Source organism: Sorangium sp. So ce406, from assembly GCF_051474675.1.
In the GTDB taxonomy this organism is placed as follows: domain Bacteria; phylum Myxococcota_A; class Polyangia; order Polyangiales; family Polyangiaceae; genus Sorangium; species Sorangium cellulosum_G.
The window spans coordinates 3,285,644-3,343,314 of record NZ_CP150340.1 but is presented as its reverse complement, the minus strand read 5'-3'; the positions used below and the strand labels follow the sequence as shown (position 1 = coordinate 3,343,314).

Here is a 57,671-nt window from a genome sequence, read left to right as displayed (position 1 = left end):
CAGGCCATCTTCGTCGACGCCGAGCTCGCGGGCTCCGATCTGTCGAGGGCGACGCTGGATCAGAGCATCTGGCACCGCGCGCGCTGCGAGCGCGCCCGCTTCCCTGGCGCGGAGCTCACGTACGCCGACTTCTCGCATGCGGACGTCCGGGAGGCGGATTTCACGGGCGCCACGCTCTTCCGGGCGCGTTTTCACCGGACCCGCGACGAGCGCGCCGTCTTCACGAGCCGCGCGCTCGCGCTGGGCGATGACGAGCGGCTCGCCGAGGCGGAGACGTGGCAGGACAGGTTTCGAGGCAAGGCCGGCTGAGCCGGCGCGGGAGGCATGATGCGAAACAACGTTGCGAGGAAGGTTGCGAGGCAGATCGAGCCCGAGGCCGCCTGCCAGGAGGTCGGGCGCGTGGTGCGCGCGGCGGACGGCGCGTTCGTGGTGGCCTCCGGCGCTGCCGAGATCGAGGCGCGCCGCGCCGTGAGCTGCATGGTCGAGCCCGAGACGGACGACGTGGTGCTCGTCTCGGTGCTGCCCGGGCGCGGCGCTTACATCCTCGCCGTGCTGGAGCGCCAGGGGAGCGACGTCAGCGTGGTGCTGGAGGGGGATCTGCACGTGAAGCTGCCCGGCGGGCGATTCGTCCTCGGCGCCGCCGAGGGCATGACGTTCGCGTCCGCCAAGGAGGTCGGGGTGGTCGCCGGCGAGGTGAAGATCAACGCGCGCCTGGGCAGCCTCTTCGTGGAGAGCCTTTCGTATCTCGGGACGGCGGTGCAGGTCGAGATCGAGAAGGCCAAGGTGAAGGCGGCGGCGTTCGACGCCTCGGTCGAGCGCGTGGTGGAGCGTGTGAAGCGGGCGTACCGCTTCGTCGAGGAGTTCGAGCAGCTCCGCGCGGAGCGCGTCGACTACGTGGCGAAGAAGAACATGAGCCTGCGCGGCGAGAACACGCTCGTGACGGCCGAGGAGCTGGTCAAGCTCGACGGCGCGCAGATCCACCTCGGCTGAGCAGAGCGGGAGAGCAGATTCGATGTTTGCCAATTCGCAGATGATGGGCATCGACATGGGGCTTCCGGACGTGTGCTTGACGCCCTCGCCCGCGCCGGTGCCCGTGCCCTATCCGAACATCGCCGCCGGGCCGATGGGCGTGCCCGCGGTGTACAACGTGCTCTTCATGGCCGCGCCGGCGCACAACCTGGCCACGACGATCCCGCTGACGAACGGGGACAACGCCGGCGTCGCGATGGGGGTCGCGTCGGGCACGGTCATGGGGCCGAGCCGCCACCTGACCGGGGCCTTCACGGTGCTGATCCGCGGGATGCCGGCGAGCAGGCTGACGAGCATGTCGCTCCAGAACAGCACGAACTGCCCGGGGATGCGCGTCGCGCCGAGCCAGGTGAAGGTGCTGATGCTGGCGCCGTGAGGGGTCGGCTCAGCACCCAGAGAGACGCACCGAGACGCGGCATGATCGCGTCAGGGGCACATCAGCGCATCCGTGACACAATCCTCGCTCGGAGGATCGATGTCGGTGCACTTGTTCGCCGGCTGCAAGCTCCAGATACAGAAGTTGTTGTAAAGGAACCCATCGACTCGATTGAACACGACGTTCACATCCGAGTAGATCGGCCCCTTGTAACAGGCGCTCTGCGCGCCGCCGATGTAGTAGATCTTATCTCCAACCTGCACGGGACCCCCCTCGAGGTGGATGTTCCCGTAGGATCCAACGACGACATCGTCACCCATCGCGTTGGCACGCAGGACCGGGGTGAGCGCGCCCTCCAGCCGGACCTTCACGCCTCCCCACGCGTGGAAGAACTCCGTCGCGGTGGGCGAGCTGAGCTTCATCACCTCGTCGGCCGTGAGCACGTGGGGCTTCGGGGGTTCCACATGGCCGGTCCGCGTCACGCTCTTGATCCACTCGACCTGGAACTGCCCGACAGCGCTCTGGGCGATGAGCTCAGGGCTCTCGCCGCAGTCCTGTCGACAGGTATCCGCCGTCTCGGGCGGGTCGCTCTCGTCGTTGCAGTCCAGATCGCCGCACGCATCGCTGCAGGACGAAGAGCTGAAGAACGTCGTCTCGCCGACAAGATCGAGCACGTCCCCCGGCGCGACGTCGTCCGGGAAAGGATCGCCCGCCGAGGCGTTCTCCAGGCTCGGGCAGACGACGTCGCCGTTCTCATCGGTCGAGGCTTCGCTCCGGGACACGGCCAGGATGCCCGAATTGGCCGCGGTCTCGGTGAGGTTGGGGCTGGACAGGAATACTCCCCAAAGACAGGCCCCGGACCGCGTATCGTCGATGAAGAACTTCTGGCTCATCGCCACGACGCCCTTCAGCTCGACGACCGTATCCCTCGCAACGACCCCCGTGGTGATCTCCTCGATCGTCGCCACCCGCGCCGCCGGCGGATCCTCCGTCCCGCCCCCGCCCCCGCCAGCGCTCCCCGTCGCCGCCGTCGCCCCCGGGCCCTCGTCGCCCCGGCGGCCGCCCTCTCCCGAGCTCGCCGTCTCCGCCCCGCTGCCGCCCTCGCCGGTGGTCCGTCCCGGCTCTCCCGACCACCCCGGCGGCCTGGTGTTCCCCTCGGGCTGGCAGCCGCCAGCGCCGACGGAAACCGCAACGGCGCAGAGCACGCCCAGCCCCAGCAGCCCAACATCCCTGCTACGCATGCGACCCTCCACGACGACAGAAGCGACGCCGTGCGCTCCTCAGGAGCGATCGCGACGCCATAACGCAACGCGCTGCGAGCAGCCTTCCCGACAATGTCGGCGGCCGCTCACAGCGAGCGCATTACGACGGTAGCACAGGTTTCGTTACGCTTTGCCGCCGAGCCCGAAGCCATCGTGCAACGCGCGCACGGCGAGCTCAGCGTACTTCGTCGAGACCAGGCACGAGATCTTGATCTCGCTGGTGGAAATCGCCTGGATGTTGATCGCCTCCGCCGCGAGGAGCTGGAACATCCGCGCCGCCACGCCCGCGTGCGTGCGCATCCCGAGGCCGACGATCGACACCTTCACGATGTCCTCCTCGTACCGGATGCCCACCGCGCCCACGCCGCCGGCGATCTTCTCCATCACGAGCTTCGCCCGCGGGAGATCCGCCTTGCCGACCGTGAACGTCACGTCCGCCTTCACCTCGCCGGACGCGCCGCGCGCCTCCTGGCCGTAGCTCGGCGCGTTCTGGATGATCATGTCGACGCTGATGTTCTCCTCGGCCAGCGCGCCGAAGATCTGCGCCACCACGCCCGGCTTGTCGTTGACGCCGACCAGCATCACCCGCGCCTCGTTCCGGTCCAGGGCGACGCCCGTCACCGTCACGCTCTCAAGCGACTTGTCCTCGCCGACGACCCACGTGCCCGGCACGTCAGAGAACGACGACCGCACGTGCACCGGGACACCATACTTCATCGCAACCTCCACGCTCCGTATCTGAAGGACCTTCGCGCCCAGCGACGCGAGCTCCAGCATCTCTTCGTAGCTGATCCGCTCGATCTTCCGCGCCGTCTTGCAGATGTTCGGGTCCGTCGTGTAAACGCCGTCGACGTCCGTGTAGATCTCGCACTCGGCGCCCACCGCCGCCGCGATCGCGACCGCGCTCGTGTCGCTGCCGCCGCGTCCGAGGGTCGTGATGTTCCCGGCGTCGTCCACGCCCTGAAAGCCGGCGACGACCGCGATCTTCCCGCCGGAGAGCGCCTCGTGCAGCCGCTGCGCGTCGATCGCTTTGATCCGCGCCTTGGTATAAGCGCTGTCCGTCAGGATCTTGAGCTGGTGGCCAAGGAAGCTCCGCGCCTTGCCGCCCTGCGCCTGGATCGCGATGGCCATCAGCGCCGCCGAGACCTGCTCGCCGGTCGCCGCCAGCGCGTCCATCTCCCGCGCGTCAGGCACGGGCGCGATGTCCGACGCCAGCTTGAGCAGCCGGTTCGTCTCGCCGGCCATCGCGCTCACGATGACCACGACGTCATGACCGGCCCGCTGTGTTTCAAGCGCACGCGCGGCCGCCCGCTGGATGCGCTCGATGGACCCGACGGACGTGCCGCCGAACTTCTGGACGATGAGGCTCACGCGAGGTGTGGCCAACTAGTCCAACGTGGACGCCCGGGTCAAGAGGATTTTCGACATCACCGCGGACAGACGAACACAGCATGTCGCGGAAGAACCATCCCCTCCTCCCGGGTCGAACCTGGGATAGCCCGAACATTCCACGCCCAGCGCAGGCCCGATCGCCGGGAATAAACCCCCGGACCCCGCCGCTTCGGGTCGGCGCTGTTGACAGAGATCCCCCCGTCGCTACGATGGCGCCGCCTTTCGCCTGGGTAATGGGCGATCCAGGGCGCCCCGACGGCGCGCCCGTCGGTCAGGGCGGGGGATCGCGAAGGCGAACCGCGGGGCAGGTCGCTCCGCGTCCAAGGAACCATCGAAGGAGGTCATTTTGGCTAGCGATGTGATGATCGAGGCGAGCTCGCTGACCAAGCGCTATGGGTCGCTGCGCGCGCTCGACAAGGTGAGCTTCGAGGTCCATCGCGGCGAGGTCGTCGGCTTCCTCGGACCGAACGGGGCCGGCAAGTCGACGACGATGCGCATCCTCACCTGCTTCATCTCGGCTTCGGCCGGGACGGCGCGGGTACATGGGTACGACGTCTTCGACGAGCCGCTCGATGTGCGCCGCAAGCTCGGGTACCTGCCCCAGCGCGCCCCGCTTTACGGCGAGATGAACGTCTGGGAATACCTCTCCTTCGTCGCCGACATGCGCGGGCTCGATCAGTCGGTGTTCAAGAAGCGGATGAAGGGGATCGTCGAGGTGTGCGGCCTGGCCCAGGTGCTCGGCAAGGACATCGGCACCCTCTCCCACGGCTACCGCCAGCGCGTCGGCCTCGGGCAGGCGCTCGTCCACGACCCGCCGATCCTCATCCTCGACGAGCCGACGAGCGATCTCGACCCGAACGAGAAGGCGGAGGTCATCCGTTACATCAAGGAGATCGGCAAGGAGCGGACGATCCTGCTCTCCACCCACAACCTCTCCGAGGTCGAGGCCGCCTGCGCCCGCGCCATCATCGTCTCCAAGGGGCGCGTCGTCGCCGACGGCCCCCTCGACGAGATCCGCGCCAAGAGCGGCAAGGTCCGGTACGTCGTCACCGTCCACGAGAAGAGGGTCTTCGAGGGCGGTGGGGCCGGCGCCCGCAAGCCCCCGACCGCCCAGGAGGTCCAGGAGGCGCTCTCCAGGCTGCCCGGCGTCACCAGCGTCACCGAGCTGCCGACCGACGACAGCGCCCACAGCTTCCAGCTCCTCGGCGCGCTCGGCGGGGACATCCGGCCCGAGCTCTTCCAGCTCATCGTGCAGAAGGGCTGGCTCCTCCTCGAGATGCGCCGCGACTCGCAGAGCCTCGAGGACGTCTTCAAGTCGCTCACGCGCGGCGACGAGCGCAAGGACCGCGGCCGCAAGCTGATCACCGACGACGAGGACGAGGACGAGGCGAGCGCCGCGGCCGACGACGAGGAAGAAGACGACGACGAGGACAGCGCCGCCGACGAGGCCGCGAAGGACGACGACGGCGACGACGAGGAAGGCGCGGAGGACGAAGCGCCGGCCAAGAAGAAGGGCTGAACGGTATGAGCACCACCCTGACCATCGCGAAGCGGGAGTTCCGCTCCAACTTCGATTCCCCCCTGGCCTATGTCGTGATCTGCTTCGGGCTGATCGCGCTCGGCGTCATCTTCTTCTTCATGAACGGCGGCTTCTGGCAGGCGGACCGCGCCTCGCTGGTGCAGCTCTTCACGTGGGCGCCGGTAGGGCTCTCCTTCCTCATCGTGCCCGTCATCACGATGCGCCTCCTCGCCGAGGAGAAGCGCAGCGGCACGCTCGAGATGCTGATCACCCTCCCCGTGCAGGACCACGAGGTCGTCCTCGGCAAGTTCCTCGGCGCGTGGGGGCTCGTTCTCGTGCTCGTCTTCTCGACGATCCTCTACCCGATCCTGATGTTCTCGTGGCCCTGGCACCTCGGCGCGCTCGACACCGGGCCCGTGGCCTCGGGCTACATCGGCCTCGTGCTCTACAGCGCGGCGGCTGTCTCGATCGGCCTGCTCATCTCGTCGCTGACCGACAGCCAGGTGATCGCGTTCTTCATCACCTTCCTGGTGCTCGCGTTCCTGCACGGCGTGGACAACTTCTCTGACTACGCCCCGTCGTTCATCCGCGACGTCCTCTCCTTCATCAGCTTCGACACCCGCCTCGCGCCGTTCGCGCGCGGCATGGTGTCCACTCGAGACATCGTCTTCTTCCTCTCGGTCACCGCAGGCTGCCTCATGGCCTCGTTCAGGGCGCTCGAGCGCAGGAAGTGGGCGTAAGGACTACCATGGAACGGAAAGTCAAAGCCGCGACGCAAACAGGCGTCTACCTGGCCATCGTGGCCGCAATCCTCGTGGTGGCCAACGTCATCTCGCTGAGCGCCTACAAGCGCATCGACATGACGAAGAACGAGAGGTTCACCCTCTCGAAGGGCTCGGCGCACCTCGTCCGCGAGGGGCTGAAGCAGGATCTCCAGATCGACGTCTACGTCACCCGGGGGCTCCCGAAGCACGAGGCGTTCATCCAGGACCTCACCGACCTGATGAACGAGTACGAGCAGGCCTCGAACGGCAAGCTCCGCTACGCGATCATCGAGGCCAAGACGGACGAGCAGCGCGCCGCCGCGAAGGAGGCGGGCCTCCAGGAGGCCGCGTTCGGCGAGGGGAGCGAGACCGGCCAGGACCAGGCCACGATCACCCGCGGGTTCATGGGCATCGCCTTCAAGTACGGCAGCGAGAAGGAGGCGATCCCGATGCTCTCGCCCGACCAGGCGCAGGGCCTCGAGTTCTGGATCACGAACACCATCCGTGAGATCCGCGACAAGGCGGACGGCATCGACACCAAGATCGGGATCGTGACCGGCAAGGACGAGATCAAGCTCAGCGACGCGAACCTCGTCGCCGCGCAGGGCGGCCGCGGCGGCCCGTCGATGCGCGCGCTGCTCGAGCACCACTTCCCGTTCTACAAGTTCGAGGACGTCGACCTGAAGGGCGGCGACAGCGAGATCAACAAGGAGCTCGCCGGCCTCGTCATCACGCAGCCGGGCAAGGAGTTCACCGAGAAAGAGCTGCGCCGCATCGACCAGTTCCTGATGCTCGGCAACAAGGCGCTCGCCGTGTTCGCCGGCGCGGTGAACCTCAAGGCGTCCGACCCGTCGATGAAGGCGACGCTCAACACCTGGGGCCTCGAGAAGCTGCTCGACGGCTACGGCGTCGAGATGAAGAAGGAGGCGATCCTCGACTGGAGCCGCTCGATGGCCATCCCGGTGCAGACGCAGACGGGCCAGCTCATGTGGTTCCGCGCGCCGGGCATCCTCCAGCTCCAGGAGGACAGCCGCCTCAACGAGGACGAGCAGATCCTCGACTCATCGTTCCCCGGCTTCTTCCGCCTGCCCGAGCTCGCCTTCCCCTTCCCGTCGACGCTGGTGCCGCACCCGGAGAAGCAGCCCGAGGCGACGATGAAGGTCGTCGCCCGCTCGACCCCGAAGACCACGATCGACACGTCCGAGAACATCGACATGAAGTTCTCGGCCGAGTGGAAGCCGAAGGGCGAGTACGCGCAGCGCGCGATCGCGGTGACGATCGAGGGCAAGCTCAAGAGCGCCTTCGGCGGCCAGGAGGGGCTCGGCATCGCGGCGCCCGCGGAGAGCGCGGACCGTGGCCGGATCCTCGTGCTCTCGGCGTCGCAGTTCCTCGCGAACCCGTTCGCCCGCTCGGGCAACCCGCCCCCCATGCCGCCGCAGATGCAGATGATGGGCGGGATGGGCGGCGACGAGGATCTCCAGATGCTCTCGCAGTCCTACGCGCAGAAGTACCTGACCGCCACCATCCTGGCGTTCAAGAACACGCTCGACTGGATGGCGGGGGACAGCACGCTGCTCGCCGCGACCGCGAAGATGTTCAGCGAGACCAACCTGACCTACGCGGACATCGAGAAGCCGAAGCAGGAGGCCACGGACGACGAGGCCACCCTGGCCAAGAAGGCCGAGGAGTACCGGGCGGAGCGCAAGACCGTGCAGCAGCGCGTGCAGTGGACGCTCACGATCCTGCCGGCGGCCCTCTTCGCCGTGTTCGGCCTCGTCCGGTGGCGGCGGCGCGAGAGCGCCCGCGAGAACATCACGCTCGACTGAGCCAGAGCCCCGTGGGGTGAAAGAGCCATGAAGACCGAGCACAAAATCTACATCGCCCTCGTCGTCCTCGCGCTCCTCGGCGTCGGCGTGTTCTTCACGCAGAAGAAAGAGAGAGCGGAGCGCGAGGCGCACTCGGTGACCGCCGCGTCGGCGGATCTGCCGAGCATCGGGGTGTCGAAGGACGAGGTCGAGAAGATCACGAAGATCTCGATCAAGAACGCCGACAAGTCCGACGTGACGCTCGAGAAGAAGGGCGACACGTGGGAGGTCACGAAGCCCGTGAGCGCCAAGGCGCACACGGCGAACGTGCGGAGCATCCTCGACAACCTGAAGGAGCTCAAGCTGAAGGAGGCGATCGACCGGACGACCGCCACCTACGGGCAGTACGAGCTCACGGACGACAAGGCCGTCCACGTGGTCGCCTACAAGGGCGACGAGAAGGCGCTCGACGTCTACTTCGGCAAGAGCGGCTCGCGCGGGCAGATGGCGCGCGTCGAGGGGAAGGACGGCGTGTACGTCGCGGGTGGCTACTCGAGCTACCTCTACACGCGCGAGGCGAAGAACTGGCGCGAGAACTCGATCCTCAAGTTCGAGGACGAGAACGCGATCCAGGCCTCGGTCGAGAACAAGAACGGGCTGTTCAGCTTCTCGAAGAACGACGACAAGTGGACCGGCACGTTCGCGCCGCGCGACAAGGCCGGCAAGATCGGCGCGGCCTCCGCGAAGTGGGAGAAGTTCGACGAGGCCAAGGTGAAGGACCTGCTCCGCGCCTTCCAGGGCCTCGGCGCGGAGGACTTCGGCGACGGCAAGTCCGCCTCCGACACGGGGCTCGACGCGCCGACCACGAACGGCGGCATCGTCAAGATCAAGCTGAAGGACAACGGCGGCGACTTCACGATCAACGTCGGCAAGACCGCGAAGGGGCAGAGCCGCTACGCCACGAAGGAGGGCGGAGACGGCACCATCTACGTGATCTCGTCCTGGTCGGCGGACTGGGCCCTCGCGGAGCCGAAGAAGTTCGAGAAGACCGAGAAGAAGGACGACAAGAAGGGCGAGGACGCCCATGAAGACGAGGCCGCGGGCCACATGGACATGGGCGGCATGGAGTAGCCGGCGACATCGCGCATGAGGGTCGAGAGGCGCCGGGAGACCGGCGCCTCTCGCGTTTTGTGGACCAGGGCCGCGCGGCACGGATGCGTCGCGGAGAACCCGACGCGACGCCCCGGCAGCCGTGGTAATCGGTCGCGCCGGCGCCAGCCCGCCCGCGTCAGCGCCTGCGCCAGAGACGGCGCCACGACGCCGGGAAGCGCCTTCGAGAGCGTGCGAAGTTCGTTTCGCACCCAGGGTGCCATGTGACGAATATTCGACGCACTCTGCGCACGGTTTTTCGTCACTCAGGGCGAGCCTGCGCGGCGTCAGGGGGAGCCCGCGCCACGAAATCAGGCTCGAATACTGGACTTCATTGTTTCCTGTTTGCCCTGGCCCGAATTTCGCTTATGGCTGCGCTCACTCCGGCCCGGGGCGTCCCTGTGGGACGGATCCCTACGTCCGGTCAGCGTGAGACGACACACAGCCATGCGAACGTTCGTCGAAGTCCTCCAGCAAAATGCGGTGCACGCCGATCGAGCGGTCACGTTCGTTCGCAGCTCGGGGGAGGAGCGATCGGTCAGCTACGCCGAGCTCTGGGTCGAGGCGCGGCGCAGGGCGTACGCGCTCCGCAAGCTCGGGCTCCGGAAGGGTGACCGCGTCGCGCTCATCCTGACCGAGGCCGACGAGTTCGTCCTCACCTTCGTCGGAGCGCTCACGGCGGGCATCGTCGCCGTCCCGATGTATCCGCCGCAGTCGCTGGCGAAGCTCGAGGCGTACAGCGAGACGGTGCAGCACATCCTCGCGGCGTCCGGCGCGCGCGTGCTGGTCACCAACGAGCAGCTCAAGGAGATGATCGACGCGTACCTCGCCGCGAACGGCCACGGCGGGGCGGCCGGCGGGCAAGGGCTGAAGATCGTGGTCGAGCGCGACCTGCGCGAGGCCGACGGCGCCGACGCCGCGGGCGCGTCGGAGCCCTGGCAGGTGTCGCTCGACGATCTCGCGTTCCTGCAGTTCACGTCGGGGAGCACCTCGCGCCCGAAGGGCGTGATGGTGACCCACCGCAACCTGTCGGTGAACAGCCACGCGATCATGTTCGACGGGCTGCGGTCCACCCCGGAAGATCGCGGCGTGAGCTGGCTGCCCCTCTACCACGACATGGGGCTCATCGGCTTCGTCATCGCGCCGCTCTACGCGCTCGTGCCGGTGATGTTCCTGCCGACGACGGCGTTCATCCGCCGCCCTTCTCTCTGGCTCGACGCGATCCACAGGTTCCGCGGCACGATCACCTTCGCCCCGAACTTCGCCTTCGCGCTCGCGACGCGCGCCGTCACCGACACGCAGGCGGGGAGCTGGGATCTCTCCTGCCTGCGCGCGCTCGGGTGCGGCGCGGAGCCGATCCAGGCCGACGTGCTGCGCGCGTTCCTGGACCGCTTCGGCAAGCAGGGGCTCCGCCCGCAGAGCATCCTGCCCTCGTACGGCATGGCCGAGGCCACGCTGGCGATCACCTTCAGCGACCTCGAGGCCCCGCTCACCACCGACCGCGTGGACGCGAAGGCGATGCAGGCCGGGAAGGCGCGGCCCGCGAACGGCGGCGCCTCGCTGGAGCTCGTGTCCTGCGGTCGCCCCCTCCCCTGCCACGAGCTCATCATCGCCGGGCCGGACGGGGCGCCGCTCGGCGAGCGCGAGGTGGGCGAGATCTGGGTGCGCGGTCCGAGCGTGGCGGCCGGGTACTTCAACGAGCCGGAGCAGACGGAGGCCGCCTTCGGTGGGGGCTGGCTGCGGACGGGCGATCTCGGCTATACCGTCGCCGGCGAGGTGTACCTCTGCGGCCGCTCGAAGGACCTCATCATCCTGGGCGGCAAGAACTACTTCCCCCAGGACATCGAGCGCGTCGCGTCCTCCGTGGAGGGCGTGCGCGCCGGCCACTGCGTCGCGTTCTCGTGCCTCGGCGACTCGGGGGCCGAGCGGGCCGTGGTCGTCGCCGAGGCCAAGCGGACCGTCGCCGGCGTGGCGCAGGCGATCACCCAGGCCGTGCGCGCCGAGCTCGGCGTCCAGCTCTCCGAGGTCGCGCTCATCAAGCGGGGGACGCTGGCGAAGACGTCGAGCGGCAAGGTCCGGCGCCGCGAGATGAAGCGTCGCTACGAGGCCGGCGAGCTCGAGCTCGCCTCGGAGCTCGACGAGGGCGTCGTGCCCTCTGCCCATGTCGACGCGGACCGCGCGAGCGGAGCGACGTCGCGAACCGAAGGGGGCCGCGCGGGCGGCGCCCCGGCACGTGTCGAAGGAGTCATCGATGGGATCCAGTAAGGCCGAGGTCGAGGTCAGCTACGACGTCTCGAACGAGTTCTTCAGGCTGTGGCTCGACGAGCGCATGAACTACACGAGCGCCGTTTACGAGTCCCCCGAGCAGTCGCTCGAGGCCGCGCAGCTCAACAAGCTCCGGATCCTGTCGGACTTAGCGAAGGTGACGCCCGAGAAGAAGGTCCTCGACATCGGCTGCGGCTGGGGCGCGGCGCTCGAGTACGTGGCCACCTCGCGCGGCGTGAAGCGCGCCGTCGGCGTCACCCTGTCCACCGCGCAGGCCGCGGAGGTGAACGCCCGCAAGATCCCGGGCGTCGAGGTGATCGGCGGCGACTTCCGGACCTTCACGACGGCCGAGCGGTTCGACAGCCTGATCTCGATCTGCATGATCGATCACCTGTGCTCGCCGGAGGAGGCGCGCCAGGGCAAGGCGATCGACATCTACAGGGCTTACTTCAAGAAGGCCTGGGAGCTCACGAACAAGGGCGCCTGGTTCGGCCTCCAGACGATCCTCCGCAACCGGACGCCGCGGATGACGCCCTGGGGCGGGCTCCCCGCCGGCACGCGGAAGGACCTCGAGGACATCTATTTCGTCACCAAGGAGATCTTCCCCGGGGGCTTGAACCCGCGGCTCGAGGACATCATCCAGGCGGCGAACCCCTACTGGGAGGTGATGCAGGTGAACACCCGGCGGGAGCACTACCAGCGCACCACCGCGGAGTGGCTCCGCCGGCTCAGGCTGAACGAGAAGACCATCCGGTCGACGTGGGGGGACAAGGTCTTCGATGACTACGATCGTTACCTGTCGACGTGCGTGAACGCGTTCGACAAGCACTACAGCTCCCTCGCTCAATACGAGCTTCGCAGGATCGACTGAACCATGACGGACAAGACCAATCTGCTCGAGATGTTCAAGACGGTTGCCGCCCGCGTGGACAAGCGCGAGTTCCCCAATGTCACCGCGGCGTCGGTGATCACGGAGCTCGGCATCGACTCGCTCTCGATGATGCAGATCGTCGGAGAGATGGAGACGGAGCTCGGGATCATGATTCCGGACGAGGATCTGGTCGAGCTCATCACCGTGGGCGACCTCTGCAAGAAGGTCGGGGAGCGGCTGGAGGCGAGCGCATGAGCAAGCTGGAGGAGAAGATCTTCCGGGAGTACATGGCCTTCTTCGAGAAGGCGGAGCGCGAGCGCCGCTGGAACCTCTTCCAGGACATCCCCTGGGAGCGGGTGAACAAGGAGGCGAGCGAGGAGCTCGCGCTCTGCGCGGAGACGTTCTGCTCGGTCGAGATGTACCTGCCCGACTATGTGGCGAACGGCATCAACCTCGTGCGGAGCTACTTCGGCCAGGCGTGGTTCCAGGCGAACTGGGCCTACGAGGAGTCGAAGCACTCGCTCACGCTGATGCAGTATCTCCTCCGCTCCGGCAAGCGCACCGAGGAGCAGCTCACCGACCTGCAGCACCAGCTCTTCACGAAGCAGTGGAACCTCCCGTTCCACACGCCGCGGCAGATGACGTTCTACGGCTGCGTTCAGGAGATGGCGACGTTCGTCATCTACGTGAAGCACCGGGAGCGGGCGGCGGCGGAGAACGACGAGTGCCTGCGGACGATCTACGACTACATCGCCCGCGACGAGATCGCCCACTGCCGCTTCTACCAGAGCGTCATCAAGGTGCTGCTCGAGGAGGACCGCGAGGGGACGCTCGCGGATATGGCGCACGTGTTCGCGAACTTCGAGATGCCGGGCGTCGGGATCGTCCCCGACTACGACTCGCGCATCCTGAAGATGCGCGAGGCCGGCATCGACCGGAACGTGTTCATCCAGAAGGTCTACATGCCGATCCTGAAGTACCTCGGGGTGGGCCGGCACGAGATGCTCGCCGCCCAGCGCGCCGCGATCGACCTGCGCCGCAGCGGGGATCGTCGCCGCGACACGTCGATCGAGGGCCTCGCGGGAGCTCCCAACCTGAACGACGCTCCGCAGGCGCTCTCCGCCTGAACGTCTCTCCCCCTGGCCTCCCCTCACCCACAAGAACGAGTACCCCGATGCGAAGGCGCGTCGTCGTGACCGGGATCGGCGCCGTCTGCCCGCTGGGCAACGACGCCGCGACCACCTGGCAGAACCTCCTCGCCGGCAAATCCGGCGTGGACTACATCCGCGACTTCCCCGTCGACAAGCTCCGCAGCGACATCGCCGCCAGCGTGAAGGGGTTCGACGTGGGGCAGTACCTGTCGCCCAAGGAAGCGAGCATCTACGGCCGGGTGACCCACCTGAGCCTCGCGGCGGCCGTGGAGGCGCTGCGCGAGGCGGGCATCGCGCCGGTCCAGCGCGCTCCCGCGGCGGACGACGAGGCGGCGGAGAGCGCCGGCGCGACGTCGCCGGCCGCCCTCGCGGCGCCGGCGGCCGGCGGCCTCGATCGCACCCGCGTCGGGTGCCTGATGTCGACCGGGATGGGCTCCGTCGAGATCTTCGAGGAGCAGGTCGCCCGCAGCGCGGCGCGCGGGCCGAGGGCGGTGTCGCCCTTCTTCATCCCGGGCGTCATGCCGAACGGCGCCGCGGCGCTCATCGCCATGCGCTACGGGCTCATGGGGCCGTCGTACAACCTCGCGAGCGCGTGCGCGACGGGCACGCACTCGATCGCGACCTCGGCCCTCATGATCGAGGCGGGGGAGGCCGACGTGATGGTCGCCGGGGGCGCCGAGGCCGCGACGCGGCTCAACACCGTCGCGGGGTTCGGCAACGCGAAGGCGCTCGCCCGCGCGGTCGACGGCGATCCGACGCGCGCGAGCCGCCCGTTCGACCGTCGCCGCCAGGGCTTCGTGATGGGCGAGGGCGCGGGCGCGCTCGTGCTCGAGGAGGAGCAGCACGCGCTGGCGCGCGGCGCGAGGCCGCTCGCCTACGTGGCCGGCTTCGGGATGACCACGGACGCGGAGCACCTCACGCGCCCGCACTCCGGCGGGCTCGGGCTCGCGCTCGCGCTGGAGCGCGCCCTCGCGCGTGCGGGCGCCGCGCCGGAGGCGATCGGCTACATCAACCCGCACGCGACCTCGACGCCGCAGGGCGACGCCGCGGAGGTGCTCGCGCTGCGGCGCGTGTTCGGCGATCGGCTCGCGCGCATCCCGATCTCGGCGACCAAGTCGATGATGGGGCACCTGCTCGGCGGCGCTGGCGCCGTGGAGACGATCGCGGTCGTGTGCTCTCTCCGCGATCAGCTCCTGCACCCGTCGATCAACGTGGATGAGCTCGATCCGGGCTGCTCCCTGGACGTCGTGCGGGAGCGGCGCGGGGTCGACGTGCGGTACGCGGTGAAGTGCTCGGCGGGCTTCGGCGGGCACAACTGCGCGCTCGTGCTGGAGCGGGCGTAGGCGCCCCGGCGCCCTCCAGGCCACCGCTGGCGGTCCCCTCCGCCCGGCGCTAGGTGGGCGCCATGGCAGCCCACACGAACCGGCTCGCGAGCGAGTCGTCGCCGTACCTCCTGCAGCACGCGCACAACCCGGTCGAGTGGTACCCGTGGGGGGCCGAGGCGCTCGACCTCGCCCGGAGCGAGGACAGGCCGATCCTCCTGTCCATCGGCTACGCCGCCTGCCACTGGTGCCACGTGATGGAGCGCGAGTCGTTCGAGGACGAGGCGATCGCCCGGCGCATGAACGAGCTCTTCGTGAACATCAAGGTCGACCGGGAAGAGCGGCCCGACCTCGATCACATCTACCAGCTCGTCGTGCAGCTCATGGGCCGGAGCGGCGGCTGGCCGCTCACGGTGTTCCTCACCCCCGATCAGCGGCCCTTCTTCGCGGGCACGTACTTCCCGCCGAAGGACAAGTTCGGCATGCCCGGCTTCCCGAAGGTCCTCGACGCGGTCGCCGACGCCTACCGGAGCCGGCGCGACGAGGTCGAGCTCCAGGCGCAGGAGATCACCCAGGCCATCGAGCGCACGCAGCGCGCGCCGGGGCGCGCCGCAGCGCCGGCGAGCGCCGCCGAGCCCGCCTCGTCGGACCTGCTCCGGCGCGCGTCGCGGCAGCTCCTCGCGCGCTTCGACGACCGCCACGGCGGGATCGGCACGCGGCCGAAGTTCCCGAACACGATGGCGCTCGACGTGCTGCTCCGCCGCGGCGCGCTGGAGGGCGATCGCGTCGCGGCCGACAGCGTCGAGCTCACGCTCGACCGCATGCGCGACGGCGGGATCTGGGACCAGCTGCGCGGCGGCTTCCACCGCTACTCCACGGACGAGCGCTGGCTCGTGCCGCACTTCGAGAAGATGCTCTACGACAACGCGCTCCTCCTGCGCCTCTACGTCGACGGCTTCCGCGCGTTCAAGAAGCCGATCTACGCCGAGGCGGCGCGCGAGCTCGTCGGTTACCTGTTCGCCGAGATGCGCGACCCGGAGGGCGGGTTCTACGCGTCACAGGACGCCGACTCCGAGGGGAGCGAGGGCAAGTTCTTCGTGTGGACGCTCGACGATCTGCGCGCGGCGGTCGGCGAGGATCAGCTCGCGTACGACGTGGCCCGCCTCGTCTTCGGCATCACCGAGGAGGGCAACTTCGAGCACACCGGCGCGACGGTGCTGTCGCAGCACCGCACGGTGGAGCAGGCCGCGGCCGTCCTCGACGCGGGCGCGGGCGCCGGGACGCACCTCGGGCGGTGCCGCGAGGCGCTCGCGCGCGCCAGGACCAGGATGCTCGCCGCGCGCGAGGCGAGGCCCCGGCCGGCGCGCGACGACAAGGTGCTCGCGAGCTGGAACGGGCTGCTCATCGGCGCGCTCGCCGACGCGGGCCGCGCGCTGGATGAGCCCGCCTGGGTCGACGCCGCGGCGCGCGCGTTCGCGCTGTTCGAGCGGAAGCTCCTGCGCGGCGGCCGGGTCGGCCGGTACCTCAAGGACGGCGCGCCCGGCGGCGCGAGGGCCGAGCGCGGCGGCGTCGGCGCGGCCGCGATCGATGTGCGGCCGGGGTTCCTCGACGACCAGGCGTACCTCGGGAACGCGGCGCTCGACCTGTACGAGGCGACCTCCGATCCGCGCTACGTCGGCGTCGCGCGCGCGATCGCCGACGCGATGATCGCGCACCACTGGGACGAGGCCGCGGGCGGGTTCTTCTTCACGCCGGACGACGGCGACGCGCTGATCGCGCGCACGCAGGACATCTACGATCAGGCCGCGCCCTCGGCCGTCTCGATGGCCGCGCAGCTCTGCCTGCGCCTCGCCGAGATCGCCGACGAGCGCTACCTCTCCCCGGCGGAGCGGCAGCTCGAGGCGCTCGCGCCGGCCGCGCTCGAGAACCCGTTCGGGCTCGGCCAGACCGTGTGCGTGCTCGACCGCCTGGCGCGCGGCAGCGTGACGGTCGTCGTGGTCGGCGAGACGGGCTCTGCAGCGGCCGGCGACCTCGCCCGCGAGGCGTTCAAGGCCTACCTGCCGAACCGGGCGGTGGTCGTCGTGGATCCGGCGCGCCCGGAGAGCGCCGCGGCGGTGAAGGTCGTCGCCGAGGGGAAGCCGGCGCGCCCCGGCGAGGCCGTGGCCTACGTCTGCCGCGGGCGATCGTGCTCGGCCCCTGTCACCGAGCCGGCCGAGCTCAGGGCTCTGCTGGGGTAGTGCGGCACGCGCGGAGCTCGCACGGCCCGCGGCCCGGGATGCTCCTGCACGAGCACCCGGACACCGGGCCTGGCGCGTGGGTCTGAGCGCACCCGCGCCCCACGCCCTCGGCGCGGGCCTCGCTCGGCGCGCAGATCTCCACATCGAGCTTCGCGTCGTCGTCGAAGTCCGTGACGAAGGTGCAATCGCACTGGTAGGGCGCCCCCTGGTCGGGGCGGCACGCGCACGAGAGGACCGCGAACAGCAGAGCTCCCGCGCGCGCCGCCCCGCCCCGGCACCTACGGCGTGACCGTACCGCCACTGCTGCCGCCGGCGTCGTTGCCGCCCGCCTTGTTGCCGCCGGTGTTGCTCTCGCGGATGTGGAACTCGACGCGGCGGTTCTTCTGGCGCCCGGCCTCGGTGTCGTTGGTCTCGATCGGCCGCCTCGGCCCGAAGCCTGCCGCCGTGAGGCGGGCCGGATCGATGCCGCCCCGCTCGATCAGGTAGGTCCTCACCGAGTGGGCGCGGTCGTTCGAGAGCTTCTCGTTGAGCTGGTCGGAGCCGCGGTTGTCCGTGTGGCCCTCGATCGCGACGAGCGTGATCTCCGGGTTCACCTTGAGCAGCCGGACGACCTCGTCGAGGATGCCGTAGCTGTTCTGCAGGATCCTCGCGCTGCCGGTCGCGAACTGCACCTGCTTCAGGATCTGGATCTCGCTCGACCCGGTGATCCGGCGGATGAACTGCGGGCAGCCGTTCTTCGCCGGCTCGGGGCTGGGCTCGCCCGGCTCCTTCGGGCAGGCGTCCTTCGCGTCCGCGATGTTGTCCTCGTCGGCGTCGTCCTCCGGGCAGCCGTCGGCGTCGTTGATCTTGTCGAAGTCCTCGGGCTGATCCGGGCACTTGTCGCTGGTGTCGGGGATGCCGTCGCCGTCGCGATCGGGCAGCGCCGGGCAGCCGTCGCTCGGGTTCGGCATCTTGCCGTCCTCGGGATCGGTCGGGCAGAGGTCGATGTCGTCCGGGTAGCCGTCCTTGTCCGTGTCCGCGGAGCGCGGCGGGGGCGCCTGGAAGCGCCTGCCGGGCGACATGGGCTCGACGTCCGAGATGCCGAACGCGTAGCCGATGACGCCGACCAACCGGAAGTCCGGCGCATAGCCGCCGCTGAGCCGCGTCCCGCCGCCGACCCCGAGCCACCCCTTCTTCTTCTCGTCGAGGGCGAGCCGCCCCTCGGCCATCCACTCGAGCGGGGTGTTGTCTCCGGTGAACGTCGTACCCCGGCCGAGGCCGGTGGACCCGAAGATCTGCGCGCCGAGCCGCATCGTCCCGTTCCGCAGCGGCACGAAGCCGCCGACCCCCCAGCGCCACTCGTTCGACACGTTGAAGTCGTTGAGCGAGGCGAACGGACGGAACTGCACCCCGGTGTTGAGCACGAAGAACATCGACTTGAGGTCGATCTCGCCCGAGATCCCGACCAGCGCGCTCGTGCTCTTGTCGCCGGAGAACGAGTATGCGTGGCCCGTCGGCACCCACGCCGCCGCGTTGACGCCCAGCTTGAAGGAGCGATCGTCGGAGCGGTACAGGATCGCCCGCGCGTCGAGCCGCATGTCCATGATCGCGGCCGCGGACGGGCTCGCCGCGTCCTGCGCGCCGCCGACGTCCGAGTCGTTCGTCTGGTTGCTCGTCTGGAATCCGATGAACGGCAGCCCAACCTGGACGCTGAAGCGGTCGAGGAACTCGACGCCTCCGTTGAGGTACCCGATGAACTGCGAGGACACCGGCGCGCCATGTTCCCTGCTGAACCGCTCCGCGGAGCGCTCGTCGTTCAGCATGTTCTCGACCCGGAAGGGGTTGAGGCCGAAGCCCAGCCCGAACTGCCCGAAGAAGCGCGTCTGCGGCGCCACCTGCGGCCGCCAGAGCGCGATCGAGTCGTCGGGAGCGCCGGCCATGTAGAGCCGGTCGAGGTAGAACGTTCTGGTCTGTGCGCTGGCAGGGAGCGCGCCCAGGAACAACGCTCCCGCCGCAGCAGCGCCCAGCGCGCGTCGCCTGACGCTCCGCGCAGTCACGTGCTGCTTCTCCCCCCTGTGTCCTCCGGTGCGCGCCAAATTCCCTCCTGTGACCCGTCTAGAACGGCCATCGCGGTCGATCGGAGGCTACACGCTAACCCAGGTACCTAGAAAGGTGAGAGAGAACGGCGAAACGGGGCCACGCCGCGTCGTCTTGTGTTGACCTGAGCCGAATGCCGTGCTTTCTTGCGCGCCCGCTTGACGTGCGGCCAGGTTGCCGCCGTTCGCGGTCCAGAACGCCAAGGGACCACCAGCCATGAAGCGCACCTACCAGCCCCATAACACCCGCCGCGCCCGGACCCACGGCTTCCGTGCGCGAATGGCGACCGCCGGCGGTCGCAAGGTCATCAACAATCGCCGCCGCAAGGGCCGCGCCCGGCTCGCGCCCACCATCTACAAGAAGTAACGCGGCGTGGCGACGCCAGCGCGCCCGCGCTCGTCGGCGTCCGCTTCTTTCCCCCGCGCGCGGCGCATCCGCAAGCGGGCTGATTTCGTCCGCATCCAGAACGGCGGGCACCGCGTCACCACCCGCCACCTGCTGATCCTCGTCTCGGCCCCTACCGCCGCGATGCCTCGCGGCGGGGCCCGCCGCGGCAAGGAGCGCGGCGCCGCGCTCGGCGAGAGCGGCGCCGCCGCTGTGCCGCCCTCGCCGAACGCGGCGTCCCGCCTGGGCCTCGTCGCCTCGCGCAAGGTCGGCGGCGCCGTGGCCCGCAACCGCGCGAAGCGCCTGCTCAGGGAGGCGTTCCGGAGATTTCCGGAGCTGTTCCCGGACCGCGTCGATATCGTGGTGATCCTGCGCACCGGCGCCGGCTCGCTCGGCCTCGAGGACGTCCTCGCGGAGCTGCGCAGCGTGGTCCCGGTTGTCCGCCGCCGGGCGCGGGACGCGCTCGCCGCCTCGCCGCCGATCGCCGCCGCGCGCGGCGCGGACGAGCGCGCCGCGGGGGATCCGGCGCCACCGGCCCGAGGATGATGCCGCGCAGCCTTGCGCCGTGGTGCGCCGAGCCCCAAGCTCCGTGCTCTCCCACGGGTCACCGCATGCTGGCGAAGCTCCTCCTCGCGCTGATCCGCGTCTACCAGATGACGCTCTCCAGGGTCATCGTGGCGTTGATGGGGCCGGTCTGCCGGTTCGAGCCTTCCTGCTCACGCTATGCCGCGGCCTGCATCCTGGGGCATGGAGCGCTGCGGGGGAGCTTGCTTTCGCTCAGACGACTGTGTAGGTGTCACCCGTTTCATCCGGGCGGGTTCGACCCTCCTCCTCCACCTCGTCTTCGCCGTGGTGCGGCGGCCGAGATGCCGCCGCAACGGGACGCTGACCGGCGGGATGCGGCACGCTGTTCGTCTACTGGCACGGAGCTCGCCCCGCCTCCCCGGCAGGCGGACTTCAGCGGCCGGGTCAATCTCATGGACTGATCCCGCTCGACCGTCGACTCGGCCCCGACGGCGCGGCGCCCGACACGTCACGGAGCGAAGCCCATCTGGAGCGACCCTGGGCAGCCTCGTGAGGAGTCACGAGATTCCAGCAGCCAGGGGCGCGGATCGAGATCCTGGGACCGACGAAGGACTTCATGGAACGCAGCAATATCGCCAAATGGCTGTTCCTCGGCCTCGCCATCTTCCTGTTCATCCAGTACGGCAAGCCGCTCCTCTTCGGCAGCGCCGAGGTGCAGTTCCAGCCGCTCGACGTCAACGACAGCACGGCCCCCGCGGAGCGCGCCCCCGCGGAGGCCTGCGTCGTCGAGGGACCTCGGTTCAAGGCCGAGCTGTCCACGCGGGGCGGGTCGGTGCGGCACCTCTGGATGACCGACCCGAAGTACACGACCGGGAACGGCGAGCGCCAGCCGATGGACCTGGTCACCACGTCGCTCGAGTCGCGGATGCCCCTCAGGACGGACCTGCGCCTGCCCGGCGGCAGCGCGCCGCAGGTGCCGTTCGATGATCTGGACTGGAAGCTCTCGGCGCAGGACGGCAAGAGCTGCACCTTCACCTACGCCGATGACACGACGCGGCTGACCAAGGTCGTCGCCGCCACGGGCCGCCCCTTCGAGCTCTCGCTGCAGGTGACGGTCGAGAACCTCGCGCAGGAGCCGCGCAAGCACCGGTTCGCCGTCGAGCAGACCGCGTGGCGCACGCAGAAGGAGACCGAGGGCCACCTCGGCCTGATCTCGGAGTGGATCACCGAGACGGTCGCCGCGACCGACCAGAAGACCGAGCGCCAGCACCCGGACGCGTTCGAGCCGAAGGACTTCAAGGACCCGGAGTTCACCCCCGAGCGCTGGCGCCGCACGCCGGGGAGCGCGCGCTTCGTCGCGGTCTCCAGCAGCTACTTCAGCAAGATCGCGATCCCGCAGGAAGGGCCCGGGCAGCCGGTGGCCGAGACGCAGATCGAGGAGATCTGGGACGCGGCGAAGCACCCGCAGAAGGGCAACGATCCGAGCTTCGGGCACGTCTACCGCGCGCGCCTCGCCTATCCGGAGCACGAGCTCGCGCCCGGCGGCGCGGTGACCTACAAGGTCCTCTCCTTCACTGGCCCGAAGGAGCGCGATCTGCTCGCCGGCGTGGGCCACGATGCGAGCGAGGTCATCAACCTCGGCTGGTTCTCGCCGATCGCGAAGATCCTCGTCTCGTACCTCTACGTCCTCTACGGCGCCGTCGGGAGCTGGGGCTGGGCGATCTGCCTGCTCACGATCACCGTCCGGATCCTGCTCTTCCCGCTGAGCATCCAGCAGATCAAGAGCGCCGCGGCGATGCGCAAGCTCAAGCCGGAGATGGACGAGATCAACGCGAGGTACAAGGACGACGCCACCCAGCGCGGCCTCGCGATGCAGGAGCTCTGGCGCAAGAACAAGGTCGCGAACCCGGTCATCGGCTGCTTCCCGATGCTGCTCCAGATGCCGGTGTGGTTCGCCCTCTACACCGCGCTCCAGACGGCGGTCGAGCTCTACCACACCCCGTTCGGCCCCGTGATCCCGGACCTGTCCGCCCCGGGGAAGTACTTCATCATCCCCATCGTCCTCGGCGCGTCGAGCTTCATCCAGCAGAAGCTCATGCCCCCGCAGGGCGACCCGGCGCAGCAGAAGATGATGCTGTACCTGATGCCCGGCATCTTCACCGCAATGATGCTCTTCCTCCCGGCCGGCCTCGGCGTTTACATGCTGACGAACACCTGGCTCGGCATCGGTCAGCAGTTGCTCGTCGAGCGGTACCTGAAGGCGAAGGACGAACGGGCCGGCGGCATCGTGGTGCGCGAGGTCGCGACCGCGGAGCCCCAATCCGCGATGAAGAAGACTCCCGGCGACGACGACAAGTCGGCGCCTGCTCTCGGAAAGGGAAAAGCACGTGTCCGTGGATAGTGAAGCTGCCGAAAGGGGAATCGACGCGGCGGACGTCGATGTCGATGCAGAGGCGCAGGGCGCTGGCGACGCGGCCGAGTTCGTGGAGGACGGGCGCGCCGACATCGCGCTCGACTTCGTCATCGATGTGCTCGCGGCGATGGGCATGGACTGCACCGTCGACCTCCTCGAGAACGAAGAGGAAGATCCGCCCGAGGAGATCCGCCTCGAGATCGAGGGGAAGGACGCGGGCCGCGTGATCGGCAAGAAGGGGCAGACGCTCTCGGCGCTGCAGTTCCTCGCCAACCGCGTGATCAACCGGCCCGGCAAGAAGCGGCGCCACGTGATCATCGACGCCGAGGGCTACCGGCAGCGCCGGGAGGACACGCTCTCTTCCATGGCGCGCCGGCTGGGCAAGCAGGCGGTCGAGGAGGGCAAGATCATCACCTTCGAGCCGATGAACCCGCAGGACCGCCGCGTCGTCCACCTCGCCCTGGCGAAGTTCCCCGGCGTCGTCACGAAGAGCGACGGCGAGGGAGAAGCCCGCCGCGTGCAGATCATCCCCGTCCGTCGCTGAGCCCGTCGCCAGCACAGAACGCGGCGCGCATCCGCGCTCTTGCCGCCGTTGACACCCGATCGCCCGCATGCATAATGCCGCACCTCTCCGGTACCCCCCGGGGAGGTGCGCGAGCCTGCGCTCGCGTCCATGCTCCCGGAACCGCAACCGGGCAGCATCTGCGTTCATGGCGTGAAGCCCACGGCCGCGCGCGGTCTCCGCTCCGCCGGACGCAGCCCATGAACGGCGGCGGCCCTGCCCCCTTGAGCAGGGGACCGCGAAGACGGATCCCCGACCCTTTGAAGGATTGACCGACCATGCAGACCTCGAACATCCTCGCGAAGATCGAAGCTCCCCTGTTCCGCGAGGGGATCCCGGATTTCCGGGTCGGCGACACGGTGCGCGTCCACTACCGGATCGTCGAGGGTGAGAAGGAGCGCATCCAGGTGTTCCAGGGCGTCGTGCTGAAGCGGCACCGCGCCGGGGTCCGGAGCACCTTCACCGTGCGCAAGGTGAGCTTCACGGTCGGCGTCGAGCGCATCTTCCTCCTCCACAGCCCCCGCATCGACAAGGTCGAGGTCGTCTCGCGCGGCGTGGTCCGCCGCTCGCGCCTGTTCTACCTGCGCAACCTCGCCGGCAAGGCCGCCCGCGTCCGCGACGCGAAGGACTGATCCGCCCCCGCCGGCGTCCCGGCAGCTCGAACAGAGCGCCCCGCAGATCCGGCTGCCAGGCGGGCAGCCGTCCTCTTGCTCCGCGCGTGCAGCTTCACCGGCGCGTCGCCGCAGCCCCTGCGCGACGCGATGCGCGCTCGCGCGCCGGCCGCATTGTCGGCCGTCAGCAAGGATTCCCGCATACTTCTTCTTGATCCTCGGCCGAGCGCCCACGGTATGCTCGCGGCGGCGGCGCCCGGGGCGCCGCGAAACCCGAGAAGGATCACCATGCTCTGTCCGCGTTGCGGTGCGCCCGCGACCCCCGCCGATAAGTTCTGCGCTGTCTGCGCCTCGCCGCTCGCCCCGTCCGGGCCCGGTGCGTTTGGAGCGCCGCCTCCTCCGCCCCCGCCTCCTCCGCCCCCCTTTCCTGCTCCGGGCTTCGGCTCGCCCCCCGAGCCTCCTCCCAACTTCGGCTCGCCGAGCGGCGGTTTTGGTCCGCCCCCGCCGGCGCCGTTCGGGGCTCCTCCCGGTTTCCCGCCGCCGCCCGAGGGCGGCGGTTCCAGCTTCGGTCCGCCTCCGCCCTTCGGGGCGCAGCCCGGCGGCTACGGCGCGCCCCAGCCGCCGCCTCCGCTGCCGCTGAAGCCGCCGCCCTTCCCGCCGGAGCCGCCGGTGTTCGGCGCGCCGGGCGGCAGCTACGGCTCGTCACCGGGCTATCAGGATCAGCAAGGCGGCTACCCCGGGGCCCCGCGGCCGGGCTTCGGTCCGCCCCCGCAGCAGCAGGGCGCGCGCTGCGTGCAGGGGCACGCGATCCCGGCGGGCGGCTCGTTCTGCATGGAGGGAGGCCACCCGATCGCCCTCGACGGCATCCAGATGAGCGGCGACGCCTTCAACCAGACCGCCTACCCGCCCAACCAGGGCGGGCCGTCCGCGCCCCCGCCCATGATGCAACCCGGCGGCCTCGGCGGAGGCTATGGCGAGCCGCCGCCCCCGCCTCCCCCGCCGCCCCACCAGGGCATGCCGCTGCCGGCGCCGCCGCCGCCGTACATGTCCGCGCCGCCCGCGGTGCACCAGCACGCGTCGGCGCCGCCGAGGGCCGGGAGCATCGGGCAGGAGCGCCGCCCCCTCGCGGGCTTCCTCGTGAGCTTCCAGGACGACCCGCTCGGCAAGTTCTGGCCGCTCTGGCACGGCAAGAACGTCGTCGGCCGCGCGGAGACAGGGCAGAAGGTCGACATCGAGATCGCTCACGGGACGACGTCGACGCATCACGCGACGCTCGAGGTCGAAGGCGGTCGCGTCGTCCTCGCCGACCTCGGCTCGACCAACGGGACGTTCCACAACGAAGAGGCGATCGGCTTCCAGGGCCGACGCGAGCTGCGCGATGGCGACAAGATCCGCTTCGGCGGCTACAGCGTCATCCTGTTCAGCGTGGCCGCGCGCGCTTGACGGGCCCCATCGCACGAGGAGAGCCGTTGCCCAGCCCGGCCCCCTTTCCCCGCGACGTTCGACCGGCACCTGGCGCCCCTGCCAGGCTGCGTGAAAACCAACCGGATAGCCGCCGCCAGCGCGCGGCGGCCGCCCCGCTCGCGCGGGGAGCGCTCCTCTGCTCCCTCGCGCTCGCTGGAGATCCCCACGCATGACTCCCTCTCATGACGCGACTCGCCCGATCCAGTCCATGAGCGCCCCCGCCCGTCGCGGGGGGCGCGGGGGCAGAGCCCTGCTCTGCGCCCCGCTCCTCGCGCTCGCGGCCGCCGTCCTCGCGCTCCTCGCCGGCCAGGGCCGCGCCGAGGCCGCCCCCGAGGCGCACCTGCTCCGCGTCGACCCGCGCGCGAGCACCGTGGACGGCTCGCCCGTGCTCACGACCGTGCTCGAGGTCGTGCAGAACAAGCGCCTCAGCGACATCACCCGCAACTGCGCCGCGCTCACGGGCGACGCGAACCTCGACTGCGTCGCCGACGCGATCGAGCAGCCGTCGGCGCTCTACTCGTCCTTCGATTTCCCCGAGAAGAACGCGATCTTCTCCGTCACGGTCGACGGGACGGACCTGCCGGCGAAGTTCGAGTCGAAGGCGCGGTGGGGCGACAGCGCCGGCCAGCCGGGCGTCGGGACGGCGTGGCTCATCCTGATCGACGCCGCGTCGAGCATGGGCACCCGCTTCGACGAGGCGAAGGCGGTCGCGAGCGCGTTCGTCAACGCGATGCAGCCGAACGACATCGTCGACGTGATCTTCTTCAACGATCGCGGCGTCGTCGAGGACTCGAAGTGGGTCAGCAACAAGCAGACGGCGGCGCAGGCCATCGGCGGCGTCACGCGCACCTACCCGACGCAGGGCCGCACGCGCCCGCTCTTCACGATCATCAAGAACGCCGCGACCGACGCGTTCAAGGAGCTCGGCAACGCCGGCCAGGGGGTCCCGGTGCCGATGCACCAGGCGATGGTGGTGCTCTCGAACGGCTCCGCCGGCGCGGATCCGAGCTCGACCGCCGCGGCGTCGAACCTCCTGCGGGACTACCTGACGAAGGGGCGGTTCCCCGAGAACAACGACGTCCTGCCGAAGACGCCGGTGCCCGTCATCTCGATCTGGTTCCCGAGCCGGCTCGTCGAGGAGTTCACGGCGAACGCGCGCGAGTTCATGGAGGGGATGGCCAACACCGAGATCGGCGGCTTCTTCAGCGTGGTGCGCGACGGCCAGCAGCGGCGCGCGGCCAACATCGTCAACGCGATCCGCACCCGCTTCAACAAGATGCACATCGTGAAGTGGCGGGTCTCGTGCGTCGCGCCGAGCATCACGCAGACGTTCAAGCTCGCGTTCATCAACACGGATCCGCCGATCGCGGGCGACGCCACGTTCCAGAACGTCCCCGTCGGCATCGATCCCACCGCGTGGCCGCTCGACATCGACCGGGAGGCGACCGATCGCGCCGCGAAGAAGGACCCGCTCTACCCGGGCGGCACGGTGAAGATCTTCGGCAACTTCTGCTGGGGCGGCAACACGCAGCGGGCCGAGATCTACATGGTCCCGAAGAACCAGGCCGCGCCGCAGTCGCTGCAGGGCGGGAACCTCGAGGACGCGAAGAAGGCTCAGCGGACGCTGATCGAGGGCGGGATGCGCGGCAAGGCGGTCACCGCCGGCGACAGCGTCGTCGAGTTCGAGCTCCCGGACACGGACAAGTTCCTCGTGGGCAAGGGCGACCAGATGACGGCGCGCCTCATCGTCTACGACAACCAGGCGCGACGGACGAGCGCGGTCACGGCCGACAAGATCCTCACGCTGAAGGCGAAGGAGGCGCCGCTGCCGTACCTGCTCATCGGCGGCGTGACCTTCGGCGGCGTCGTCATCGTGCTGCTGCTCGTGTCGATCTTCCGCGGCGGCGGCGGCCGTCGCCGCGGCGCGGTGGCGGCGGCGCCGCCGCGACCCATCGTGGCGGGCGGCGGGCCTGCGGCGCCGCCGTACGCGCCCGCGCCGCCTCCCCCGGGCGACTTCGGGTACGGCGGCGGGCCGATGATGCCGCTCCCGGGCGGGGCCAGCCGGGCGACGCTCTCGGGTCCGGCGGGCATCTTCACCGTGCATCCCGGCGTCGAGGTGCGCGCGGGCCGCGACGGCGCCACGTGCATGATCGCGCTCTCGGAGCCCCGCGTCTCCGGCACCCACGCGAGCCTGAAGCTCGAGGCCGGCCAGCTCTTCGTGCGGGATGAGGGGTCCAACAACGGGACGTACGTGAACGGCCAGCGCACCGCCGCGGCCGTGTGGACGCCCGTGCCGCCCGGTGCGTCCTTGAGGTTCGGCCCCGTCGAGTTCAGCGTCCGTTTGGAGTAGCGTGTCCGAGGCTCGGCCTCACGCGCCGAGCGACGCTCCCCCATGATGCCCCCGACCGAGTCCTCCCTTCACCTCACGATCGAGTTCGCCCAGGCCAGCGATGCGGGTCGGGATCCGAACAAGCAGGTCAACGAGGATGCGTGCGGTTACGCCGAGACCAAGTTCGGTCACCTCTGCGTCCTGTGCGACGGCATGGGCGGGCACTACGGAGGGAGCGAGGCGAGCCGCACCGCGATCAAGACCATCTTCGAGGTGATCGAGCAGACGCCGCCCACGGTGGATCCGAGGGCGGCGCTCAAGGCCGCGATCGAGGAGGCGGGGCGCCGCGTCTACCAGCTCGGCGGGCCGGCGGACAACCGCGTCCGGCCCGGGTCGACCGTCGTCGCGATGGTCCTCCACGACGGCGGCGTCGACATCGCGCACGTGGGCGACAGCCGCGCGTACGTGATCCGGAGCAACCAGATCTACCCCCTCACGCGCGACCACTCGATGGTGCAGGGGATGGTCGACGCGGGCATGATCACGGAGGCGCAGGCGATCGGCCACCCCGACGCGAACAAGATCACGCGCGCCCTCGGGATGAAGCCGGAGGTGGAGGTCGAGGTCCGACCCGAGCCGATGGAGCTGTACCCGGGCGACGTGCTGATCCAGTCGAGCGACGGCCTCACCGACCTCGTGCTCAGCGGGGACATCCTCGGGTGCACGCGACAGGCGCTCGCGTCGGGCTCGGTCGAGCACGCGTGCAGGATGCTCGTCCAGCTCGCGAACCACCGCGGCGGTCACGACAACATCACCGTGCAGATGGCCCGGGTCATCGAGACCGGCGGTCGCTCGCTGACGATCGCGCAGGGGCCGCCGGGCGCAGGTGCCGGGGGCGACGAGCCGCGCCCGTCGGGTCCTCAGGAGACCCTCGCGATGACGCAGCCCGAGGGGGCTGCGGGCGGCGCGCCGGCCGGCCCCGCTGCCGCCGCCAGCACGCCCGTGCCGGGCCTCGCGGCCACCGCCGCCAGCACGCCCGTGCCGGGCCTCGCGGCCACCGCCGCCAGCACGCCCGTGCCGGGCCTCGCGGCCACCGCCGCCAGCACGCCCGTGCCGGGCCTCGCGGCCACCGCCGCCAGCACACCCCTGCCGGGCCTCGCGGCCACCGCCGCCAGCACGCCCGTGCCGGGCCTCGCGGCCACCGCCGCCAGCACACCCCTGCCGGGCCTCGCGGTCGCCGGCAGCGCGCCCGCGCCGCGCCCGGCGCCGACCAGCAACGCGGCCACCGTGGTCCCGACAGGCAGCGGCAGCACGCCTGCGCCGAGCAGCGATGCGATCACCGTGGTCCCGACGGGCAGCGACCGCAAACCCGCCGCGGTTCCGCAGGCTGCCAGCGGCGCGCCGCAGCTCCATCCGACGACCATCGACAGCGCGACCGCCGTTCCGGCCATCCGCCCGACAGTCACCGACGACCTGCCCCCCGCGGTCTCGCAGGCTGCCAGCAGCGCGCCGAAGCTCCATCCGACGACCATCGACAGCGAGGCTGCGGTCGTCGCGACGGTCACCGACAACCTGCCCCCGGTGGCCCCGCAGGCTGCGAGCGGCGCGCCGAAGCTCCGTCCAACCATCGACAGCGCGCCCGCCGTGAGCCCGACAGCCACGGACGCCGCCCTGGCGCTGCCCCCGACCGTGCCGGGGGCGCCTCCGCCGAACGCGCCCGACGCGCCCGCCGTGCTGTCTCCCCTGCCCCTGAGCGCCCCCGCCGTCCCCGTGCCGCCTCCGGGGGTCCAGGGCGCAGCGCCTCACCCGGCCCCCTTCGGCGCGCCACCGCACCCGGGCGCCTCCTACGGCGCGGCGCCTCACCCGGGCCCCTTCGGCGTGGCGCCGCATCCGGGGCCCTTCGGCGCGCCACCGCCCCCAGGCGCTGCTCCCTACGGCGCGGCGCCTCCCCCAGGCGCCGTCTTCGGCGCGCCACCGCCCCCAGGCGCTGCTCCCTACGGCGTGGCACCTCCCCAAGGCCCGCCGGGTCCTCCCGGCGCGCCCTACGGCGCAGCGCCTCACCCGGGCGCCGCCTTCGGCGCGCCCCCTCCACCTGGCGCTCCTTACGGCGCAGCGCCTCACCCCGGCCCCTTCGGCGCGGCACCTCACCCAGGCTCCTTCGGCCAGGCACCTCACGCGAGCGCCGCCCAGGACGCTCCGCCGGTGTCGGTCGGCTTCTCGGGACACCACGCGCCGGCACCGGGCGTTCCCCCTGCCGCCGCCCCGCACCATCACCTCGCGCCCGCCCCGCCCAACGCGCACGGCTACGGCGCGCCAGCGCCCAGCTTCTCTGGACCCGTGTCGTCGTCTGCGTCGCCGAGCATGCCGACCACCGTGCGCGCCCCGCGCGGCGCCACCATCGCCGCCATCGCCGCGATCTCGGCCGTGATTCTCGTGCTGCTCGCCGTCCTGCTCTGGCAGCTCACCGCCGGCTGAGCGCGACGACGGAACGGCGTCCCACGCGCTCCGTGCGCTCGAGCACGCCCGACAACGTCCCACGACGCTCGATGAAGACGGACGAGCGCTGCACGGCGATCTCGGCCGCGGAATGCAATTGAAGAAGGACCATATTCCGGATTAGCCTAGCTCTCCGGAGGTCCCTCCATGCCTGGAGACCAAGAGCTCGAGTGCGGACACGACATGGACGGCACACCTGCGGACATGGAAGACGAGCCCGAACCGGCTCGCACGCCCTCCCTCGAAGAGGCCCGCGCCGGCTTCATGCTCCTCGATCTGTGATGCGCTGAGCCGCCCGGCTCCCACCCGTCACGACGCTCCGCTCGAGAAGCTCTGTTCGCCCAGCAGGCGAAACCGTCCCGCCGAGCCCCGCGCACCGCGCTGCGCCCACGAGACAGGCGCTCCTCTCCTCGCCCTCGCCACGTTCCTGGGCATCTCTCCTTCCCGCGCGCCTGCGCACGCTCCGGCACATTCCCACGCACGCGCCACACGCTGCCGCGGACGACGACGCGCCTCTTTCCTTGCTCTCCCCAACGGCCTGTGGTGAAACCGGGCCCGCATGATCCCGGGGCTAGGCAAACAAAGCATCACGATCGGCAGCGCTCCCACCTGCGATGTGGTGCTCGTCGCTCCCGGCGTCCTGCCCGAGCACGCGCGCATCATCAACCAGGGCGGCGGCAAGCTGATCTTCGTCTGCGGGCAAGGTCCCGCGGCGGCGAACGGACGGACGCTCGCGCCGGGAGAGCAGCTCCCGTTCGACTTCCGCACCCAGTTCGTCGTCGCGCAGGCGCCCGTACCGCTCAACCATCCGGCCATCACGCTGATGCTGGCGTCGCCCGGCACGCTCGCGCCCGCGCCCGGCCAGGTCGTGATCGGGCGAGACCCCGGACGCGCGTCCCTCGTGCTCCAGCACCCGAGCGTCTCGAGCCAGCACGCGACCGTCACGCTCGATCGCATGATGGTCATCGACCACAACTCGACGAGCGGCACGTACGTGAGCGCGCAGCGCATCGCGCCCGGCACGCCGACGCCCATCGATCCGCAAGGCGCCGTCGCCTTCGGGCCCGTCCCGGTCCAGGTCAGCCTGCTCATCCAGCTCGCCCAGGCGGCCCGGATGTCGGCGCTGCCCGCCGCGCCCGGCGCGAGCGCCCTGCCGCCCCAGCCCTCCCCGGCCGGCTACGCGCCGCAACAGCCCTCCCCCGCCGGCTACGCGCCGCCGCCGCAGCCCGCCGCCGGCTATCCGTCGCAGCAGCCCGCCGCCGGCGGCTACGCGTCGCAGCCCGCGCCCGCCGCGTCGTCCCTGCCCGCCGCCGCGGGCGCGCCCGGCAAGAAGAACAAGACCGTCCTCGGCCAGCTCGACTTCTCCGGCGGCGGGTCGAACGTCAAGAAGATCGGGCGAACCCCCGACAACGACATCGTGCTCGCTCACCCCCAGGTGTCGAGCCACCACGCCCTCCTGCACTCGATCAGCGGGCAGCTCTACGTCGAGGATCGCGGCAGCGCCAACGGCACCTACGTCCGCGGCAACCGCATCGCGCCCGGCCAGAAGATCGCCGTCCAGAGCGGCGAGAAGATCTACATCGGGCCCATGCCCCTCCAGATCGAGATGGGGGGCGCGGGCGCCGTCGAGGTCGTCCAGGAGGAGTACTCCGCCGATCGCTGGGCAGGCCGCCCGCTCTACGAGATCGAGGCGTGGAGCCTCTCGCTCCAGGTCCCCGACCGCGACAACCCCCAGGAGCAGAAGACGCTCCTCGACAACGTGTCGTTCAAGGCGCTGCCGGGCGACATGATCGCGCTCATGGGGCCGTCGGGCGCCGGCAAGACGACGCTCCTGCTCACCCTGAACGGCTACCTGCCGCCCACGAGCGGCGTCGTCCGCATCAACGGCGAGGACCTCTACAACATCTACGACACGCTCCGCGGATCCATCGGCTACGTGCCGCAGGATGACCTCGTTCACCCGGAGCTCACCGTCTTCGAGGCCGTCCGCTACAGCGCGAAGTTCCGCCTCCCGCCCGACTACACCGAGGCCGAGATCGACGCGCGCGTCGAGCAGACCATCAAGGATCTCGGCCTCGAGGGCGTCAAGAACCTCCAGATCGGCAAGCCCGAGAACAAGATCCTCTCGGGCGGGCAGCGCAAGCGCGTCAACATCGCGCTCGAGCTCGTCACCGACCCCGTCATCCTCTTCCTCGACGAGCCGACGTCGGGCCTCGCCGCCGACGACACGACCGCGCTGATCACCTTGCTGCACGACCTCACGAAGGCGACCGGCAAGACGATCATCATGACGATCCACCAGCCGGCGAAGGACGAGTTCGAGAAGTTCAGCCACGCGCTCATCCTCGGCTACGGCGGCATCCCGATGTTCTTCGGGCCGACCCGGCCCGACGCGTACCGCTTCTTCGGGAGCTGGAAGGAGCGGCACGGCCAGCCCAACGACGTCGACAACCCGCGCGACATGTTCGAGATGCTCGCGCTCCGCGAGCGGCCCATCTTCGACCAGCTCCGCGCGCGCGACCCGAACGTCTCGCGCGGCGAGGCCCGGAAGCTCGCGGCCGTCGAGTGGCGCAAGGAGTTCTTCAACGACGCCAACGCGACGTACCGGCGCATGTACTCCGGGCGCCGGGAGATCGGCACCGGGCAGGGGCAGCGCGGCATCCCGGCCGGCCGCGCCACGACGAAGGGGCAGCTCGGCCTGCTCCTGTCGCGCTACTTCAAGGTGAAGAAGCGCGACATCGGCGGCACCCTGATCATGCTGCTCCAGGCCCCGATCATCGGCATCCTGCTCGCCATTGTCTTCGGCGGGCAGGAGAAGGCGATCCCGGCCTGGTGCCTCGGCGCGCTCCAGGAGCTCGGCCGCCGCGCCGGCGGCGCGGACCAGAGCGCCGACGTCCTCAAGGGCATGGAGGTCACCACCGACCACACCGCGGCGATCTTCTTCCTCGTCGTCGCCGCGGTCTGGTTCGGCACCTCGAACGCGGCGCGCGAGATCGTCAGCGAGCGGGCCATCTACCTCCGCGAGCGCATGGTCAACCTGGGGCTCGTCAACTACGTGCTCTCCAAGTACCTGCTGCTCGCCGTCTTCTGCGTCATCCAGTGCACGATCCTGCTCGCGATCGTGTTCTTCGCGCTCGGCTTCCACGGCGGCATGCAGGCGTTCGCCATGCAGCTCGCCGCGCTGACCGCGACCTCGATCAGCGCCGTCGCGATGGGGCTCCTGCTCTCCACGGTGGTCGCCTCGTCCGAGGCGGCGATGGCGCTCACGCCGATCGCGCTCATCCCCCAGGTCGTCCTCGGCGGGCTCATGGTGCCGATGACGACCGTGCCGCACCTCCGGCCGCTCATGTACATCATCCCCGCGCGCTGGGGGTTCGAGGGGGCGATCGCGCCGGAGCGCGCCGCGATCGCCGAGGACCCGGCCTGGGTCATCGATCTGCACCGCACCGACACGATCCCCGCGGAGTTCATCGAGGCGGGCAAGTTCAAGTGCGCCATCGCGCAGATGGCGGCCGACAACTACGCGGGCGCGTGGGGCTTCACCACGTACGACCAGACCTGGCTCCCCTTCGCGGTGCTCGCCGGGATGACCCTGCTCATCCTCGTCACGCTCTGCGCGGTCCTCAAGCGGCGCGATCCGGTGTGACCCCGCGATGACGCAGGAGCCCGCCCCCACCCGCGCCGGAGGCCCGCTCCCGCGCCGCTCCCGGAGGTCGCGCGCGGCCGCGCTGGCGGCGCTGCTGACGGCCGCCGCGCTGCCGCCCTCCCCGGCGCGCGCGCAGCAGCAGGGGCCGCAGGCGCCCGCGGAGCCGCCGAGCGTGCCCCGCGGCGAGGGCGGCGCGATCGTCACGCCCCCTGCCGCCACGGCCGCGCCCGCGGGGCGCGCGACGCCGCCGCGGGCGCTCAACTACACGCCGCCGGAGTACCCGCCCGAGGCCGAGAAGCAGGGGCTCGAGGCGTCGGTGACCCTGCAGCTCGACATCGACCGCGACGGCCGCGTGAAGCAGGCGGTCGTCGTCGAGAGCGCCGGGCACGGGTTCGACGAGTCCGCGGTGGCCGCGGCCCAGAAGCTCGAGTTCGAGCCCGCCCGCCGCGCCGACGGCACCCCCGCCGCGGCGCGCATCCTGTACCGCTACACGTTCACGCTGAAGACCGCCGCGGCGCCGCCGCCGCCGGCCGACGGCGCGCTCTCGCCGCTCGCCGACAACCTCCGCGGCACCGTGCTCGCGAGCGGCGGCGACGTGCCGCTCGCGGGCGCCACCGTCTCGGTCGCGCGCGCGCCGCAGGCCGCCGGCGGCGCGCCGCCTTCCGCCGCGGCGCCGGAGGTCACCACCGACGAGCGCGGCAGCTTCGCCTTCCTCGACCTGCCGCCGGGGCGCTACCAGGTCACCGTCGCGGCGCCCGGCTTCGAGCCGCTCTCCGTCGAGGAGGACATCGCCGCCGGCGAGCAGCTCGAGGTGAAGTACCGGCTCCTGCCCCGCGGCGACGGCCTCGAGGTCACCGTCCGCGGCGATCGCCCGCCGCGCGAGGTCACGAAGCGCACGCTCGAGCAGCGCGAGATCAACCGCATCCCCGGCACGAACGGCGACGCGCTGCGCTCGCTCCAGAACCTGCCGGGCGTGGCGCGCCCGCCGACGCTCGCCGGCCTGCTGATCGTGCGCGGCTCCGGCCCGCAGGACACGCAGACCTTCGTCGACGGCACGCAGGTGCCGCTCATCTACCACTTCGGCGGCCTCTCCTCGGTGGTGCCGACCGAGATGCTGGAGAAGATCGACTTCTACCCCGGCAACTTCAGCGCCAAGTACGGCCGCGTGCAGGGCGGCATCGTCGACGTCTCCCTGCGCTCGCCGAACGAGGACGGCAAGCTCCACGGCCTCGCGCAGGTGGACCTCATCGACGCGCGCGTCCTGCTCGAGGGGCCGGTGCCGTTCCTCGAGAACACCCGCTTCATGGTGGGAGGCCGGCGGAGCTACATCGGTGACTCGTTCGGCCCGGTGCTCGAGGCCGCGGGCGCCGGGGTGACCCAGGCGCCCGTCTACTACGACTACCAGGTCCTCCTCGAGACAGAGCCGACCCCGTCGTCGCGCCTCCGCCTCACGTTCTTCGGCTCGGACGACGCCCTCGAGCTGCTCCTCGCCGATCCGCAGCCGAGCGAGCCGGCGCTCTCCGGCGACGTCGGTCTGCACACCGCGTTTCAGCGGCTGCAGCTCCGCTACGACCACGAGCTCACCGACAAGGATCGGCTCGACGGCGTGCTCGCGATCGCGCGCGACGACGCCGACTTCGGGATCGGCCCGATCTACTTCCAGATCGATCTCAAGACGCTCTCCGGCCGCCTCGAGTACGCGCGGCGCATGTCGAAGGGCGTGGTCTTCAACGCGGGTGTCGACGTCTTCGCCGGCCTGTACGGGGTGAACTTCCGCGGCCCCGCGCCGAACCGCCCCGGCGAGCCGCCGAACCAGCCGTTCTCGACGCGCGCGCTCCAGGAGATCTCGCGCGAGGGCGAGTTCTTCTACCCCGCGGCCTACGCCGAGCTCGAGCTCGCGCCGAGCCCCCGGGCGAAGATCGTCCCTGGCGTGCGCCTCGACTACCAGGACCTGAACCAGCAGGCGACCGTGAGCCCGCGCGTCAACGGGCGCGTCGACGTGGTCCAGGGGTTCCCGCGGACGACGGTGAAGGGCGGCGTCGGCGTGTTCCACCAGCCGCCGCAGTTCCAGGAGGTGATCCCGCCGCTCGGCAACCCGGGCCTGAAGGCGACGCGGGCGCTGCACTACGCGGCCGGCGTCGAGCAGGACGTGACCCGGAACATCGAGGCGTCGGCCGAGGGGTTCTACAAGCAGCTCGACGAGCTCGTCGTCGGCGTGAACCAGCCCGGAACGGCGCAGCTCGACTACCAGAACATCGGGTCCGGCCGGGTCATCGGGGGTGAGTTCCTCCTCAAGTACAAGCCCGACGATCGCTTCTTCGGCTGGGCCGCGTACACGCTGTCCCGCAGCACGCGGGTGCCCGGGCCCGGCGAGGCGGAGCGGCTCGTCTCGTTCGACCAGACCCACATCCTGACGGTGCTCGGCAGCTACCGCCTCGGCGACGGCTGGGAGTTCGGCGCCCGCTTCCGCCTCGTCTCCGGCAACCTGGTCACGCCCAACGTGTGCAACGTGAACGAGCTGAGCTGCGATCCGTACCGCACCAACGCGCTCTTCTACGCGCCCACCGGGACGTATACGGCGATCCCGTTCTCGACCCCGTTCAGCGAGCGGCTGCCGGCGTTCCACCAGCTCGACGTGCGGCTCGACAAGACGTGGAAGTTCAGGACCTGGAAGCTGTCGGCCTACCTCGACGTGCAGAACGTCTACAACAACGCGAACAGCGAAGCAATTCAGTACAACTACAATTATACAGCCCGCCAGTACGTCACGGGGCTGCCGATCTTGCCGAGCTTCGGGATGCGAGGAGAGTTCTGAGATGCGATCGACGCGATCGACGGGCGGCGCGGCGCGGCACGCCGGCGCGGGTCGCGGGCGGAGGTGGCGGCGGGCGCTGCTCGGGACGCTCGCGCTGAGCGCGGTCGCCGCGCCGGCGATCTCCGCCGGGTGCGTGGCGGGGTTCGACCCGCCGAGCCTCGTGGACGGGCTCCGCGTCTTCGCGGTGGTCGCCGACAAGCCGTACGCCAACCCCGGCGACGAGGTCACCTTCCGGATCCACTACCAGGACGGCCTCGGCGGCCCCGAGGACGGGTCGCGGCCGGTGACGGTCTACTGGTTCGGCGGGTGCGAGAACCCGATCGGGGACGACTACTACGGCTGCTACCCCGAGTTCGCGGCGCTCGCCGACGCGTTCGAGGCGTGGCAGCAAGCGGGCGATCCGACGGCCCCGCTGCCGGCGCTGAACGGCGTGCGCCCGAGCGTCGGCGACACGTACACGATCACCGTCGGCAAGGACATCCTCGAGGGCCGCAAGCCGCCGGCCTCGGGCCCGGCCTACGGGAGCGCCTACGTCTTCTTCGTCGCCTGCACCGGGAGGCTCGGCCCGGTGGAGGACCAGGGCACCGGGCGCGCCGGGACCTTCCCCGTCGGCTGCTTCGACAGCGAGGGTCGCCGGCTCGGGCCGGACAGCTTCGTCCCCGGCTACACGCAGGTCTACGTCTTCGCCGACGAGCGCCAGAACCCGAACCCCGTGGTGAACGGGCTCGAGCTCGACGGCGCGAAGATGTCGGAAGACTTCGCGATGCTCTCCACCGCGACCCCCTGCCCCATCGACGCGGAGGAGCGGCGCGAGGTCGGGTGCAACGCGAGGGATCCGATCGAGGAGTGCCGCACCGTCACGATCGAGGCGATGATCCCGGAGAACGTGGCCGACCCCGATCCCGACGCGAAGCAGAAGGCGCTGAAGGAGATCGTCTGGGTCAACTACTTCGCCGACCTGGGTGACATCGACGGCGGCATCAAGCTCGTGAGCGACGCGTCGAGGGGGTACCTCGGCGACCACGCCGTGACGTGGATCCCTCCGGCCGAGCCGGGCGTCGCCACGATCACCGCCGTCGTGCGCGACGCGCGCGGCGGGTCGTCGGTGGTGCAGCGCCTCGTCCGCGTCGAGTGACGGCGGCCCCGAGGCGCGCGGCCGCGGGGGCCGACCGCGAGAGGGCCGCCCCCATCAGCCGCAGCCGGCCTCGATCTGCGCGAGCTGGTCGATGAGCTGCACCGGGTCGCACGCTGCGCACAAGGGGTCGGCGGCGTTGTGGCTGGCGAGCCTGGCCACCTGGGCGAGCAGCTCGAGGTGCGCGCGGCCGCCCTCGCCGCAGACGAGCACGACCACCAGCCGGAGCGGGGCGCCGCCCGGCGTGGGCACGGCGAGCGGCTCCGCCAGCGTCGCGAGCACGGCCGCCTGGCAGGCGCCGGGGACGATCGCGTGCGGGACGGCGACGCCGTTGCCGAGCGCGGTGGGCGACTCGCGCTCGCGCCGCAGGATCTCCTGGGCGAGCGCGCTCGCGGACGGCGCGCCGCCCGGGGCGGCGAGCCGGGACGCCGCGACGTCGATGACGTCCTCGATGTGCGCGCACGAGAGGTGCAGCACGATGCGCTCGGGCGTGAGCAGCGCGCTGAGCCGCCGCGCGGGCGCCACGCCGAACGGCGCGCTCACCGGGAACTCGGCGTCGATGAACGCCTTGACGCGCGCGAGCTGCGGGCCGCTCAGGTTGCGGCGCGCGACCTCGACGAAGAGCGCGTTCGCCGCGGGGACGCGGTCGAGGTAGCGGGAGACGAGCGGCTCGACCTGGTGGCCGAGCTCGAGGAGCAGCGCCGGGGGGAGCTCCAGCGCGCCCGCGATCGCCGTGAGCCGGTCGGGCGTCGGGATGGCGTCGTGCCCGTGCTCGACGCGGCTCAGGTAGGCGCTGGAGACGCCGATGCGGTGCGCGAGCGCCCGCAGGCTCAGGCCCGCCTCGACCCGGAGGAGCCGCAGCGCGGCCCCGAACTCGGCGAGGGCGCGCGCGCGGGACGCGCTGTCAGCGTCGGAGAGCGCTGGCATGGAATGTCAGGTGCGATCGGGCCCGGCCGTGAGGGCGGTCGAGAGCATCGGCTGGGAGGGCGCCGGCGCCGGGGCGGGCACCGCCGCGGGCTCGTAGCAGCGCACGACGAGCAGCGAGGTCGGGCACCCCTGGATGATGTGCTCGGCGCGGATGCCGAACCGGCGCTGCGCGAGGCCCCACTCGGACCCGACGCCGACGAGGACGAGGTCGTAGCCGCGCGACGCCTCCTGCAGGGCCGCGTCCGCGGGCGACTCGTGGTGGACGACCTTGAGCGTCACCTTGGCCTTCCGCAGCGCGCCGCCCTCCTCGCCCTCGAACACCTCGTCGACCGTCTCCTGCGCGCCGAGCGCGTCGTCGGCGCGGCGCTTCGGGTTGACCACGTGGAGGATGGTGACGTCGGCGCCGACCTGCTGCGCCAGGCGGCGGGCCAGGGCGAGCGCCGCCCTGTCGTGCGCCGTGCCGTGGAAGGGCACGAGCAGCTTGCGGACCGCCGAGAGCCCGCGATCGATGAGCACGCCGACGTCGGTGCGGGCGCCGCGCATGACCTCGTAGACCGTGCCGCCGAGCACCGTCTGGCTGATCAGCGGCTTGTGCCACCCGACCAGCACGAGGTCGGCCTGCTTCACGTCGGCGACGTTGCAGATGTCGTGGCTCGGCTTGGGCGAGACGAAGGACAGCGGCCGGACCTCGACGTCGAGCTCCTTGGCGCGCGAGAGGAGCGGCGAGAGCGCGGCCGCCCCCTGCCGCTCGGGGCCCTGATCCAGGTAGAACGAGCCGCGATCGGTGGGCGGGATGAGGCGGAGCGCGTAGAGGCGCCGCGCCTCGGGGCCGCGGCCGGCGAGCGCGCTCGCGAGCGTCACCATGCCGGGGCCGGTGCGCTCGTAGGAGACGCACATGAGCACGGTGAACACCTCTGCCGCCGCGGGCAGCGGCGTCCGCCCCGGGGCGTCGACGAGCTCCTTGGCCAGCTCCTCCGGCGGGTAGATCCAGCGCAGGAGCGGCGAGGTCATGAAGGTGGTGACCAGCGCCATGAGCACCATCATCGTGAACAGCTTGGGCGAGATGATGCCCAGATCGAAGCCGAGGTTCAGGACGATGAGCTCCATCAGGCCGCGGGTGTTCATGAGGATGCCGACCGCGCTGGCCTCCCGCCAGCTCTGGCCCGTGATGCGGGCGGCCACGGCGCTGCCGCCGAACTTGCCGGCGCAGGCGACCAGGATGATGAGGCCGCACATCACCCAGCCGTCGGCCGAGTTGAGCAGCCCGATGTGCGTGCGCAGGCCGCTGAAGGCGAAGAACAGCGGGAGCAGGAAGACCACGGCGACGTCCTCGAGCTTCTCGGCGAGGCTCTGCGCGAAGCCGGTGCCCTTCGGCATGATCGCGCCGAGCATGAAGGCGCCGAACAGCGGGTGGATGCCGATCATCTCGGTCATCCAGCTCGACACGATGAGCAGGAGGAACGTGACGGCGACCAGGTTCTGCGAGAGCCCTTCCTTGCTGGAGCCGCGCTCGCCGAGCCGGGCGAGGAAGGGGCGGACCAGGAACAGCATGCCGGCGATGTAGGCGACGGCGAAGACGGTGGTCCACACGGCGCCCACGAGCCCGGTGGAGCGCGCGATCGAGACGACGAAGGCGAGGACGCACCAGGCGGTCACGTCGTCCACGGCGGCGCACGTGATCGTGAGGGCGCCGACCTTCGTGCCCAGCAGGCGCTTGTCGGTGAGGATGCGCGCGAGCACCGGGAAAGCCGTGATGCTCATGGCCACACCCATGAAGAGCGCGAACGACATGAACGGCACGGAGCTGCTGGAGAGCCGCGGGTACAGGTAGAGCGCGAGCAGGCCGCCCAGCGCGAACGGCACGACGATGCTCGTGTGGCTGATGATGACCGAGGCATGGCCGCGCCCGCGCAGCAGCTTCGGGTCGAGCTCCAGCCCGATGAGGAACATGAAGACGATGAGCCCGACCTCGCTCACCAGCTTGAGGAGCGGCAGCGACTCCTGGGCGAACAGGACCGCCGACGTGTCGGGAAAGAGCCAGCCGAACAGCGACGGGCCGAGCAGGATGCCCGCCGTGACCTCGGCGATGACCATCGGCTGCTCCAGCCTGCGGGCGACGAGGCCCACGAGGCGCGCGCACGCGATGATCAGGAACGCCTGGATGAGGAAGCGGCTCAGCGGATTGTGGATCAGGGTCTCCATCGGGAACGCTCCCCCCTGGTAAGTGTTAAGTGAACGCTTATCAGCGGGCCGTCTCGACTGTCAATAATTAGGATGCGCAGCGTCAAAGCCGAGCTCGCCATGACGCACAAGCGGCGGCGCGGTCGGTGGAGGTGCGCGAACAGCCGACGGGCGTGCGCGCGCAGCGGAGGCACGTGACCGTCCCGTCGCGGGGCAACGCCCCCGCAGCGCGATGGACGCTTTGACGTGGGTGGAGCGCGGGCGGCTCCCACGCGTCGCGCCGACGGAGCCGCCGGGCGGCTGCGCTCACCAGTCGGTCGGCAGGTAGTCTTTGAGGAACTGGCCGTGCATGTGCTGGCCGGTCAGCAGCCCGGAGAAGATCGGATCGCAGATGCGGGCGGCGCCGTCGACGATGTCGAGCGGCGGGTGGAAGCCGTGCTCCTCCAGCTTGCGGGCGGCGAGGGCCGCGGGGTCCTCGTCCGTGACCCACCCGGTGTCGACGCTGTTCATGAAGATGCCGTCCTTCGCGTAGTCGGGCGCGGAGGTGCGCGTCATCATGTTGAGGGCGGCCTTTGCCATGTTGGTGTGAGGGTGCCTGTCCGTCTTGTAACGGCGGTAGAACTGCCCCTCCATCGCCGACACGTTGACGATGTGCTTGTCGAAGGTGCGGTGTCGCACCATGAGCGGCTTGAGCCGGGAGTTCAGCACGAAGGGGGCGACCGCGTTGACGAGCTGGACCTCGAGCATCTCGACGGTCGGGACCTCGGCGAGCGTCAATCGCCAGCTGTTCATCGTGCGGAGATCGACCTGCTGGAGATCGGCGTCGTAACGGCCCTTCGGGAAGAGCACGTCGTCGAGCGGTTCGTCGCCGGGGCCGGGGATCTGGGAGAGCAGCGCGGGCTCGCGGAGGCCGGCGGAGGGGTCGTCGCCCGCGATGAGGGGGAGCGCGCCGCGCGCGCGGAGCCCGTCGTACTCCTCCAGCAGCGGCCGCGCGGCCTCCGGGAGCGCATGGACCGGCGCGGCCTCGCCCTCGATGAGGTGGCCGTAGAAGCCCGGCGGGCGGCGCACGGTCTGACAGGCGTTGTTGATGATGACGTCGAGGCGATCGAGCGTATGGAGGAGGTGGCGCGTGAAGCGCTCGACGCTCGGCGTGTGGCGGAGGTCGAGGCCATAGATGGAGAGGCGCGAGCCCCAGACGTCGAAGTCGCGCTCCGCCGAGAAGCGGCGGGAGGCGTCGTGCGGGAAGCGGGTCGTGACGATCACCCGCGCGCCGGCGCGGAGCAGCATGATCGCCGCCTGATAGCCGATCTTGACGCGGGCGCCGGTGACCAGCGCGACGCGGCCGTCGAGCGGCGCCGTCTGGCTGCGCTTCGCATGGTTGAAGTCGCCGCAGGCGCCGCACATCGAATCATAGAAGAAGTGCACCTTGCGGAACTCGGCCTTGCAGACATAGCACTTGCGCGGCTTCGCGAGCTCCGGAGCGCCGCGCTCGCTCGACGGCGCGGGCTCCCCGGCGGCGGGCGGCGCGGAAGGCGGTGAGCTCAGCGCGGGGGGCGCGGCGATGCCGGGAGGAGCGAGCGAGGGGGCGTCCGGCGTGCGGAACACGGGCTCACGGCGGGCGGCGCGGATGCCGACCGCGTCGAGGAGCGCGGTGTCGGCGGACCGCTGCGCGCGCCTGTCGCTCTTGCGGAACGCCCTGGCGAGCTCCCGTTGCTCGGCGCGCTCGGGGCGCGAGACGCGGCCGGCGGCGAGGAGGAGCCGGCGGCGGTCCTCGGCGCTGATCGAGGCGAGCTGCGCGCGATCGTCGACCAGGGACTCGAGCACCCTCAGGCAGGCGTCGAGTTCGGCGGGGGTGAACGGCCGGCCTGAGCCGGCAGCGTCGCTCTCGGAGCTCATCGAAGCGGGGGTGCATAGCACGCGGGCGCCCAGGCGCGAACCGGCGGCCGCGAGCGGCCGCGGAGCGCGGCGACGCGGGACCTGAGGCGGGAGGATCAGCGCTGGTACGGGCAGGGCTTGCCGTTCTCGCCCGTCTCGGCGAGCCCGCCCGCCGCATCGACGGTGAGCGTGGTCGGGAACGGCTGGCCGCCCGGCCCCTGCGACGCCTCGGCGACCGAGAGCGAGACGGTGTCGCCGGAGCGCTTGAAGGCCCCCTTGCGGTGGACGATGCCCGACCAGATGCACGCGACCCGCGGCGGGCAGGGAGAGACGCGATCCTCCGCGGTGAAGCTGCCGTCCTTCGCGAACGAGAGCACGCGCTCGTAGTTGCGGGGAGCGCACGCGGCGGACCTCCAGGTGCCGAGCAGCGCGTCGCCGCCGGGCGCCGGGGTCGTGGCCTGCGCCGGCGTCGTCGGCCCGGAAGCGGTCGGCGCCTGCGTCGTCGGCGCTTGCGTCGTCGGCGCCTGCGTCGTCGGCGCTTGCGTCGTCGGCGCCGGCGCGGTGGGTGGCTCGGCGGGCTCCGCAGGCGGGGCGGGCGGAGTCGGCTCGGGCGCCGGCTCGCGCGGGCCGTTGCCGGTGCACGCAGCGAGCGACGTCAGCAGCGCGACGAGGGGGAGCGTGGAGGTTCGCATCACGGCCGCTCATCCCATGGCCGCTCGATGCCCGCAACCGCGCGCCGCGGCGCCCGACGCGACACGAAGCGCAATGAAAAAGCCGAGAGCGCGAGCGCGGCTCGCCCCGCTGGAGGAAAGCGCGTGAGGCGGCCGACGCGGAGCTGCAATGACGTTGACGCGCGCACGCGAGCCGATGCAATGCAGGAGAGATCGGTCTGACCATCACCAGGAGGCTGAAGTGCTCTCTTCGACGCGCTGTCGCTCGATCGGTATCCTCGCCGCCACGTTGAGCCTCGGTTGCTCCACGACGGTACGGGACTTCAGCTCCGGCGCTGGTGGGAGCGGCGGTGACGACGGTGCGTCGTCCTCGTCGGGCACCGAAGCGATCTCGTCGAGCAGCAGCAGCAGCAGCAGCAGCAGCGGCGGCGATGGCGGCGGCGGTGGGGACGGAGGAGGAGAGACCGCGCCCAGGGCCGCTCTGCCGGTGCCTCCTGGCCCGGATCGCTTCATGTGGCAGGGGTCGCAGACCGCGTTCCTCGACCAGGCAGGGGAGCCGTGCGAAGCGCTCGTCGCGATCGCGGTGGGCGACCGGGCGGTCTGCTACGGCGGGCCCGGCGGCGTCCTCCGGTGCGCGGGCAGGATCTACACGCACGTCTTCGGGCCGCAGTTCACGGACGTGCCCGGCGCGCCCGCCGTCGCCCAGATCCTGATATCGCCCACCTTCAACAGCGAGGATGGCAACGCGATCTGCGTGAGGACGCCCGGCGGCGAGGCGCAGTGCATGGGCAACTCCAACAGCTGGGGGCAGTTCGGCGGCGGAAGCTCGGACCCGTCGGCCAGCTTCGTGCCCTGGGGAACGGGGGTGCTCGCCGCCGGGATCGCGACGGGGACGTGGGACCAGCTCTGCGCGCTCACGGTCGGCGGAGAGGCGCTCTGCTCCGGTCACGACCACGGAACGAGCCCGGTCCGGATCGGGCCCGCCAGCAGGTCGGTCGCGGTCGACACGTTCGGCGTGGCGCTGCTCGACGCTCCGGACCTCTTCCGCATGGAAAACGGCCGCGCCGAGTGCCGCGTCGGGCCGGACGGGTTCAGGTGCCGCGAGAGCACGGGCGGCGCGCCCGGCGAGGTGGTCGACGGCACCTATGCCGACCGCGTCGGGCGCTCCTGCTGGCTGACCGCGGCCGGAAAGGTGGAGTGCGCCGTCACCAACAGGTTCGAGCCGGGCGTTCCCCCGCAGCCCCTGGCGCCGATCTTCACGCAGCGACCGGTGCTGGCGCTCGCTGGAAATTTTTACACCGACTCGATCTGCGCTGTGTACGACGACGGCTCGATCTCCTGCTTCGGGAGCAACGATCACGGGCAGCTCGGCGTCGCGGACGCGCAGCTCGCCGCCGAGAAGATCGTGCAGCCGCCGGGCTCGATCGACGTGAGCTGCAGGTGAGCAGCAGGTGGCGGCGCGCGTGAACGCCCCTCGCGAAAGGCCCCCGCGCGCTACTGCAGCAGCGCGAGGAGGTCCTCCCGCGTGAGCGACACCGCCCGGTCCGCCTCGCCCAGCGCGGCGCCCGCGATCGCGCGCTTGCGCTCCTGCAGCGCGAGGATCCCCTCCTCCACCGTGTCCTTCGCGACGAGCCGGTGCACCATCACCGGGCGGTGCTGCCCGATGCGGTGGGCGCGATCGGCCGCCTGATCCTCGACCGCCGGGTTCCACCACGGGTCGAGCAGGAAGACGTGATCCGCCGCGGTCAGGTTCAGGCCGGTGCCGCCCGCCTTGAGCGAGATGAGCATCACCGGCGGGCCGCCCGCCGACTGGAACGACCCGACCACCCCGGCGCGATCGCGCGTCGAGCCGTCCAGCCGGTTGAACGGGATCCCCGCCGCGGTGAGGTGCGGCTCGACGAGGTCGAGCAGCGACGTCCACTGCGAGAAGACGAGCGCCTTGTGGCCGTCCGCCACGCACTCCTCCAGCGCCTCGAGCAGCCGCATCACCTTCGACGACGGCGTGGTCCGCGACGCCGGGCCCGCGTCTCCGCCGCTCGATCCCGGGATCAGCGCCGGATGGCATGCCGCCTGGCGCAGGCGGAGCAGCGCCTCCAGCGCCGCCATGACGCTCGCCCCCTCCGCGAGCCGCGCCACCACGTCCTTGCGCGTGGCCGCGCGCACGGCCTCGTAGAGCTCGCGCTCGGCCTCCTCGAGCTCGCAGTAGAGCACCATCTCCGAGCGCGGCGGCAGCTCGGGCGCCACCTCGCGCTTCAGGCGCCGCAGCACGAACGGGCGGATCTTCTGCCGCAGCTCCGCCGCCACGCCGGCCGCGCCCTCGGCGATCGGCCGGCCGTAGCGGTCCTGGAAGGCGCTGCGCCCGCCGAGCAGGCCGCGGTTCGTGAAGTGCAGCAGGCTCCAGAGCTCGTCGAGGCGGTTCTCGACCGGCGTGCCGCTCAGCGCTACGCGCAGCTCGGCGCGGAGCGCGAACGCGGCCCGCGCCGCCTGGCTGTCGGGGTTCTTGATCGCCTGCGCCTCGTCCAGCACCACCACGTCCCACGCCTGCGCCGCGAGCAGCTCGACGTCGTTGCGGAGCACGGCGTACGTCGTCAGCGTGATGTCGGCCGCGGGGTCGAGCGCGCGCCGCGCGCCGTGGTAGATCGCGAACCGGAGGCCGGGGCGGAACCGCCGGATCTCGTCGGCCCAGTTGTGGACGACGCTGCGCGGGCATACGACGAGCGTCCGCCCGCGCACGGCGCAGAGCGTCTGCAGCGTCTTGCCGAGCCCCATGTCGTCGGCGAGCACCGCGCCGAGGCCGGCGTCGCGCAGGAACGACAGCCAGTCGACGCCGCGGCGCTGGTACGGGCGCAGCGTCGCGGTCAGGTCGTCGGGCAGCGGCGCCTCGGGGAGCGACGCGAAGCCGTCGAGCAGCGGCATCAGCTTGTCGAAGCCGGACGGGCGCGGGTGCTCGATCTCGTCGCACAGGGCGGCGAGCGCCGGGAGGGCCGCGGGCGGCACCTCCTTGTCGTCGCGCCGCGCCGCGAGCAGGTCGGCGACGCGCGCGCCGTACTTCTCGAGCCACGCCGCGGGCAGCGGCGCCCAGCCGCCGCCGAGGAGCGGCACGAGCGGCAGGCCGTCCTGCCACGCCCGGATCACGGCCGCGGCGTCCGCGCGCTTCCGCGGCGCGCCGCCGCCCTCGCCGTCGCCGGCGGCGCCGTCGTCCCGCCCCGTCGCGAGCTCGAAGTCGACGTCGAACGTGCGGTCGTCGATGACGAAGCGCGGCACGAGCTCGGCCCTGCCGAACAGCTCGCCCCGCGCCTCGGCGAAGGCGCGGGCGTCCCAGGCCTCGAGGCGCGTGGCGAAGCGGACCGCCTCGGCGCCGTCGAAATCGACCCGGCGGCCCGGGATGAGGTGCAGCTCGTCGCGCAGCCGGATGAGCAGCACGCGCTCCGCGGCCTCGTCGCGGACCGGCACCGGGCCGGACAGGTGCACGAGCCGGCCGTTCTCGATGCGCGCCTCGGGCGGGTCGCCGTACACGAGGCTGGGCACGACCGAGAGCGTGTGGTCCTTCTGGCTGAGCTCGAGCAGGATCCGCGGCCGCGACGCGCCGCCCGGGCGGGGCAAGCGCTGGCTCTGGACGGTGACCGGGACGCGCTTCGTGAGCTCCGGCAGGACCTGGGTCACGAGCTTGCCGAGATCTCCCCGCGGGAACACCCGCCGGAGCGGGAGGCGCTCGAGCTTCGGGCCGGTGAGGTCCGTCTCGCGGAGCAGGTGCAGCGTGCCGCCGCACCGGACGACGCCCGACGCGATCACCTCGTCGATGCGCGGGTCCCGCTCCACGACGAGCGCGACGCCGTCGTCGTGATCGCGGACCGCGGCGCGGGGGCCGATCGCCTCGCTGGAGACGCGGACGGGCGCGCCGTCGAGCTCCACGTCGGCGACGCCGGCCAGCGCGGCGAAGAGCTCGGGCTGGCGATCCGAGGGGAAATACCCGTGCTGCTTGGTGCCCACGAGCCGGTCGACCGCGAGGTCCTCGTGGGTCGGGTAGAGCTCGGGCAGCTTCGGCCCGGGCCGGTCGGCGCTCATCGGGGCCCGCGCGATCCGGCCCGCGAGGCTGGCGAGCGAGACCCGGAGCGGCTCCTCGGCGCCGCTCGCGTGCACGATCATGCGCTCGAGCGAGAGCACGAGGCCCTTGCGCCGGAGCCGGTACCGCAGCCGCGCTGGCTGGGTCGGCGCGGACGGGCGGGTCTGCGCGGCCGGCGAGGCTGGCGCGGCCGGCGAGGCGGGCGCGACCGGCTGGCCCGGGGCGACCGGCTGGCCTGGAGCGGGCGGCTGGGCCGGCGCGGCCGTCTGGCCTGGCGCGGACGGCTGGGCCGGCGCGGGCGGCTGGGCCGGCGCGGCCGGCTGCGAGAGCGATATGGCCGCCGCGACGGCGTGGGCGCACGGATCGACCTTGCCGCCGCAGTCGCACGTCCACTCGGCGTCCGCGGGGTAGAGGGTGACGGTGGGCGCGACGGGCTGGCCCGCCGCCTTGACGCGGATCACGACGGACTCGCCGCGGTCCTCCCGGCCGAAGGCGGCGCCCTCGCGGGCGAGCTTCACGCCCTGGGACCAGAGGCCCGGAAGACAGGCTTTTCTGATGGCTTCGAGCAGACCCTGCACTGAGACTCCAGACGCCGACGCCAGGCCCACGCCGCGCTCGCGCGCTCTCCCGGACCGGCGCCGCTTCTTGTCGATGTTCACAGGAAGACGAGAGAACGGGAAGGATATCAGGCGTCTCCTTCCGCCGCCTCGTGTTCCAGATCCCGGGAGCTCGCCCGGCGAGCGCGGGGCGCTGCTCTAGCAGGAATTCACGGGCCGCGCGGCCCGGCGCCGCGGGGCTCTACCGGCGCGTCAGGTGCTCGCGGTAACGGTTGGTGAGCTCCATCCAGCGCAGCGTGAGCATCGGCTCGCGCTCGAGCCGGTCCTGCCAGCTCCGATCGACCGCGCTCCACAGGTCCCGGTCCGCGATGCCGTGGCGCAGGAGCGCCCGGTCGAACGACGAGGCCACCCCGACCGACGACTCGGCGCACAGGGCCGCGTACTGCTGCAAGCTGATCGAGGGCAGCGCGCGCGGCGTTCCGCGCTGGTCCGGCTCCGGGGGCGGCCCGGGGGCCGCTGCGCCCGACGGCGTCGGCGCGGCGCTGCCCTCGCCGGGCTCGCCGGCGGACCGCCGGAGGGTGACCCCCGACCGCGCGCTGCCGCCGTCGAGCTCCAGCAGCTCGGCATCGCGCGGGAGCTTGATCGTGGGCAGCGGCATGGCCCGCGGCACCTGGATCGCCTGGTCGGCCTCGCCCTCCGACGGGTAGCCCTTCGCGCTCGCGGGGGGGACGATCGCGGACTGCGGCGCCCAGGTCGCCCGCCGCGGCGGCGCGGAGGGCTCGTCCCCCCACGCGCCGGCGCGCTCGCCGCTCGGCGCCGAGAACGACAGGACCGGACCGGCCTCGGTGATCTCCATCTGCAAGACCAGCTCACCGTCCCTGCCGCGGACGACGAGGCGATCGCCCGACAGGGTCGCCTCGATCTCGTAGCGACGCCCGGACGAGAGCGAGACGGTCGCGGACGATACCAGCGCGTCGCTCGGCGCCCCCCGCGAAGCGGCTTCTTCCTGAGGACGGGGCGCCGGGTGCTGCAGCGCGGGCTCGTTACCGGATGGATCCCCACTCATCTGGACCCGAGCGTAACGCAGCAAGCGCGCCTCGCGAGCGCTTTTCACGACCGCCAGAGGCGCTCGCGCGCATGGATACAGACCGGCGCGCAGCTCGCCTGTCGGAACAGCACGCCGCGCATGCCCCGCGTCCAGGCGGCGAGCGAGCCGGTTGTGCTCCGTTGCGTTCATCTGTGTTCCGTGGCGCTCGCTTGCGTCCCGTCGCGCTCGACAACAGAGGCATACGCCATGAGGCGAGTCGCCATTTCGAAAAATGAAACATGGCGCCCGACGTGGCGCGGCGCGGACAAAAGCAGCCTGCCCTCACGATCGCTTAGAATTCGCCAGGCCAGACCGCAATGCGCCTCGCAGCGTGATTCGTCGGCGTTTCCGGCGCGTCCTTGCCTGAAACGATCGGATCTGTAGTAAGCCGAGCGCCAGTCGGGGGCCGCGAGCTCTTCCCGAAGAGGAGATCTCATGAAGAAGACCCGTCTCGCGCTTGCGCTGCTGTTCGCCGCGAGCCTCGGAAGTTGCACCATCATCGATAGCACCTCGGTTTATCTGACGTGCTCGCAACAGTGCAGCACGGCGCTCGATCCTGATGCGTGCATCGCCGGGTGCGGCACGTGCAGCGGACAGTGTGTCGACCGGGCTCCGGTGGGCTTCGACGGCCCGGCCCTGCTCTGGGTCGGCAGGACGGTGGATGAGCCGCAGTGCCCTGCATCCGCCCCTGCCACGGTGTACAAGGGGTACGAGTCCCTCGACGATCCCTTCATGTGCAACCCGTGCCGGTGCAGCGAGCCGGCCTGCGCCCTGCCCGACGGCCTCAGGACGGCCGCGTCGGCGAGGTGCGACGGAGCGGGGCTCCCGCTTCAGGGCGCCCGGGACATCCTGAATGGCGCCTGCGTGCCGAGCGACGCCCTGGCGAGCGATCACAAGGCGCTCTTGCTCGGCTCGCCCAGGGTCACGCCCTGCGAGCCCCGCGAGGAGCTGCCGCCCGTGCCGCTCATCGTCTCCCCGTTCCCGCGGTGGTATCGCTCCGGCAAGGCGTGCGCCGGCGTGACCCGGGAAGACACCTGCGCCACGCTGGAGAAGACGTGCGTGCCGGCCGAGCAGATGCAGGACTTCTCCCAGTGCATCATGCACCTCGGCGAGGGGGAGGTGACCTGCCCGCCGGAGTACCCGGTGCAGGTCGTGCTCTACGACGACATGAAGGACGAGCGCCGCTGCACGCGGTGCGAGTGCGGCCCCCCGACAGGCAGCGAGTGCTCTCTGACGCTCCTTTCTTACCGGGACGGGGCATGCAGCGTTCTGCTCGCCGCCGGCACGGCGTCGGGCAAAGACCCGGGCTGCCTCGCCCCGACGCCCGGGGTCCAGCCCAAGAGCATGAGGGCGGTCTGGCACGTCAACGAGCCCGGGAGCTGCGAGCCGCGCGGCGGAGAGCCGGTCGGAGACGTGATCTTCACCGGGCCCAGCACCTTCTGCTGCACGACACGTCCGGACAGGAACAGCCACTGAAGGCCGCCTCGCCACGCGCGCCCAGTGAAGAGGGCCCGAAGGCGCGGAATAAGGCGTTTCCTGAATGAACATCAGGCATTACCAGAACAGCAACGACAGAGAACGGTCTTGCACCTAGGGTTCCATCGCACGACCTGCGGGATGACAAAAATCTCTCGAAAGAGAGAAATCAAAGAGTCAAAATACAATGCGCCCTCGTGCGCTCTTACGCGCACACAAAAGGCTTTACCTGCGCGCCAAAGTCAGTATCTACAAGATCACGACGTGGGAGCGATGAGGCCGAGCCCACCTCCGCCGCACGGCCGAGGTGCAGTGTCCCACGGGCACGGGAGACGTTGAGGAGGGGGGGCACATGGGGGGGTGTAGCGGCCGGAGGGGAGGCGGCGGGGTGCTTCGGATCGAGGCGTTCACTCCGCCCGGTGCGGTAGAGATCCCGCCCTGACCGGTACGCCGATGGTACGCGTCGGTTGCGCCGCCATGCTCGCTGTTTCCATGGCAACGGCCTCGGCGCACGCGGATACGCCTCGGTCTGAATCACCACGGGAGACGCAGCAAACGCAACGGGAGGCGCAGGAGGAAGATCACATGTTGCGCGGCGAGATCTCCGCGTCCCCGCTGCTCGCGGTGGGGCTCTTGCCCGCGCTCGCCGGGGGCGCGTCGTTCGCGACCACGTTCCGCTGGCCGAGCCTGTCGATCTCCGTCGAGGCGCGCATGCTCACCTCGCTGGCGGACACCTTCGCGGATGGCGTCCTCGTGCATGCGAGCCTCGCGATGCCGGCGCTCGACATCTGCGGTCACCGCGGGGTCCTGTCGGTGTGCGCGGTGTTCGACGCGGGCGAGCTGCAGATCACGAGCGACCCGGATGTCAGCATCCAGGCGCGCAAGCCCTGGGTCAGCTCGGTCGGCCTGCGGGCCGCCGGAGACTGGCCCTTCTCCGCGCACCTGTCGTTGCGCGGCTTCGCGGAGCTGCGCACGAACCATAGCCGTCCATCGCTCTGGGTGAACAACCGGGAGATATGGCAGGTCCCGCCGCTCTCCGCGGTGGTCGGCGTGGGGCTCGCGCTGCCCGTGGACGCCCTGTAGCGGAGCCACCTGGCCGCGCCTCGGGGAGATGCGGCCCTTTCGCACTCGAACCCTGGCCTGAACGAGCGCGTCATCACGCCGCGATGAGCACCATGTCCGCAACGTCAGCGAGGAACACCGGGACCGGCGGAGCGGCGCCGAGGCGGCCGAGGGCCCTCGCGCGGGCGTGCCTCGCCGCGGCGGCCGCGGCCCTGCTCTCGCCCTCGCGCGCCGGGGCCTCGCCGCCGCGGGCGGCGGTGCAGCTCGAGTACCGGCGCGCCCCGGGGGCCGAGCGCTGCCCGGGCGAGGGGCTCCTTCGCGAGGAGATGGCCAGGCAGCTCGGCTACGACCCGGTGGAGCCCGCGGCGGCCCTGCAGGCCAGGACCCTCATCTTCCGCGGCCCCGGCCGGGAGATGCACGCCACCATGGATCTCCACGACGCGGACGGCGCCGTCACGTGGTCGCGCCACCTGGTCGCCTACAACGACGATTGCAGAGAGCTCGTCATGAACATGGCGCTCTCGCTGCGCGTCGCGCTCGACCCGAGCCTGCGCGTGCAGCCCGCGCCCCCGCCGCCCCCGCCGCCCGCGCCCCCCGTCGAGGTCGCGGCCGAGCTGCCCGTGCGCCCTGCGGGGCCGGAGCTCAGGGTCGGGTTCACGGGGGCCGCGGTGTTCGGGCTGCTCCAGGACACGAGCCCCGGGACGGTGCTCCACGCCGCGCTCCGCTATCCCTCCTTCTCGCTCGGCCTGGAGGGCCTCGTCCAGTGGCCCGCCGAGATGAGCGTCGACCGGGGAATCGTCTCGACCTGGCTCGCGGCCGCGAGCGCGGTGCCGTGCTCGCAGGTGCGCTATCTCTTCGCCTGCGCGTTCGTGTCGCTCGGCGTCGTGACGACCGCCACCCGGGGCGTCTCGCTCGACGAGACATCGACGCTCTGGCTCGCCACGGGGCCGCGCGCCGGTGTCGAGCTGCCGCTCTCCGACTGGCTCGCCGTCCAGATCTACGGAGACATCATGCTCCGCCTCTCGGAGCTCCGCGTCGAGAGCCCGACGGCCGTCCTCTGGGTCCCGCCGTCTGCCGGCGGGCTCGTCGGCCTCCGGGTCGACTTCGGCCTCGTCGGGGGGATCGAGGCGCCCGCGCGGCGCGCTCTCGTGGGTCGGGGCGCATGGGCGCGGCATTGACCAGCTCCGCGGCGGCGACGTCGCCGCGCTCGAGGGGAAACGAGGGGAACGAGGGGGAACAGATGGGGGCAGCGTCACGCAAAAGCACGTCCGAGGAACCTTCCCACGCCCTGATGGCGGCCATCACCGATGAGCATTTCTCGTTCATCGCCCGCTACCTCGCGCGCCTCGGGGTCCGGGCGCAGGACATCGACGATGTCGCCCAGGAGGTGCTCGCCGGCGCCTACCGCGCGCTGCCGCGCTTCGATCCGAGCCGGGGCAGCGTGCGGTCGTGGCTCATGGGCATCGCCACCCACCAGGCGTCGAACCATTTCCGGCGGGCCCACCGCCGGCGCGAGCGCCTCCGGCCGCTCGACGACCTCGAGGCGCTGCCCGACGCCACGCCCGACTCCGAACAGCGCGCCATCGCGAGGGACCGGCGCTGCGTGCTCGACAAGCTGCTCGAGGAGGTGCCGCTCGAGCGCCGCTGCGTGTTCGTCGCCCACGAGATCGAGGAGATCGACATGGCCGAGATCGCCCAGCAGCTCTCGATCCCCCTGAGCACCGCGTGGAGCCGCCACCGGCTCGCCTGGATGGACGTCGAGGCGGCGATGCGGCGGTGGCAGGCGCGCCAGCGCGGCCGCGGTCTCGCGCTCATGCCCTTCGGCGCTAGCGCCCTGGTCCAGGAGGCGCGCGCCGATCGCGACGTCGCGGGCACGCTGCTCGCGAGGCTCTACCGCCGCGCCCGCGGCGCGCTGTCGTCACGGAGGCTCCCCTCCACGGGCGCCGTCCCCACGCCGGCCGGCGCGCTCCACGCCGCCGCCGCCGTGGCCGTCCCGCTGGCAGGCGCCGCCGTGTCCTTCGCGATCGTGCTGGGCGCGATGCGCGCCGCCGCGCCCCGGTCCCCCGCCGGACATCCCGCTGCGACCGCGCCCGTCATGGCCGCCGTCGCACCGCCGCCGCCCGAGGCCGCGCCGCCGCCCGCAGAGGCGGCGCCGCCGCCCACGGACGCAGCCCCGCCGCCGAGCGCCGCTGCAGCGCCGGACGCTCCGCCGGGCGGCGCGAGCGCGGGCGCCTCGAACGCGCGGGCAGGCGCCGAGGCGCTCTCCGGACGAAGATCCGCGCCACGTCCCGCCGGCGTCGCGCCCCCGCCCGCCCGCGAGGCCGCGGCGCCGGCGGCCGTGTCGAGGGACCAGGAGATCGCCGCGGAGCGCGCCCTCATCGACGGCGCGATCGCCGCGTTCTCGAGCGGCCGTTACGCGGAGGCGAACCGCCGCCTCGTCGAGCACGAACAGCGCTTCCCTGCTGGCCGCCTGAGCGCCGAACGAACCGCAGCGCTCCGCGCGCTCCGCGCCAGAGCCGCGCCCCCCAGTCCGCCCTCCCCGGCATTCTAGAGCCGCTCTCCGCCGCGTCCGGCACAGCGATCCAGATCAAAAAACCCCTTCGAGCGCCAGGAGAAGCACCGAGCTCTCTTCTCGTTCGCCCTGCCCCTCATCCGCGTTGCCGAGCGGACAGAAGGACCTATTTCAGGGGGTGATGACGTTTCTTTGAGATGAGAGATCGGCTCCTCCTAACTAAGCGAGCATGGGACAACCGCACCGCGCCTCCGCTCCGCTGATGCCGCTGGATAGACAGCGCGCGTTCGTACGGCTCTTCCGGGGCAAGACCTACGACTCCGTCTGGAACTGGCTCAAGCGGCTCGGGGTCCCACGCCGCGACCGGCGCGACATTCTCCAGGACGTCTTCCTCGCGGGATACCAGAGCTTCCCCACGTACGATCCGCTCCGCGCGCGGCCGGAGCGGTGGCTCAACCGGATCACCGTCCACGTGGCGGCCCACTACCGCGACCGGGCGCACCACCGGCGCGAGGAGCTGTCCTCCGGTGGGCCCCCGCGCGTCGCCGATGAGCGCCCGAACGCCGAGGAGCAGATCGACGCGGAGCAGACGCGCTCGCTCATCCTGTCGCGGCTCGGCGCCCTCCAGGAGGAGGAGCAGCGGATCCTCATCGAGCACGACATCGAAGGCGTGCCGATGGCGACCGTCGCCGAGCAGCACGGGATCCCCCTGTCGACGGCCTACAAGTGGCGCACGCGCGCGATCGCCTCGCTGCGCGCGCAGATCGAGGAGCCCCGCGCAGCCCCGAAGCGCCGGCGGCCGCCGAGCCCCGCGGCGCGCGGCGCCGGGGAGCAGGCCGCACCGCCGGCCGCGCCGCCGGAGCGACCCACCCGCGCGGTCGGCGCGAGCGCGAGGCCGGCTGCGGCGCCCCGCCGGCCACCCCCGGGCGGCAGGCCGGTCCGCCTGAAGCGCGGCGCGGAGCAGGCGCACGCGCCGGCGGACGCATGAGCGGGCGGCGCCGGCCGGCGGCCCCAGCGCCCTGGACGCCCTCGGCAGCCCGCGAGCGCCCGCGAGACAAATCTCCAGGTCGAGCGAAACCGAGCGAAACGCGCGACGAACCGACCGACGAACCGACCGACGAGGAGAAAGCGCGTCCGTCCAACGTGTGGGTAGTCGGGGCATATCGCAACGCGCTATGCTGGAACCTCAACGATGTACTACTCGACCGACGACCTTCGTATTGCAGGGCTCAGGCCCTTGATCCCCCCCGCGATCCTTATCGAAGAGATCCCCGTCAGCCCCGCGGCTTCCGAGACCGTGGCGTTCGCGCGCAAGGCCGCCGAGCGCATCATCTCGGGCGAGGACGACCGGCTCCTCGTGGTGGTGGGCCCCTGCTCGATCCATGACCCCAAGGCCGCCCTGGAGTACGCCGCGCGGCTCCGGGAAGAGCGCGACCGGCTGAGCGACGACCTGCTCGTGGTCATGCGCGTCTACTTCGAGAAGCCGCGCACCACGGTCGGCTGGAAGGGGCTCATCAACGACCCGGACCTCGACGGGAGCTTCTCGATCAACAAGGGGCTCCGCGTCGCCCGCGGGCTGCTCCGCGACATCGCCGAGCTCGGGCTCGCGAGCGCGACGGAGTTCCTCGACACGATCTCGCCGCAGTTCATCGCCGACCTCATCTCCTGGGGGGCGATCGGCGCGCGCACGACCGAGAGCCAGATCCACCGCGAGCTCGCCTCCGGCCTGTCGTGCCCCGTGGGCTTCAAGAACAGCACCGAGGGCGACGTCCAGATCGCGGTCGACGCCGTGCGGGCCGCGCGCGAGGCGCACCATTTCCTGTCCGTGACCAAGCAGGGGATCTCCGCGATCGTGGCGACGCGCGGCAACTCGGCGTGCCACGTGATCCTGCGCGGCTCGCAGCGCGGGCCCAACTACTCGGCCGAGCACGTCCGCGAGGCCGGCGACCGCATGACCAAGGCGGGCCTGCCGCGCCGGATGATGGTCGACTGCAGCCACGGCAACAGCCAGAAGGACCCGGCGCGCCAGCGGGCCGTGGCCGAGAACCTCGCCGACCAGCTCCGCGCCGGCTCGCGGGACATCCTCGGCGTGATGATCGAGAGCCACCTCGTGGGCGGCCGGCAGGATCTCGCGCCGGGCAAGCTCCCCACCTACGGCCAGAGCATCACCGACGCGTGCCTCGGCTGGAGCGACACGGTGCCGGTGCTCGATCTGCTCGCCCAGGCGGTCCGGGACCGGCGGGCCAGCAAGGCGGCCTGACCCCGCCGCGGCGCGGCGGCCTGACCCCGCCGCGCCGCGCCGCCCCACGTCGCGGCGTCGCGGCATCGTGCCGGCCTGCGCGGCCCACCCGGGTTGCGGCATGATGGGGCATGCGGTTCCCCTGCCCTGACCTCGAGCCCCCCTACTACGCCGTCATCTTCACCTCGCGCCGGACGCCCGGAGACGACGGCTACGGCGCGATGGGCGAGCGGATGGATGCCCTCGCCCGGGAACAGCCCGGCTACCTCGGCATCGAGAGCGTGCGCTCGGCCGACGGCCACGGGATCACGGTCTCCTACTGGCGCGACCTCGAATCGATCCGCGCGTGGCGGCAGCACGAGGAGCACCGCGCCGCGCAGGCGCGCGGGCGCGCGGACTGGTACGAGGCGTACGAGGTGCGCGTCTGCCGCGTCGAGCGCGCGTACGGCGCCGACCGACAGGGCGCCTGAGCCGGGCTCAGCGCGGCGCGCCGGCCCCGCTCGCCGGCGCGATGCCCCTGCCGCGCCGGCGGCCGACGCGCTATGCACCCGGACCGCCTCGGAAGGAGCCGTCATTCTCTCGGAGATCCTCGTCATCCTGGCCCTCGTGCTCGTGAACGGCGTCTTCTCGGGCGCCGAGATCGCGGTCGTCGCGATCCGCAAGACGCGGCTCGACCAGCTCGTGCAGTCGGGGAGCCGCCGGGCGCGCGCGGTCAAGCGCCTCCGGGACAACCCGGAGCGCTTCCTCGCCACCGTGCAGATCGGCATCACCGTCGTCGGCGCGACGGCGAGCGCCTTCGGCGGGTCGACCCTGGCGAAGGACCTCGAGCCGGTGCTCCGGGCCGTGCCGTTCATCGGGGACGCGGCCGAGGAGCTCGCGCTCGCCACGGTGGTCGCGCTCGTGTCGTTCCTCTCGCTCGTGCTCGGCGAGCTCGTCCCGAAGTCGCTCGCGCTCCGCACCGCCGAGCGGTACGCGATGCTCGTCGGCCCGCCGCTCCGCGGGCTGTCGTCGCTCGCGCGCCCGCTCGTCTGGCTGCTCACGGCGAGCTCGAACGTGGTGCTGCGGATCTTCGGCGACCGCACGAACTTCGTCGAGGCGCGCATCTCGCCCGAGGAGATCCAGCAGATCGTCGACGAGGCCGCCGAGGCGGGCTCGGTCGACAGGCGCGCCGGCGAGATCGCCTCCCGCGCCCTCGATTTCGCCGGGCTCACCGCGCTCCAGGTGATGCTCCCGCGCGGCCGCGTCGTGGCGCTCCCGCGCGGGGCGACGGCCGAGGAGGTGCGGCGCACCGTGCTGGATCACGGCCACACGCGGATGCCCGTCCACGAGGGGTCGAACGACAACGTGATCGGCTACGTCACGATGCAGGAGGTGCTCGCGCTGCTCTGGGGCGACGGGCAGTTCTCGCTCGAGAGCGTCCTCCGCC

At 71.4% G+C, this 57,671-nt stretch carries 43 protein-coding genes and 1 pseudogene (2 of these 44 running past the window's edge); 35 read left to right on the top strand and 9 right to left on the bottom strand.

From position 1 onward, the window contains the following. The 3 genes in view from WME96_RS12555 to WME96_RS12545 are tightly spaced (at most 22 nt apart) and all read left to right on the top strand, a layout consistent with a single transcriptional unit that may run on beyond the window. A protein-coding gene (locus tag WME96_RS12555; RefSeq protein WP_437290374.1) for a pentapeptide repeat-containing protein crosses the window boundary here: on the top strand, positions 1–309 show its final stretch. It extends 756 nt beyond the left edge of the window; only the last 309 of its 1,065 coding nucleotides appear in the window; its start codon lies beyond the left edge, outside the window; the stop codon is at positions 307–309. 18 nt (positions 310–327) lie between these two features. Further along, on the top strand, positions 328–990 hold the full coding sequence (locus WME96_RS12550; protein WP_437290373.1) for a DUF3540 domain-containing protein: 663 nt from the start codon (positions 328–330) through the stop codon (positions 988–990). A 22-nt stretch (positions 991–1,012) separates the two neighbouring features. After that, positions 1,013–1,405: a DUF4150 domain-containing protein gene (locus WME96_RS12545; RefSeq protein WP_437290372.1), complete on the top strand. Its 393-nt coding sequence runs from the start codon at positions 1,013–1,015 to the stop codon at positions 1,403–1,405. Positions 1,406–1,455: 50 nt separating this feature from the next. Here WME96_RS12545 and WME96_RS12540 read toward each other — a convergent pair whose 3' ends face one another. Together WME96_RS12540 and WME96_RS12535 are read right to left on the bottom strand one after the other, a co-directional pair. Beyond that, entirely contained in the window at positions 1,456–2,646 is a 1,191-nt protein-coding gene (locus WME96_RS12540) for a hypothetical protein (protein ID WP_437290371.1), read from the bottom strand. Between the two features lie 144 nt (positions 2,647–2,790). Continuing rightward, positions 2,791–4,038, bottom strand: coding sequence for an aspartate kinase (locus tag WME96_RS12535; protein WP_437292310.1), 1,248 nt, complete (start codon positions 4,036–4,038; stop codon positions 2,791–2,793). A 367-nt stretch (positions 4,039–4,405) separates the two neighbouring features. Between WME96_RS12535 and WME96_RS12530 the strand changes: the two genes are divergently transcribed. From WME96_RS12530 to WME96_RS12485, 10 genes are all read left to right on the top strand, one after another. Then, complete coding sequence (locus tag WME96_RS12530; RefSeq protein WP_437290370.1) at positions 4,406–5,578, top strand: ATP-binding cassette domain-containing protein; 1,173 nt, start codon at positions 4,406–4,408, stop codon at positions 5,576–5,578. Between the two features lie 5 nt (positions 5,579–5,583). Next, positions 5,584–6,318 (top strand): ABC transporter permease, encoded by a 735-nt coding sequence (locus tag WME96_RS12525; protein WP_061605784.1) that lies wholly within the window; start codon positions 5,584–5,586, stop codon positions 6,316–6,318. 8 nt (positions 6,319–6,326) lie between these two features. After that, entirely contained in the window at positions 6,327–8,168 is a 1,842-nt protein-coding gene (locus WME96_RS12520) for a GldG family protein (RefSeq protein ID WP_437290369.1), read from the top strand. A 27-nt stretch (positions 8,169–8,195) separates the two neighbouring features. Further along, positions 8,196–9,278, top strand: coding sequence for a DUF4340 domain-containing protein (locus tag WME96_RS12515; protein WP_437290368.1), 1,083 nt, complete (start codon positions 8,196–8,198; stop codon positions 9,276–9,278). Between the two features lie 465 nt (positions 9,279–9,743). Then, positions 9,744–11,561 (top strand): fatty acyl-AMP ligase, encoded by a 1,818-nt coding sequence (locus WME96_RS12510; protein WP_437290367.1) that lies wholly within the window; start codon positions 9,744–9,746, stop codon positions 11,559–11,561. Further along, positions 11,548–12,432, top strand: a complete 885-nt coding sequence (locus WME96_RS12505; RefSeq protein WP_437290366.1) for a class I SAM-dependent methyltransferase — start codon at positions 11,548–11,550, stop codon at positions 12,430–12,432. Before WME96_RS12510 ends, WME96_RS12505 begins: the two co-directional genes overlap by 14 nt. A 3-nt stretch (positions 12,433–12,435) precedes the next feature. Further along, positions 12,436–12,687, top strand: coding sequence for an acyl carrier protein (locus WME96_RS12500; protein ID WP_061617417.1), 252 nt, complete (start codon positions 12,436–12,438; stop codon positions 12,685–12,687). Beyond that, positions 12,684–13,559, top strand: coding sequence for an acyl-ACP desaturase (locus WME96_RS12495; protein ID WP_437290365.1), 876 nt, complete (start codon positions 12,684–12,686; stop codon positions 13,557–13,559). The genes WME96_RS12500 and WME96_RS12495 overlap by 4 nt, the downstream gene beginning before the upstream one ends. Before the next feature lie 47 nt (positions 13,560–13,606). Then, positions 13,607–14,926, top strand: a complete 1,320-nt coding sequence (locus WME96_RS12490) for a beta-ketoacyl-[acyl-carrier-protein] synthase family protein (protein WP_437290364.1) — start codon at positions 13,607–13,609, stop codon at positions 14,924–14,926. A gap of 62 nt (positions 14,927–14,988) precedes the next feature. After that, positions 14,989–17,142, top strand: a complete 2,154-nt coding sequence (locus tag WME96_RS12485; RefSeq protein WP_437290363.1) for a thioredoxin domain-containing protein — start codon at positions 14,989–14,991, stop codon at positions 17,140–17,142. 278 nt (positions 17,143–17,420) lie between these two features. On the opposite strand, the gene WME96_RS12480 is transcribed toward WME96_RS12485, so the two are convergent. After that, positions 17,421–19,178 carry an OmpA family protein gene (locus tag WME96_RS12480; RefSeq protein WP_437290362.1) on the bottom strand — a complete coding sequence of 586 codons (1,758 nt, stop codon included), beginning with the start codon at positions 19,176–19,178 and terminating at the stop codon, positions 17,421–17,423. A 256-nt stretch (positions 19,179–19,434) separates the two neighbouring features. Here WME96_RS12480 and rpmH point away from each other — a divergent pair, with 256 nt between their 5' ends. The 13 genes and pseudogenes from rpmH to WME96_RS12415 all read left to right on the top strand — a co-directional run bounded on the left by rpmH (position 19,435) and on the right by WME96_RS12415 (position 37,598). Further along, on the top strand, positions 19,435–19,584 hold the full coding sequence (rpmH, locus tag WME96_RS12475; RefSeq protein WP_012235155.1) for a 50S ribosomal protein L34: 150 nt from the start codon (positions 19,435–19,437) through the stop codon (positions 19,582–19,584). Positions 19,585–19,590: 6 nt separating this feature from the next. Then, positions 19,591–20,148 (top strand): ribonuclease P protein component, encoded by a 558-nt coding sequence (gene rnpA, locus WME96_RS12470; protein WP_437290361.1) that lies wholly within the window; start codon positions 19,591–19,593, stop codon positions 20,146–20,148. A gap of 65 nt (positions 20,149–20,213) precedes the next feature. After that, a pseudogene (gene yidD / locus WME96_RS12465) lies at positions 20,214–20,435 on the top strand (membrane protein insertion efficiency factor YidD); the annotation flags it as partial. Positions 20,436–20,743: 308 nt separating this feature from the next. Further along, entirely contained in the window at positions 20,744–22,528 is a 1,785-nt protein-coding gene (yidC, locus tag WME96_RS12460) for a membrane protein insertase YidC (RefSeq protein WP_437290360.1), read from the top strand. Beyond that, complete coding sequence (locus WME96_RS12455) at positions 22,521–23,084, top strand: protein jag (protein WP_233561023.1); 564 nt, start codon at positions 22,521–22,523, stop codon at positions 23,082–23,084. Before yidC ends, WME96_RS12455 begins: the two co-directional genes overlap by 8 nt. Before the next feature lie 296 nt (positions 23,085–23,380). Continuing rightward, positions 23,381–23,734, top strand: a complete 354-nt coding sequence (rplS, locus tag WME96_RS12450; RefSeq protein ID WP_433935683.1) for a 50S ribosomal protein L19 — start codon at positions 23,381–23,383, stop codon at positions 23,732–23,734. A 267-nt stretch (positions 23,735–24,001) separates the two neighbouring features. Beyond that, positions 24,002–25,156, top strand: a complete 1,155-nt coding sequence (locus tag WME96_RS12445) for an FHA domain-containing protein (protein ID WP_437290359.1) — start codon at positions 24,002–24,004, stop codon at positions 25,154–25,156. A gap of 229 nt (positions 25,157–25,385) precedes the next feature. Next, positions 25,386–27,527, top strand: a complete 2,142-nt coding sequence (locus tag WME96_RS12440) for an FHA domain-containing protein (RefSeq protein ID WP_437290358.1) — start codon at positions 25,386–25,388, stop codon at positions 27,525–27,527. A 42-nt stretch (positions 27,528–27,569) separates the two neighbouring features. Further along, entirely contained in the window at positions 27,570–29,981 is a 2,412-nt protein-coding gene (locus tag WME96_RS12435; protein ID WP_437290357.1) for a protein phosphatase 2C domain-containing protein, read from the top strand. Positions 29,982–30,149: 168 nt separating this feature from the next. Continuing rightward, on the top strand, positions 30,150–30,284 hold the full coding sequence (locus WME96_RS12430) for a hypothetical protein (RefSeq protein ID WP_437290356.1): 135 nt from the start codon (positions 30,150–30,152) through the stop codon (positions 30,282–30,284). Positions 30,285–30,561: 277 nt separating this feature from the next. After that, positions 30,562–33,648, top strand: coding sequence for an FHA domain-containing protein (locus WME96_RS12425; RefSeq protein ID WP_437290355.1), 3,087 nt, complete (start codon positions 30,562–30,564; stop codon positions 33,646–33,648). A gap of 7 nt (positions 33,649–33,655) precedes the next feature. After that, entirely contained in the window at positions 33,656–36,463 is a 2,808-nt protein-coding gene (locus WME96_RS12420) for a TonB-dependent receptor domain-containing protein (protein WP_437290354.1), read from the top strand. 1 nt (position 36,464) lies between these two features. Next, entirely contained in the window at positions 36,465–37,598 is a 1,134-nt protein-coding gene (locus WME96_RS12415) for a hypothetical protein (protein WP_437290353.1), read from the top strand. A 54-nt stretch (positions 37,599–37,652) separates the two neighbouring features. On the opposite strand, the gene WME96_RS12410 is transcribed toward WME96_RS12415, so the two are convergent. The 4 genes from WME96_RS12410 to WME96_RS12395 all read right to left on the bottom strand — a co-directional run bounded on the left by WME96_RS12410 (position 37,653) and on the right by WME96_RS12395 (position 43,270). After that, entirely contained in the window at positions 37,653–38,522 is an 870-nt protein-coding gene (locus WME96_RS12410) for a PTS sugar transporter subunit IIA (RefSeq protein WP_437290352.1), read from the bottom strand. A 6-nt stretch (positions 38,523–38,528) separates the two neighbouring features. Then, on the bottom strand, positions 38,529–40,724 hold the full coding sequence (locus WME96_RS12405; protein ID WP_437290351.1) for a cation:proton antiporter domain-containing protein: 2,196 nt from the start codon (positions 40,722–40,724) through the stop codon (positions 38,529–38,531). Between the two features lie 285 nt (positions 40,725–41,009). Further along, positions 41,010–42,599, bottom strand: coding sequence for an SDR family NAD(P)-dependent oxidoreductase (locus WME96_RS12400; RefSeq protein ID WP_437290350.1), 1,590 nt, complete (start codon positions 42,597–42,599; stop codon positions 41,010–41,012). A gap of 95 nt (positions 42,600–42,694) precedes the next feature. Continuing rightward, the gene (locus WME96_RS12395; RefSeq protein ID WP_437290349.1) at positions 42,695–43,270 is read right to left on the bottom strand and encodes a hypothetical protein; all 576 of its coding nucleotides are present in this window, start codon (positions 43,268–43,270) and stop codon (positions 42,695–42,697) included. 220 nt (positions 43,271–43,490) lie between these two features. Between WME96_RS12395 and WME96_RS12390 the strand changes: the two genes are divergently transcribed. Next, positions 43,491–44,693, top strand: coding sequence for a hypothetical protein (locus WME96_RS12390; RefSeq protein ID WP_437290348.1), 1,203 nt, complete (start codon positions 43,491–43,493; stop codon positions 44,691–44,693). Between the two features lie 50 nt (positions 44,694–44,743). On the opposite strand, the gene WME96_RS12385 is transcribed toward WME96_RS12390, so the two are convergent. Further along, a complete protein-coding gene (locus tag WME96_RS12385) occupies positions 44,744–47,830 on the bottom strand; it encodes a DEAD/DEAH box helicase (RefSeq protein ID WP_437290347.1) in 3,087 nt (1,028 codons plus the stop codon). 280 nt (positions 47,831–48,110) lie between these two features. After that, the gene (locus WME96_RS12380; RefSeq protein WP_437290346.1) at positions 48,111–48,935 is read right to left on the bottom strand and encodes a hypothetical protein; all 825 of its coding nucleotides are present in this window, start codon (positions 48,933–48,935) and stop codon (positions 48,111–48,113) included. Between the two features lie 456 nt (positions 48,936–49,391). Here WME96_RS12380 and WME96_RS12375 point away from each other — a divergent pair, with 456 nt between their 5' ends. From WME96_RS12375 to WME96_RS12340, 8 genes are all read left to right on the top strand, one after another. Continuing rightward, positions 49,392–50,432: a hypothetical protein gene (locus WME96_RS12375; protein ID WP_437290345.1), complete on the top strand. Its 1,041-nt coding sequence runs from the start codon at positions 49,392–49,394 to the stop codon at positions 50,430–50,432. Between the two features lie 585 nt (positions 50,433–51,017). After that, positions 51,018–51,515: a hypothetical protein gene (locus WME96_RS12370; RefSeq protein WP_433935666.1), complete on the top strand. Its 498-nt coding sequence runs from the start codon at positions 51,018–51,020 to the stop codon at positions 51,513–51,515. A gap of 92 nt (positions 51,516–51,607) precedes the next feature. Continuing rightward, positions 51,608–52,672, top strand: coding sequence for a hypothetical protein (locus WME96_RS12365; protein WP_437290344.1), 1,065 nt, complete (start codon positions 51,608–51,610; stop codon positions 52,670–52,672). Positions 52,673–52,785: 113 nt separating this feature from the next. Further along, positions 52,786–54,045: an RNA polymerase sigma factor gene (locus tag WME96_RS12360; protein WP_437290343.1), complete on the top strand. Its 1,260-nt coding sequence runs from the start codon at positions 52,786–52,788 to the stop codon at positions 54,043–54,045. Between the two features lie 190 nt (positions 54,046–54,235). Continuing rightward, the gene (locus WME96_RS12355) at positions 54,236–54,994 is read left to right on the top strand and encodes an RNA polymerase sigma factor (RefSeq protein WP_437290342.1); all 759 of its coding nucleotides are present in this window, start codon (positions 54,236–54,238) and stop codon (positions 54,992–54,994) included. 204 nt (positions 54,995–55,198) lie between these two features. Then, positions 55,199–56,266, top strand: coding sequence for a 3-deoxy-7-phosphoheptulonate synthase (locus tag WME96_RS12350; protein WP_437290341.1), 1,068 nt, complete (start codon positions 55,199–55,201; stop codon positions 56,264–56,266). A 110-nt stretch (positions 56,267–56,376) separates the two neighbouring features. After that, complete coding sequence (locus tag WME96_RS12345; protein WP_437290340.1) at positions 56,377–56,715, top strand: antibiotic biosynthesis monooxygenase family protein; 339 nt, start codon at positions 56,377–56,379, stop codon at positions 56,713–56,715. A gap of 103 nt (positions 56,716–56,818) precedes the next feature. Then, on the top strand, positions 56,819–57,671 hold the 5' portion of the coding sequence (locus WME96_RS12340; RefSeq protein ID WP_437292309.1) for a hemolysin family protein. It continues 488 nt past the right edge of the window; only the first 853 of its 1,341 coding nucleotides appear in the window; it begins with the start codon at positions 56,819–56,821; the stop codon falls past the right edge of the window.

What these genes read in the sequence shown, in the direction of transcription:
- WME96_RS12440 (WP_437290358.1), top strand. Translation starts at nt 25,386, where the DNA reads ATGAGCGCCCCCGCCCGTCGCGGGGGGCGCGGGGGCAGAGCCCTGCTC.
- WME96_RS12345 (WP_437290340.1), top strand. Translation starts at nt 56,377, where the DNA reads ATGCGGTTCCCCTGCCCTGACCTCGAGCCCCCCTACTACGCCGTCATC.
- WME96_RS12415 (WP_437290353.1), top strand. Translation starts at nt 36,465, where the DNA reads ATGCGATCGACGCGATCGACGGGCGGCGCGGCGCGGCACGCCGGCGCG.
- WME96_RS12375 (WP_437290345.1), top strand. Translation starts at nt 49,392, where the DNA reads ATGAAGAAGACCCGTCTCGCGCTTGCGCTGCTGTTCGCCGCGAGCCTC.
- WME96_RS12350 (WP_437290341.1), top strand. Translation starts at nt 55,199, where the DNA reads ATGTACTACTCGACCGACGACCTTCGTATTGCAGGGCTCAGGCCCTTG.
- WME96_RS12430 (WP_437290356.1), top strand. Translation starts at nt 30,150, where the DNA reads ATGCCTGGAGACCAAGAGCTCGAGTGCGGACACGACATGGACGGCACA.
- WME96_RS12500 (WP_061617417.1), top strand. Translation starts at nt 12,436, where the DNA reads ATGACGGACAAGACCAATCTGCTCGAGATGTTCAAGACGGTTGCCGCC.
- WME96_RS12410 (WP_437290352.1), bottom strand. Translation starts at nt 38,522, where the DNA reads ATGCCAGCGCTCTCCGACGCTGACAGCGCGTCCCGCGCGCGCGCCCTC.
- WME96_RS12365 (WP_437290344.1), top strand. Translation starts at nt 51,608, where the DNA reads ATGTCCGCAACGTCAGCGAGGAACACCGGGACCGGCGGAGCGGCGCCG.
- WME96_RS12540 (WP_437290371.1), bottom strand. Translation starts at nt 2,646, where the DNA reads ATGCGTAGCAGGGATGTTGGGCTGCTGGGGCTGGGCGTGCTCTGCGCC.
- WME96_RS12405 (WP_437290351.1), bottom strand. Translation starts at nt 40,724, where the DNA reads ATGGAGACCCTGATCCACAATCCGCTGAGCCGCTTCCTCATCCAGGCG.
- WME96_RS12395 (WP_437290349.1), bottom strand. Translation starts at nt 43,270, where the DNA reads ATGCGAACCTCCACGCTCCCCCTCGTCGCGCTGCTGACGTCGCTCGCT.
- WME96_RS12545 (WP_437290372.1), top strand. Translation starts at nt 1,013, where the DNA reads ATGTTTGCCAATTCGCAGATGATGGGCATCGACATGGGGCTTCCGGAC.
- WME96_RS12420 (WP_437290354.1), top strand. Translation starts at nt 33,656, where the DNA reads ATGACGCAGGAGCCCGCCCCCACCCGCGCCGGAGGCCCGCTCCCGCGC.
- WME96_RS12445 (WP_437290359.1), top strand. Translation starts at nt 24,002, where the DNA reads ATGCTCTGTCCGCGTTGCGGTGCGCCCGCGACCCCCGCCGATAAGTTC.
- WME96_RS12360 (WP_437290343.1), top strand. Translation starts at nt 52,786, where the DNA reads ATGGCGGCCATCACCGATGAGCATTTCTCGTTCATCGCCCGCTACCTC.
- rpmH (WP_012235155.1), top strand. Translation starts at nt 19,435, where the DNA reads ATGAAGCGCACCTACCAGCCCCATAACACCCGCCGCGCCCGGACCCAC.
- WME96_RS12520 (WP_437290369.1), top strand. Translation starts at nt 6,327, where the DNA reads ATGGAACGGAAAGTCAAAGCCGCGACGCAAACAGGCGTCTACCTGGCC.
- WME96_RS12380 (WP_437290346.1), bottom strand. Translation starts at nt 48,935, where the DNA reads ATGAGTGGGGATCCATCCGGTAACGAGCCCGCGCTGCAGCACCCGGCG.
- WME96_RS12490 (WP_437290364.1), top strand. Translation starts at nt 13,607, where the DNA reads ATGCGAAGGCGCGTCGTCGTGACCGGGATCGGCGCCGTCTGCCCGCTG.
- WME96_RS12435 (WP_437290357.1), top strand. Translation starts at nt 27,570, where the DNA reads ATGATGCCCCCGACCGAGTCCTCCCTTCACCTCACGATCGAGTTCGCC.
- WME96_RS12425 (WP_437290355.1), top strand. Translation starts at nt 30,562, where the DNA reads ATGATCCCGGGGCTAGGCAAACAAAGCATCACGATCGGCAGCGCTCCC.
- rplS (WP_433935683.1), top strand. Translation starts at nt 23,381, where the DNA reads ATGCAGACCTCGAACATCCTCGCGAAGATCGAAGCTCCCCTGTTCCGC.
- WME96_RS12485 (WP_437290363.1), top strand. Translation starts at nt 14,989, where the DNA reads ATGGCAGCCCACACGAACCGGCTCGCGAGCGAGTCGTCGCCGTACCTC.
- WME96_RS12370 (WP_433935666.1), top strand. Translation starts at nt 51,018, where the DNA reads ATGTTGCGCGGCGAGATCTCCGCGTCCCCGCTGCTCGCGGTGGGGCTC.
- WME96_RS12525 (WP_061605784.1), top strand. Translation starts at nt 5,584, where the DNA reads ATGAGCACCACCCTGACCATCGCGAAGCGGGAGTTCCGCTCCAACTTC.
- WME96_RS12510 (WP_437290367.1), top strand. Translation starts at nt 9,744, where the DNA reads ATGCGAACGTTCGTCGAAGTCCTCCAGCAAAATGCGGTGCACGCCGAT.
- WME96_RS12495 (WP_437290365.1), top strand. Translation starts at nt 12,684, where the DNA reads ATGAGCAAGCTGGAGGAGAAGATCTTCCGGGAGTACATGGCCTTCTTC.
- WME96_RS12515 (WP_437290368.1), top strand. Translation starts at nt 8,196, where the DNA reads ATGAAGACCGAGCACAAAATCTACATCGCCCTCGTCGTCCTCGCGCTC.
- WME96_RS12355 (WP_437290342.1), top strand. Translation starts at nt 54,236, where the DNA reads ATGGGACAACCGCACCGCGCCTCCGCTCCGCTGATGCCGCTGGATAGA.
- yidC (WP_437290360.1), top strand. Translation starts at nt 20,744, where the DNA reads ATGGAACGCAGCAATATCGCCAAATGGCTGTTCCTCGGCCTCGCCATC.
- WME96_RS12505 (WP_437290366.1), top strand. Translation starts at nt 11,548, where the DNA reads ATGGGATCCAGTAAGGCCGAGGTCGAGGTCAGCTACGACGTCTCGAAC.
- WME96_RS12550 (WP_437290373.1), top strand. Translation starts at nt 328, where the DNA reads ATGCGAAACAACGTTGCGAGGAAGGTTGCGAGGCAGATCGAGCCCGAG.
- WME96_RS12400 (WP_437290350.1), bottom strand. Translation starts at nt 42,599, where the DNA reads ATGAGCTCCGAGAGCGACGCTGCCGGCTCAGGCCGGCCGTTCACCCCC.